48 protein-coding genes and 2 pseudogenes (1 of these 50 only partly in view) are annotated in these 57,483 nt (G+C 61.5%); 15 read left to right on the forward strand and 35 right to left on the reverse strand.

Going from position 1 to position 57,483, the window contains the following annotated elements:
* Positions 1-428 precede the first annotated feature (428 nt).
* Positions 429-881: a thiol-disulfide oxidoreductase DCC family protein gene (locus tag ACU680_RS25520; RefSeq protein WP_400761350.1), complete on the forward strand. Its 453-nt coding sequence runs from the start codon at positions 429-431 to the stop codon at positions 879-881.
* A gap of 8 nt (positions 882-889) precedes the next feature.
* On the opposite strand, the gene ACU680_RS25525 is transcribed toward ACU680_RS25520, so the two are convergent.
* Genes ACU680_RS25525 through ACU680_RS25535 form a run of 3 tightly spaced genes read right to left on the reverse strand, consistent with a single transcriptional unit; the run spans position 890 to position 3,189 of the window.
* The gene (locus tag ACU680_RS25525; RefSeq protein ID WP_007966328.1) at positions 890-1,381 is read right to left on the reverse strand and encodes a DUF2269 family protein; all 492 of its coding nucleotides are present in this window, start codon (positions 1,379-1,381) and stop codon (positions 890-892) included.
* A gap of 2 nt (positions 1,382-1,383) precedes the next feature.
* Positions 1,384-2,499 carry a saccharopine dehydrogenase family protein gene (locus ACU680_RS25530; RefSeq protein ID WP_448180862.1) on the reverse strand — a complete coding sequence of 372 codons (1,116 nt, stop codon included), beginning with the start codon at positions 2,497-2,499 and terminating at the stop codon, positions 1,384-1,386.
* Positions 2,500-2,556: 57 nt separating this feature from the next.
* The gene (locus ACU680_RS25535) at positions 2,557-3,189 is read right to left on the reverse strand and encodes a LysE family translocator (protein ID WP_448180863.1); all 633 of its coding nucleotides are present in this window, start codon (positions 3,187-3,189) and stop codon (positions 2,557-2,559) included.
* A gap of 181 nt (positions 3,190-3,370) precedes the next feature.
* Between ACU680_RS25535 and ACU680_RS25540 the strand changes: the two genes are divergently transcribed.
* The gene (locus ACU680_RS25540) at positions 3,371-3,889 is read left to right on the forward strand and encodes a DUF1993 domain-containing protein (protein ID WP_448180864.1); all 519 of its coding nucleotides are present in this window, start codon (positions 3,371-3,373) and stop codon (positions 3,887-3,889) included.
* A 19-nt stretch (positions 3,890-3,908) separates the two neighbouring features.
* Here the strand turns inward: ACU680_RS25540 and ACU680_RS25545 are convergent, their stop codons facing one another.
* Complete coding sequence (locus ACU680_RS25545; RefSeq protein ID WP_448180899.1) at positions 3,909-4,454, reverse strand: GFA family protein; 546 nt, start codon at positions 4,452-4,454, stop codon at positions 3,909-3,911.
* 69 nt (positions 4,455-4,523) lie between these two features.
* On the opposite strand from ACU680_RS25545, the gene ACU680_RS25550 reads away from it, so the two are divergent.
* Positions 4,524-5,084 (forward strand): fasciclin domain-containing protein, encoded by a 561-nt coding sequence (locus tag ACU680_RS25550; RefSeq protein ID WP_448180865.1) that lies wholly within the window; start codon positions 4,524-4,526, stop codon positions 5,082-5,084.
* A 65-nt stretch (positions 5,085-5,149) separates the two neighbouring features.
* Here the strand turns inward: ACU680_RS25550 and ACU680_RS25555 are convergent, their stop codons facing one another.
* Together ACU680_RS25555 and ACU680_RS25560 are read right to left on the reverse strand one after the other, a co-directional pair.
* Positions 5,150-6,382: an NADH:flavin oxidoreductase/NADH oxidase family protein gene (locus ACU680_RS25555; protein WP_448180866.1), complete on the reverse strand. Its 1,233-nt coding sequence runs from the start codon at positions 6,380-6,382 to the stop codon at positions 5,150-5,152.
* Between the two features lie 73 nt (positions 6,383-6,455).
* A complete protein-coding gene (locus tag ACU680_RS25560) occupies positions 6,456-7,535 on the reverse strand; it encodes a saccharopine dehydrogenase family protein (protein WP_007966338.1) in 1,080 nt (359 codons plus the stop codon).
* A gap of 195 nt (positions 7,536-7,730) precedes the next feature.
* Between ACU680_RS25560 and ACU680_RS25565 the strand changes: the two genes are divergently transcribed.
* Positions 7,731-8,522: a type 1 glutamine amidotransferase domain-containing protein gene (locus ACU680_RS25565; RefSeq protein ID WP_448180867.1), complete on the forward strand. Its 792-nt coding sequence runs from the start codon at positions 7,731-7,733 to the stop codon at positions 8,520-8,522.
* 37 nt (positions 8,523-8,559) lie between these two features.
* Positions 8,560-9,564 (forward strand): acetoacetate decarboxylase (ADC), encoded by a 1,005-nt coding sequence (locus tag ACU680_RS25570; protein WP_448180868.1) that lies wholly within the window; start codon positions 8,560-8,562, stop codon positions 9,562-9,564.
* A gap of 15 nt (positions 9,565-9,579) precedes the next feature.
* Here ACU680_RS25570 and ACU680_RS25575 read toward each other — a convergent pair whose 3' ends face one another.
* Positions 9,580-10,059, reverse strand: coding sequence for a MerR family transcriptional regulator (locus ACU680_RS25575; protein ID WP_007966344.1), 480 nt, complete (start codon positions 10,057-10,059; stop codon positions 9,580-9,582).
* A gap of 73 nt (positions 10,060-10,132) precedes the next feature.
* Positions 10,133-10,828 (reverse strand): tRNA (adenine(22)-N(1))-methyltransferase, encoded by a 696-nt coding sequence (locus ACU680_RS25580; protein ID WP_448180869.1) that lies wholly within the window; start codon positions 10,826-10,828, stop codon positions 10,133-10,135.
* Between the two features lie 320 nt (positions 10,829-11,148).
* Between ACU680_RS25580 and ACU680_RS25585 the strand changes: the two are divergent.
* The 3 genes and pseudogenes from ACU680_RS25585 to ACU680_RS25595 form a co-directional block, all read left to right on the forward strand.
* Positions 11,149-11,289 (forward strand): annotated as a pseudogene (locus ACU680_RS25585) (dienelactone hydrolase); the annotation flags it as partial.
* Positions 11,286-11,984 (forward strand): phytanoyl-CoA dioxygenase family protein, encoded by a 699-nt coding sequence (locus tag ACU680_RS25590; RefSeq protein ID WP_448180870.1) that lies wholly within the window; start codon positions 11,286-11,288, stop codon positions 11,982-11,984. The pseudogene ACU680_RS25585 and the gene ACU680_RS25590, both read left to right, overlap by 4 nt.
* A 48-nt stretch (positions 11,985-12,032) precedes the next feature.
* The gene (locus tag ACU680_RS25595) at positions 12,033-12,191 is read left to right on the forward strand and encodes a DUF2986 domain-containing protein (RefSeq protein ID WP_400761319.1); all 159 of its coding nucleotides are present in this window, start codon (positions 12,033-12,035) and stop codon (positions 12,189-12,191) included.
* A 171-nt stretch (positions 12,192-12,362) separates the two neighbouring features.
* Here ACU680_RS25595 and ACU680_RS25600 read toward each other — a convergent pair whose 3' ends face one another.
* Positions 12,363-12,815, reverse strand: coding sequence for a hypothetical protein (locus tag ACU680_RS25600; protein WP_367084746.1), 453 nt, complete (start codon positions 12,813-12,815; stop codon positions 12,363-12,365).
* A 326-nt stretch (positions 12,816-13,141) separates the two neighbouring features.
* Here ACU680_RS25600 and ACU680_RS25605 point away from each other — a divergent pair, with 326 nt between their 5' ends.
* On the forward strand, positions 13,142-13,501 hold the full coding sequence (locus ACU680_RS25605) for a hypothetical protein (RefSeq protein WP_007966350.1): 360 nt from the start codon (positions 13,142-13,144) through the stop codon (positions 13,499-13,501).
* A 210-nt stretch (positions 13,502-13,711) separates the two neighbouring features.
* On the opposite strand, the gene ACU680_RS25610 is transcribed toward ACU680_RS25605, so the two are convergent.
* The 4 genes from ACU680_RS25610 to ACU680_RS25625 all read right to left on the reverse strand — a co-directional run bounded on the left by ACU680_RS25610 (position 13,712) and on the right by ACU680_RS25625 (position 17,028).
* Positions 13,712-15,058 (reverse strand): ATP-binding protein, encoded by a 1,347-nt coding sequence (locus tag ACU680_RS25610; protein ID WP_448180871.1) that lies wholly within the window; start codon positions 15,056-15,058, stop codon positions 13,712-13,714.
* Entirely contained in the window at positions 15,034-15,699 is a 666-nt protein-coding gene (locus ACU680_RS25615) for a response regulator (protein ID WP_098968331.1), read from the reverse strand. Before ACU680_RS25615 ends, ACU680_RS25610 begins: the two co-directional genes overlap by 25 nt.
* 98 nt (positions 15,700-15,797) lie before the next feature.
* Positions 15,798-16,235: a hypothetical protein gene (locus tag ACU680_RS25620; RefSeq protein WP_007966353.1), complete on the reverse strand. Its 438-nt coding sequence runs from the start codon at positions 16,233-16,235 to the stop codon at positions 15,798-15,800.
* Between the two features lie 28 nt (positions 16,236-16,263).
* Positions 16,264-17,028, reverse strand: coding sequence for a COG4705 family protein (locus ACU680_RS25625; RefSeq protein WP_123587859.1), 765 nt, complete (start codon positions 17,026-17,028; stop codon positions 16,264-16,266).
* A gap of 194 nt (positions 17,029-17,222) precedes the next feature.
* On the opposite strand from ACU680_RS25625, the gene ACU680_RS25630 reads away from it, so the two are divergent.
* Positions 17,223-19,604: a DUF3772 domain-containing protein gene (locus ACU680_RS25630; protein WP_448180872.1), complete on the forward strand. Its 2,382-nt coding sequence runs from the start codon at positions 17,223-17,225 to the stop codon at positions 19,602-19,604.
* Between the two features lie 684 nt (positions 19,605-20,288).
* Here ACU680_RS25630 and ACU680_RS25635 read toward each other — a convergent pair.
* The 5 genes from ACU680_RS25635 to ACU680_RS25655 all read right to left on the reverse strand — a co-directional run bounded on the left by ACU680_RS25635 (position 20,289) and on the right by ACU680_RS25655 (position 24,737).
* Positions 20,289-21,053: an ABC transporter permease gene (locus ACU680_RS25635; RefSeq protein WP_448180873.1), complete on the reverse strand. Its 765-nt coding sequence runs from the start codon at positions 21,051-21,053 to the stop codon at positions 20,289-20,291.
* The gene (locus tag ACU680_RS25640) at positions 21,053-22,252 is read right to left on the reverse strand and encodes an ABC transporter substrate-binding protein (RefSeq protein WP_448180874.1); all 1,200 of its coding nucleotides are present in this window, start codon (positions 22,250-22,252) and stop codon (positions 21,053-21,055) included. Before ACU680_RS25640 ends, ACU680_RS25635 begins: the two co-directional genes overlap by 1 nt.
* Positions 22,218-23,060 (reverse strand): ABC transporter ATP-binding protein, encoded by an 843-nt coding sequence (locus tag ACU680_RS25645; RefSeq protein WP_448180875.1) that lies wholly within the window; start codon positions 23,058-23,060, stop codon positions 22,218-22,220. The genes ACU680_RS25640 and ACU680_RS25645 overlap by 35 nt, the downstream gene beginning before the upstream one ends.
* A complete protein-coding gene (locus tag ACU680_RS25650; RefSeq protein WP_448180876.1) occupies positions 23,057-24,127 on the reverse strand; it encodes an acyl-CoA dehydrogenase family protein in 1,071 nt (356 codons plus the stop codon). The genes ACU680_RS25645 and ACU680_RS25650 overlap by 4 nt, the downstream gene beginning before the upstream one ends.
* A gap of 64 nt (positions 24,128-24,191) precedes the next feature.
* Positions 24,192-24,737 carry a carboxymuconolactone decarboxylase family protein gene (locus tag ACU680_RS25655; protein ID WP_007966370.1) on the reverse strand — a complete coding sequence of 182 codons (546 nt, stop codon included), beginning with the start codon at positions 24,735-24,737 and terminating at the stop codon, positions 24,192-24,194.
* Positions 24,738-24,840: 103 nt separating this feature from the next.
* Here ACU680_RS25655 and ACU680_RS25660 point away from each other — a divergent pair, with 103 nt between their 5' ends.
* Both ACU680_RS25660 and ACU680_RS25665 read left to right on the forward strand, forming a co-directional pair.
* Entirely contained in the window at positions 24,841-25,752 is a 912-nt protein-coding gene (locus tag ACU680_RS25660) for an AraC family transcriptional regulator (RefSeq protein WP_367084755.1), read from the forward strand.
* 481 nt (positions 25,753-26,233) lie between these two features.
* Positions 26,234-26,695, forward strand: a complete 462-nt coding sequence (locus ACU680_RS25665; RefSeq protein ID WP_448180877.1) for a DUF3574 domain-containing protein — start codon at positions 26,234-26,236, stop codon at positions 26,693-26,695.
* Here the strand turns inward: ACU680_RS25665 and ACU680_RS25670 are convergent.
* The 11 genes from ACU680_RS25670 to ACU680_RS25720 form a co-directional block, all read right to left on the reverse strand.
* Positions 26,692-28,056: an APC family permease gene (locus ACU680_RS25670; protein WP_448180878.1), complete on the reverse strand. Its 1,365-nt coding sequence runs from the start codon at positions 28,054-28,056 to the stop codon at positions 26,692-26,694. The two genes, ACU680_RS25665 and ACU680_RS25670, sit on opposite strands and share 4 nt — an antisense overlap.
* Before the next feature lie 41 nt (positions 28,057-28,097).
* On the reverse strand, positions 28,098-30,485 hold the full coding sequence (locus tag ACU680_RS25675) for a TonB-dependent receptor plug domain-containing protein (RefSeq protein ID WP_448180879.1): 2,388 nt from the start codon (positions 30,483-30,485) through the stop codon (positions 28,098-28,100).
* Positions 30,486-30,915: 430 nt separating this feature from the next.
* Positions 30,916-31,581 (reverse strand): sulfite oxidase-like oxidoreductase, encoded by a 666-nt coding sequence (locus ACU680_RS25680; protein ID WP_448180880.1) that lies wholly within the window; start codon positions 31,579-31,581, stop codon positions 30,916-30,918.
* A 68-nt stretch (positions 31,582-31,649) separates the two neighbouring features.
* The gene (locus ACU680_RS25685) at positions 31,650-32,705 is read right to left on the reverse strand and encodes a substrate-binding domain-containing protein (protein WP_448180881.1); all 1,056 of its coding nucleotides are present in this window, start codon (positions 32,703-32,705) and stop codon (positions 31,650-31,652) included.
* Between the two features lie 31 nt (positions 32,706-32,736).
* Positions 32,737-33,762, reverse strand: coding sequence for an ABC transporter permease (locus ACU680_RS25690; RefSeq protein ID WP_448180882.1), 1,026 nt, complete (start codon positions 33,760-33,762; stop codon positions 32,737-32,739).
* Positions 33,755-35,305, reverse strand: a complete 1,551-nt coding sequence (locus ACU680_RS25695; protein ID WP_448180883.1) for a sugar ABC transporter ATP-binding protein — start codon at positions 35,303-35,305, stop codon at positions 33,755-33,757. The genes ACU680_RS25690 and ACU680_RS25695 overlap by 8 nt, the downstream gene beginning before the upstream one ends.
* A gap of 8 nt (positions 35,306-35,313) precedes the next feature.
* On the reverse strand, positions 35,314-35,985 hold the full coding sequence (locus ACU680_RS25700; RefSeq protein ID WP_448180884.1) for a methionine ABC transporter permease: 672 nt from the start codon (positions 35,983-35,985) through the stop codon (positions 35,314-35,316).
* Positions 35,982-36,782, reverse strand: a complete 801-nt coding sequence (locus tag ACU680_RS25705) for a methionine ABC transporter ATP-binding protein (RefSeq protein WP_448180885.1) — start codon at positions 36,780-36,782, stop codon at positions 35,982-35,984. The genes ACU680_RS25700 and ACU680_RS25705 overlap by 4 nt, the downstream gene beginning before the upstream one ends.
* Positions 36,779-37,588 (reverse strand): MetQ/NlpA family ABC transporter substrate-binding protein, encoded by an 810-nt coding sequence (locus ACU680_RS25710; RefSeq protein WP_448180886.1) that lies wholly within the window; start codon positions 37,586-37,588, stop codon positions 36,779-36,781. The genes ACU680_RS25705 and ACU680_RS25710 overlap by 4 nt, the downstream gene beginning before the upstream one ends.
* Positions 37,589-37,615: 27 nt before the next feature.
* Complete coding sequence (locus ACU680_RS25715) at positions 37,616-38,668, reverse strand: isopenicillin N synthase family dioxygenase (RefSeq protein WP_448180887.1); 1,053 nt, start codon at positions 38,666-38,668, stop codon at positions 37,616-37,618.
* Positions 38,669-38,883: 215 nt separating this feature from the next.
* On the reverse strand, positions 38,884-39,819 hold the full coding sequence (locus ACU680_RS25720; protein WP_448180888.1) for a Gfo/Idh/MocA family protein: 936 nt from the start codon (positions 39,817-39,819) through the stop codon (positions 38,884-38,886).
* Between the two features lie 258 nt (positions 39,820-40,077).
* Between ACU680_RS25720 and ACU680_RS25725 the strand changes: the two genes are divergently transcribed.
* The gene (locus tag ACU680_RS25725) at positions 40,078-40,341 is read left to right on the forward strand and encodes a hypothetical protein (protein ID WP_448180889.1); all 264 of its coding nucleotides are present in this window, start codon (positions 40,078-40,080) and stop codon (positions 40,339-40,341) included.
* The gene (locus ACU680_RS25730; protein WP_448180900.1) at positions 40,338-41,075 is read left to right on the forward strand and encodes a Fic family protein; all 738 of its coding nucleotides are present in this window, start codon (positions 40,338-40,340) and stop codon (positions 41,073-41,075) included. Before ACU680_RS25725 ends, ACU680_RS25730 begins: the two co-directional genes overlap by 4 nt.
* Before the next feature lie 133 nt (positions 41,076-41,208).
* Here ACU680_RS25730 and ycaC read toward each other — a convergent pair whose 3' ends face one another.
* A complete protein-coding gene (ycaC, locus tag ACU680_RS25735; RefSeq protein WP_007966399.1) occupies positions 41,209-41,841 on the reverse strand; it encodes an isochorismate family cysteine hydrolase YcaC in 633 nt (210 codons plus the stop codon).
* A 317-nt stretch (positions 41,842-42,158) separates the two neighbouring features.
* On the opposite strand from ycaC, the gene ACU680_RS25740 reads away from it, so the two are divergent.
* Positions 42,159-42,917, forward strand: a complete 759-nt coding sequence (locus ACU680_RS25740; protein WP_367084767.1) for a helix-turn-helix transcriptional regulator — start codon at positions 42,159-42,161, stop codon at positions 42,915-42,917.
* A gap of 61 nt (positions 42,918-42,978) precedes the next feature.
* Here the strand turns inward: ACU680_RS25740 and ACU680_RS25745 are convergent.
* From ACU680_RS25745 to ACU680_RS25765, 5 genes and pseudogenes are all read right to left on the reverse strand, one after another.
* Positions 42,979-43,131, reverse strand: a pseudogene (locus tag ACU680_RS25745) (DUF6124 family protein); the annotation flags it as partial.
* Between the two features lie 158 nt (positions 43,132-43,289).
* Entirely contained in the window at positions 43,290-43,661 is a 372-nt protein-coding gene (locus ACU680_RS25750) for a DUF6124 family protein (RefSeq protein WP_367086164.1), read from the reverse strand.
* 995 nt (positions 43,662-44,656) lie between these two features.
* Positions 44,657-46,615 carry a MacB family efflux pump subunit gene (locus tag ACU680_RS25755; RefSeq protein ID WP_448180890.1) on the reverse strand — a complete coding sequence of 653 codons (1,959 nt, stop codon included), beginning with the start codon at positions 46,613-46,615 and terminating at the stop codon, positions 44,657-44,659.
* A 2-nt stretch (positions 46,616-46,617) separates the two neighbouring features.
* Complete coding sequence (gene macA, locus ACU680_RS25760; RefSeq protein ID WP_448180891.1) at positions 46,618-47,766, reverse strand: macrolide transporter subunit MacA; 1,149 nt, start codon at positions 47,764-47,766, stop codon at positions 46,618-46,620.
* 66 nt (positions 47,767-47,832) lie between these two features.
* Positions 47,833-57,483: the 3' portion of a non-ribosomal peptide synthase/polyketide synthase gene (locus ACU680_RS25765; RefSeq protein ID WP_448180892.1), read on the reverse strand. Its footprint extends 8,193 nt past the window's final position; 9,651 of the gene's 17,844 nt are visible here — the last part of the coding sequence; its start codon lies off the right edge, out of view; the stop codon is at positions 47,833-47,835.

A 57,483-nucleotide genomic window follows, 5' to 3' on the forward strand; every position in this document is an offset into this window, starting at 1 on the left:
CAACAACTTCAACCACTTGCGCTTCCGATCTCTCGTTAGCGGGAGGCGAATTCTACAGCGTTACACGCTGCTGTCAACACCTCTTTTTCTCCGCTTTCGACCGAGAAGATCGAACCGTCAAAAGAGCTAAACATCACCGCCCTTTCAACTCCTTCCAGGCCTCGATGAACTGAAGCAAGCCGCTGTCGAAAGCTACGTAACTCATTGAATCTCAAGGAGTTTTCCGTTTCGACTGCGCCGGAAGTGGGGCGAATTATAGACCTCCTGAATCTGCCGTCAACCGTTAATTTCAGTTTTCTATCAATGCAGCGAAAAGGCCTGCTTATATATAGACGTAATGTCAGCGGATGCGCAGCATACTGTCCATCACCTGAAAAAATTTCCGATGATGCCTCACAATGACAGCCCAACTTCCTGGATCGTCCCCCATGCCTGACTCCCGAACTCGCCCCACTCCAGCCCCCCTGCTCAATCCAGGCGAGACCGTGGTGCTGTTCGACGGCGTCTGCAAGCTGTGCAACGGCTGGGCGCGTTTTGTGATTCGCCACGACAACAAGCAACGGGTGCGCCTGGCGGCAGTGCAATCTCCAGAAGGTCAGGCATTGCTGGCATGGGCCGGTCTTCCGGTCGACGAGTTCGACACTATGGCGGTGATCCGCGACCAGCATTACTGGGTGCGCTCGGATGCATTCTTCGAAGTCATTGCACAACTGCCCGCTTGTTGGTCGCCGGTCAGGCTTCTGCGAGTTTTCCCACGAGCACTTAGAGATTGGGCCTACGACCGCGTCGCACTGAATCGCTACCGGATCTTCGGCAAGTACGACAACTGCCTGTTACCCAACCCCGATCACGAACGACGCTTTCTCAAGTCGCCGGTGTGAATGCTCAGCTACAACATCAACCGCAGCCACTGCCCCGGCGTCATCTTCGTCACCATCATCAGCACGATCACGAACATCCCGAGAAACCCGCAAACACCCATCCAGAACCACTGCCGATAAACAGCCCGGTAATCAGCATCAAGCCCTGCCCCACCTTGCACCGCGTCCGCCGCCATCCCCTGCAAACGTTTCTGCAGCAACAGCACCGGCAGCCAAAGCGAGCCCACTGTAAAGAACAGGATCAGCGACATCAGCACCCAGTCCGTGGTCAAGGGCAACCCGGAAACCCTCGTCAGCCAATAACCCGTCGCGATCTGGATGAAGCCCGCCGGCGTGGTGATCCAGGCGTCATAGCGCACGACCATTCTCGCCACATGTGCGATCAATTGTGGATTGGCCGTGCGACTGGCGGCGATCAGGTACAGATAGGAACCCATGCCGAAGCCGAAGAGGAAAATCGCAGCGATGACATGCACGTACTTCACGCTCAGATAAAGCATGCTCAACGCAGCCCGTCAGAGAAATGCACCGACAGGCCAAGATTCTGCGGATCGTTGATCGCTGCCATGTATTCGTCGACGCTGATCTCACCGACACAAGGACGGGCACCCGGTTCGGGCAAGTAACCTCGGGCGATCTTCGCGGCCAGAGCAACGGCAGCACAACTCGGGATCTCCGGCCCCCTGTCATTCAGCGCGGTCAGTTGCGCCGTCATCGACAACGGCTGGTCGTTCAAGCCGACACCTTGCACATCTATATACATCGCACTTTTGCCATCCCCGAAACGCTCAAACCATGTCCCCCAGCGATGCAACCGGGCCGCCCACACCCTGTGGTCAAGCACCAGCCCTTTCCTCATCGCCAGTGCAAACAGATAATTGGCCACGCCGCCGAGCTTGAGGCCCGCGCCAGCCTTGAAACTCAAAGTGTGCGCACCAAAGCGGCTGGCAAAGATGTCCATGTCCGGCACATCCACATTGGCCAGCGCGCGAGTGCCCAGGTTCTGCAGCTTGCGCAGGGTCAGGTCTTCCCAGCCCATCACTTCATGCACTTGACCATTGCGCAGTTGGCGGATCGGTTTGCCCGCATATGCCAGCACACCCTCGATCGTCGATAACCCCGGCATTTTCGCTGATGAGGAAATGCCGTGCTCGATCGAGTCGATGCGTTTGAAGTGATGGTGCTGCTCATCGATGATCGCCGAAGACAGCGTCGGCACCGAACTGCAACCACTGAGGATGGCGACACCGGCCTCTCTCGCCCGCGCATCGAGTATGCCGATGCCATTGACGAATGTCCGGCAATCCGCCAGATCGCAATAGTTGACGCCCGCCTCGATGCAACTCTCGGCCACCGCATAGGATTGCCCCTGAAACGGGCCGCCCGTGTGAACCACCATTTGAATATTCATCGCGCGCAGAGCCACGGCGAACCCGGCGCCCTTCGCATCACCACACCAGCGCTCGCAGGTCACCCCTAATTCAGCGACCTTGCGCTCCAGCTTCTGCGGATCGCGCCCCGAGATCGCCAGTTCGATGCCCGGCATATCGATCAGATGCCGACAAACGATACTGCCAAAGTTTCCATACCCGCCAACCACCAACACCCTGAGTGCCATCAACGCTTCCCTGAACGATTCATCTCAAATGGCAGATTTTGGCCGATAGCAGCCCCCCTACCGCCCCGAAAACAATGCCAACCGACAAGCCAAGCCAAAAAACACCGCCCCCAACACCTGATTCAACCGCCGTACGATCCGTGCATTACTCGCCAGCTTGTTCCCAACCTTGCTGGCCAAAACAATCACCGCCCCATTCACCAGCAAGCCGATCACATTCAGGATCGTCGCAAACACTAACATCTGCAGCACCAGCGAGCCCTTCCCTGGATCGACAAACTGCGGAAACAGCGCCAGCACAAACAGGGCCATTTTCGGATTGAGCAGATTGGTCACCAACCCTTGGCGGAAGATGCGCAACAGCGGTGTGGCTGGCAGGGTTTCGCTGGTGGCCAAAGATGATGCGGCGCTGGTGAAGGCTTTCCACGCCAGGAATGCCAAGTACGCGGCGCCGGCGAAGCGGATGATGTCGTAGGCGGCGGGCACGGTGGCGACCAGTTGCGACAATCCGAGGGCGGCTGCCAGTGCGTGGCAGTAGGTGCCGGCCTGAATGCCGGCGAGGGAGACGAAACCCGAGGCGCGGCCCTGACTCAGACTTCGGGAGGCGATCAGCAGCATGTCCGGGCCGGGGGTCAGGGCAAGCGCGAAACAGGCGCCGGCGAACAGGAGTGCTACGGAAAGGTCGATCATAAGGGCCTCGGTGTTTTTATTGTCTGGGTCGCCTTGCGGGCGGGTCGAGGCAGTTTACCGAACGGCAAAGCCCGTGACGAAGATCATGCGCAAAGTGCGATGTCGCGGCCATTTTAGATAGCGAATCGACTACCCTTCGCCACTGAGGTTTCACCTTTGAATGACTACACAGGGAATAACCATGTCGATCCATGCAGTGACCCTTCCTCGTTTCGCCCAGATGTTGCGCTCGCTGGCGGCCATCCTGTCCAAGAGCGAGGCTTTCGCCCTTGAGCGCGGCTACGACGCGCAAGTTCTGCTCGACGCACGTCTGGCGCCGGACATGCACAACCTCGCCACGCAGGTTCAATACACTTGCACTCAGGCTCAGGACGCCGTGCAGCGACTGACGCAACAACCGTTGACCAAGCTCACACCACCCGAAAACATGGCGGCGGCGAAGGCGTTGATCGAAAGCACATTAGAGATGCTGGCGGCGGCGAATCCGGCGCAGATCGACGCCAGTGCGGACAAGAACATCGCCCTTGAACTGCAAAACGGCATCGCCTTCGATATGACCGGCCGCGAATACGCCGTGGACTGGGCGATGCCGCAGTTCTACTTTCACCTGATCACCGCGTACAACATCCTGCGCCACAACGGCGTGCCGCTGGGCAAGGCGGATTATGTGCAACACATGTTTGCGTATCTAAGGAAGTAAGTGCAGCGGGAGCTTCGGGTCAATCAGGATTGACCCGGAGTTCTTGCAGAAGAAACGCCAGTGACTCCACCGCACCGTGATGGTTCTGCGTCGAACGCTGTGTATCCCATGACATGGCATCGTCCACACAGAAATCGCCAGCGCACTCCACGTTCAGGTCCTCATCCAGCAGGCCGAGCGGAATCCACACGTAAGGTGATCCGCGCAGCGGATTGGGCACGGTCGAGCCGCATTGTGCGCAGAAGTCATTCCTGTAGCCGCTGGGTTTGATCCAACTGTTGATAGAGTCCTGCCCTGCGTCCCAGCGAAAATCCCGAGCGTTGAGCAGCGTGGCGAGGTTGAACCCGACACCGGTTTGCTTTCGGCACAGTGAGCAGTGGCAGCGATAGAAAAAGCGTGGTTCCACTGTGAGGGAAAAGCGTACTGCAGCGCAAAGACACTGCCCTGTTATCACGGATATCTCCTTTGGACGAGCGCTTGCACATCCATGCTGAAGTTTTTGCTGGCCAAAACAGCATTCTAATGCCCCGGATGAAAAACCAAAGTTTTCCGCTCTGCACTGCATCCGTTTCACCCCCTGCTCCGTATATTCAACACCCTCATTCGAAGGGTCGAAGAATCCAGGAGACGCACCATGCACATGTTCACCAGACGCCTTGCTGTCGCTTGCTTCACCCTGCTCTGCCTCGGAGCCGGATCAAGCTTTGCCGCCGATACCGTGATGGTCGGCGGCGCGGCCATGTATCCGACCAAGACCATCGTCGAGAACGCAGTCAATTCTAAGGATCACACGACACTGGTCGCTGCGGTCAAGGCCGCCGGGCTAGTGGATACGCTCAACAGCAAGGGCCCGTTCACGGTCTTCGCCCCCACCAACGAAGCCTTCGCAAAACTGCCCGCCGGCACGGTCGATACATTGATCAAGCCTGAACACAAGGTCGATCTGACGAAGATCCTGACTTACCACGTCGTGGCCGGCACACACACGGCCAAGCAGTTGATGGACGATGCCAAAATGCACGGCAGCAAAGTGATGCTGAAAACCGTCCAGGGCGAATCGCTGACCGTAATGTTGCACGACGGCAAGCTGTGGGTGCAGGACGCCAAAGGCGGAAAAGCTGCGATCACCATCGCGGACGTCATGCAATCCAATGGCGTGATTCATGTGGTCGATACGGTGCTGATGCCGAATTGACTGGCTGACGTTGGCGGGCTCTCGTCAGAGCGTCCGCCAACGTCACGATTGAAATGCCTTGCGACTCACGCCGAACGTTTTTCCACCCAGCGCCGATATTGCCGAGTGCGAAACGCCATGGCGATCTGCTGCAAAATCAGCGCTCGCAACGGGGACACACTCGGATCAGGCTTTTTCGCTCGACTGAGTTTACCCAGCTGAAACTTCACCACCGCCATGTTCGCCAGGGCGGCGATGGCCTTGTTTTTCCAGGTGATCGGCGGCAATTGCGGGGCGTTGTCCTTGCCCTGCTGCCAGTCGCGCGGCAGGTGGGGATCGATCGCCAATGCGGTACCGATACCGACCATGTCCACACCACTCTGCACGACGTTTTCGGCAACCGGACGACGGCGGATGCCGCCGGTGACCATCACCGGCATTTTGGCAACGGTCTGAAGGTCCCGGGCAAACTCGACGAAATAGGCCTCGCGAGCCAACGTGCGACCATCGCGCGCCTCACCCTGCATGGCCGGAACTTCGTAGCTGCCGCCGGACAGTTCCACCAGATCCACCCCCAATTCGTTGAGCAGCTCAACGACCTTTTTCGCATCGTCAGCGGTGAATCCGCCGCGCTGGAAATCTGCGGAATTGAGTTTGACCGCCACCGCAAATTGCGCGGAAACCACGGCCCTGACTGCCTTGACGATCTCGACCAACAACCGCGCGCGGTTCTCCAGTGAGCCACCCCACTCGTCCGTCCTTTGGTTGGTCAGAGGCGAGAGAAACTGGCTCAACAGATAGCCGTGAGCGGCGTGGATTTCCACCCCGGTGAAGCCGGCCTGTTCACCCAGGCGCGCGGTATTGGCAAAGCGCTGAATGACGTCCTTGATCACGCTGGCGGTCATGGCGTGGGGCGTGGCGAAACGCTTGGACAGTTTGCCCAGCTCCAGCGGCACCGCTGACGGCGCCCAGGTTTTCTGCCCGAGGTTGGACTGCATCTGGCGCCCCGGATGATTGATCTGCAACCAGAACTGCGCACCAGCAGAACGACCGATCCGCGCCCAGCGCTTGAACTTGTCGAGTTGCTGATCATCCTGCAGCACCACGCCGCCCGGCCCGGTCATGGCGCGGCCGTCGACCATCACGTTGCCGGTGATGATCAGCCCGGCACCGCCATCGGCCCACGCCTGATACAGACGCATCAGCTCTGCGGAGGGCGCCTGGTCGGCGTCCGCCATGTTTTCTTCCATGGCGGCTTTGGCGATGCGGTTCTTGATGGTTGAACCGTTGGGTAAGGTCAGGGCGTCGAACACATTCATGGGGCAGTCCTCAACTGGAGATGAGGCCACCATAAGATTGAAGTGAACTTGAAGGTCAACGACTTTTTTAAGCTCATTCAATGTTGATTTCGCTCGACCCAGGCAAGTGCGTCACCAGATCCGCGCCCAACAACCGCGCAGGTGTGTAGGCACCGCCGGGCGGACGTGTCTGCAACAGATAGCCGACCACCGCCAACGCAGCGTCGATCGTCAGGCTGTAAACGTTTGCGGTGTGCACGCGGGCGACTTTGCTTTCACCGCGAGCATTGCGGGCCTCGCCCCACACATAGGTGCCTTGGTCAGCACGTTTTGCCTGATCCGGGCCGGTCACTGTCTTGCCGATGCGCGCCTTGAGCAGCCGCTGCACAAACGACAGTCCCAGCAACGGACGAATCCAGTTGGCGAGCCTGGCGCCGCGAATCATCCCCGCCGAACCCGGTATGAACACCTCGATATTGGCGATGCCGGTGGTGTGCCAGGCGGTGGACACATCGCCCCAGGGGATGGTCATCGCCAGCTTCTCCCCGGCACCGAAATCGATACGCCGAACCCGATAGGCCAGCGGCACGGAAACGATCTTGCCGTCACGCCGGACCTTGCCGCCCTGCGCCAGGCCTTCGATTGAAGTCTTGGCAGTGCCGGGTGAAAAGCTCGAACGTGAATCGAAGCCCAGCGCCAGATGCGTCGCATCCGGCAGCGCGTCTTTCAGGGCGGCGGCAACGCAGTCGGTCGGAACTACATCGAAGCCGACGCCGGGGCAAATGACTGACCCCGCTGCCCGCGCCCGCTCATTCAGAGACTGCGCATGTTCGAATACGGCAATCTCGCCAGTGATATCCAGATAGTGTGCGCTGGCTCGCAGGCAGGCTTCGATCATCGGCGCGGCGGTTGCGGAAAACGGCCCCGCGCAATGCAGAATCAAGCCGTGCCCCTTGATCTGCGCCAGCAACCGCGCAGGGTCATCCAGACCGAACACCCGGGCTTCGAGACCCAGCTCCCGGGCCAACGCTTCGACCTTGTCGCGGCTACGTCCGGCCAACACCGGCCTGAGTCCACGCCTGACGGCATCGCGAGCGATCAGTTCGCCGGTATAGCCGTTGGCGCCATAAATCATCCATTTCATCGGTGTATCCGGTTGGTCTTGCTGACTCATGCGTGGCTCCTGAGTGGATTGATGATGGGCGTTATTGCCTTGCCCAATCAGCTTCAGACGCTAGCGTTAAAGTCAGGTTGAGGGTCAAGCAAAAGTCCGATGGCATCGACGCAAATTATTCGCAGCAGCGGGGGTTGACCTTAAAGTGAGGTTTAAGGTGAGCATGCGCCGACCTGCTTGCTCGATGGAGCCCGGATGATGCTCAAGACCCTTGTTTCCTCTGCCCTGCTATTGATAGGTGGTGCTTTCATGACGTTTGCAAATGCTCAGTCGGCGGCAATCAAGGATCGCCAGATCCTGGTGATCATGACCAATCACGCAAGCTATCCCTCTCGCACCGATACCACCGGGTTATGGCTGACCGAGCTGACGCACTTCACCGATGTGGTGGAAGCCGCCGGCTACACCACCGTGTTTGCCAGCCCCAAGGGCGGCGCGGTGCCTCTGGACGAACGCAGTCTGGGCTGGTTGTACATGGACAAGGCTGCGCGGGAGCATTTGCAGTCCCCTGCGTTCCGCGCGCGACTGGCCAATACGCTGCCGATCGCCGAGGTCGATCCGTCCCGCTTCGGCGTCATCTATTTCACCGGAGGCCATGGCGTGATGTGGGACTTTCCCGACAACCCTGACCTGCGCCGTGTCGCCGAAACCATCTACAACCAGGGCGGCATCGTGTCGGCGGTGTGCCATGGCGTAGCGGGTCTGCTGGACCTGAAGGACAGCCAGGGCCAATTGATCATCAAGAACCGAAACATCACCGGTTTCTCTGACCGCGAAGAGTTGTTCTCGGGAATGAAAAGCCAAGTGCCCTTCTTCCTCGAGGACCGCTTGGTGAGCCAGGGCGCGCGCTACCGCAAGGGCTGGCTGCCGTTCACTTCATTTGCCATTACCGATGGAAGACTGGTGACCGGGCAGAACCCTCAATCGCCCAAAGCCGTAGCTGAAGCCGTGATGGCGGTGCTCAACGCCGACGACCGAACGCGCTGAATCTTTTTGTAGTGCCTACCCACCGGAGAAAGTCCGATTGAAACTCGCAAGCGCCGTTTTAACAGGATTGCTGATCACCACTTTTGCCAACGCTGCGTTGGCGGAGACACCTGAAATGCCCGACCTGACCGAGACCACCACCATCGATATTGCCGGCCATTCAGTACCCGTCGTCAAGGGTGGCCTCTATGACCGCTTTCGCTCCAATCCGCCGTTATCGGTGATTGCCGCCGAAGTCCCGGGCGTTGATTTGAGCTGGTTCAAGGGCCTCACGAAGCACAAGGTCGACATTGGCTTCGAGTCGTTTTCGCCAAACTTCTACTATCAGAACAGTCGTGTCACGGCGATCTACACGGCCGACCTCGAGCGACTCCGGGCGTTGATGCCGCGCGAAATACTGGCCACCGTGCAACCGCTGCAAATCTGGCCAGGACGTGGCTTGATCGCGTTCACTGCGTACACCTACGAGCATTGCGATAACGACGCCTATAACGAAGTTGCCGTGTCGATCATCACCAACAAACCCGGCAAAGCCAACCTGGGACCGCTCACGTTGATTGGCCAATCGATGTCAGAAGACTTCTGGGGTTATGTGCTCAAGTTGCCGGTCAATACCGAGCTGGCACGGGTGCGCGGAGTCGTCGGTTACAACCTGCCGAAGTGGCTGACCGGCATTGATCGCAAAGAAAACGGGCAATCGGTGATCTATGAGATCAGCGACAGCCAGACCGGCAAACCGGACGTGTCCTTCACCGCGAAGAAGCTCGACAAACTGTCGCGCGATGAGAATATCGTCACCAGCAGTTTCACCAATCTCGACCATCAGGGCCAACTGGCCTATGGCTACGCGGTGTCGCGCCAGCTCAGCCACGGTTCCAGCCGGGATGCCGATGCCGCCACGCTGACGCTGGGCGACGGCAGCCTGTCGACCTACCTGCGCGACTTGAAGCTGGGGAAAATGCTCAAGTACGAATATGTCCCGGAGTTCCAGAGCGCACTTTACGCACCAAAGCCGCTCGCCACGCTGGTTGGCAATCGCTGAAAGCGGTAACGCCCGTCAGGCTCTGGATGCCTGACGGGCGTTTGCTTTTCTTGCCGCAGCGGCTGGCTGCTTGTCGGGCGCAGAAGCCACGCCGTCTTCGCGCAGCCGATGGATCAGCATCTGCGCATTGTCGGCACACGCCATCCCCGCAGGTTTATCCTCGATACCCTGGATGGCCCGCAGCAGTTGTTCCTTGTTCTGCGCCAGTCGCTGCTGCAGGACTTCGATTTCATCGACTTTTCGCTTCAAGCCACTGAGCAACTGGTCGTGCTGCCAACCGCTGGCATTCATTGGCATCAACTGACGGATTTCCTCCAATGAGAAACCCGCCGCCTGCGCGCCCGTAATGATCTGCAGAATCCACTGGGTGTCGGGGGCGTAATCGCGATAGCCATTGGCTTTGCGCGCGACCGAAGTGATCAACCCGCTCGCTTCGTAGAAGCGGATGCGCGACGGCGCCAGTCCGCTGATTTTTGCCAGTTCACCGATTCTCATGTCCAACTCCGCAAGCACGTTAACCTTGAAGCTGACTTTAAACCTGAAGAGCCGCCAGCGCCAACATGCCAGATCACGCCAGCAACTCGGTAATCCACTGGACCTGCCGCGCAATGTCTTGCAACTTCTCCTCGGGCACCGTCTGGCGTGCCTGTTTGAAGCTGTTCAGAGTCTTCTGCTTCTGCCGTAACAAACGCTGCCATTTGGCAATAAAGATCGGGCTGCGCGCCTGCATCTGCAATGGGCCGAAGTACAACTGTTCGGCGCTGTAGCTCAGCGGTGCGCCGCGCTCGGCGACGATGATTTCGTAGAAGAAGCGGTTTTCCTGCAGCACTTCCTCGTCGAGGATGCGGTAGCCGTTGTCCATCAGCCATTGGCGCAGAGGTTGCTCGCCGCCGTTGGGTTGCAGGATCAGCCGCTCGTGACCGCGCAGACGCGCCTTGCCGCTGTCGAGAATGTCGCGAATCGTCTCGCCGCCCATGCCGCAGAGGCTGATCGCGGTGATTTCGTCGCCCGGTTCGATCGCCGTCAGACCGCTGGCCAGACGCACGCTGATGTGCTGCTGCAGATCGTTGTCGCACACCGTGCGCACCGCGGCATGGAACGGCGTCAGCGCCACCTCGCCGGCCACCGCCGCAACGATGGCGCCACGGCGCATCAGGGCCACCGGCAAATACCCGTGATCCGAGCCGATATCCGCCAGCCGAGCGCCCGCCGGCACCTGCGCCGCCACCCGCTCCAGACGCATGGACAAAGTGTGTTCGTTCAACTGCCGCCCTCTTCCCCAGCCATCGCCGGCGCTGCTGGCCGGACAAGGGGCGCGACTCTAGCGGGCAACGTCGGGTAATTCAAATCCGGACGGGCGCGGTCTAGTCCGGATTCGGCCTGTCACTGCACAGGCGAGGCATCCGCTATCTTCTTTGCAACCGGCCTACTAATCTGCGCGCAGCCGTATCTCAAAACAACAAATGCACTCATGGAAGATCATCCTTGAAAACAGCTCTCGGCGCCCTGCTTCTGCTTGGCCTGTCCACCAGCGCACTCGCGGATTCGCGTCCCACCGGCTTTCACAGCACGACCCTGGCGGCGGGCGCAATCGAAGTGCTCGAAGAAGACGCACCGGGCGATGGCGTCATTTGTCGGGATGGCGACCATGCGCGCCCGCGTGAGGAGATCCAACAGCAGGTGGTGGCGCTGATCAGCGATTTTCTGGCGACGTCGAAGCCATGATCGAGCGCGAGCAACTTCACCGGCAAGGTTATGCGCTGCTGCGCCGTGCGATCCCGGGAAAGTGGCTCGCCGACCTGCGCGCGGTATTCGATGCAAATGTGCAAGCATCAGAACACTGGCCGGTCCCGCGCGGCGCGGACTGGCGCCATTCGCTGCTGGACCTGGATGCAACCGTGCAAGCGGTGTGTCGCCTGCCGCAGGTACTGGCGGTGGCAGGTGAGCTGATTGGCGAACGCTTCTTCCTGTCCCAGGTCGAGGGTCGCGAACCGCTTGCCGGCGGCGGCCATCAGCAACTGCACCGCGACTTGTCGATCCAGCGGCCCGGCGACATGGTCAACGCCATCGCCTTTTTCGACGACTACGACCCCGCCAACGGCGCCACGCGCATCGTCCCGGGCAGCCACCGACCGTCGCCACAACAACTCCCATTCGACCCCAACGACGAGACCGCCGTCGTGCAGCTTTCCGGTAACGCGGGGGATATTCTGCTGTTTGACGTCGATCTGCTCCATGCAGCCAGTCGCAATGTGAATGGCGCACGTCGGCGCTCTATTCTGATCAACTATTGCGCGCAGGCGCTGTACACGACGCAGTTGGAAACGGCGGGGTTGCGCGGTGTGCGAATGGACACCCGTGAGCAGTTTGATCCTGCATCGCTGCAACAGGCTCGCCAAATGGCTCCGACCCGGTTTTAATGCGCGCCTGATGGGCATATGCCCGGCTCCCTTTCACCGAGTAGAAACATGAACCGTCAAAAGAAACTGCAGCAGTTGTTCAAGGAAAAGGCCAAAAAGGCCAGCGCCAAACTGGCGCCGAAAAAACCCAAGTACATCAGCAAGGCTGACCGCGCAAAGATGGCGGCCGAAGCGGCGGCCGAGCCGGTTGAAACCAGCGAGGGCTGATCCAGCGCGCCAGGGTTCAATCACACTCGGTCGGCTGAGACAGGCAGTCGGCATGCCGAGGACCGGCATATGTTCAGGCTCTCGCATCCGGCGGCATATTCACTGGAGGCCAGCAGATGTCTGGAGCGGGTGGCGCTTTGAGTGCTGAATGGGAGCTTGCCACGGGATCGTTCATACGCGTTTTCCTCGAACGTAATAGACAGCTGCCACAACAAAGTCTCTGATGCACCCTGCCCAAACACCGATCAGCATGCACATCACCAGGTAACTGAAATATCGGTGAAAGTCCGAATAAGGTACTTTTTGCGAGGTCATCCCGACCAGTCCGAGTGTTATCAGGCTGACAAGCCAGTAACCCAGGCAGCGCAAGGCGAGATAGACAAGATCTTTCCCTCTGACTGTCGGCCCCCAGACACTGGCCGACTCACCCAACAATGCCGACCACACCAGATGAAACAGGCTTGCGTAGAAGTAGCTCACGCTCAGACGGGTTGCCACATCAACGCTGAGCCCCGGCGTAAACCAGGAATAAATACGGTTGAGGGCGTGCCCTGCCGGCTGCAATTCATTAATAAATGGATAGAGCGCAACGCCGCCTCCGAGAAAAATGATTACAAAAGCCATGCTCTTCATCCGTGTCCCTTCTGGCCATTTTCCTGGCCGGCAATTTTTTGCCGTGCCAAGTTCGTGCGCAGCAGTTTTTGCAGCGTAGACGCCCGCAGCATAGTCAGCCCGGCTGCCTCTGGCGCCGTATGCGTATCTTCTGCCGATCGCGCCCCCGTCATGTCCTCAAGGCGCTCGCGACAAACTGTGCCCGTAGACAGCCCGTAGCAGCGCAGAACAGTGGAAAAACGATACTGCCCTGCTAACCTCAGTTTCGGGTGGCGCGCCTGCGTACCCGGATCGCAAAGACAAATGTGCCATCCCATTCATGCAATTGCGGATCGTGAATGAAAGCTCGATGTCCCGAATGTGGCTATGTGACAAACAGCCCTCCGCCAACCCATAAGTGCCCTCAGTGCGACAATTTCTCCCATGACTGGCTGATTTACGACTGGGACAGCTTTGCTTCAATTCAGCGTCAGCATATTCGCTACAACCTGGTGATCATTGGCATAGTGCTGATCAGCCTTGTTACGACCATAAGCCTGGGACTGACCAGTGTGTTTCCGTGGATGATTGCCCTGTTCATCATCCCTGCCACGATCAGTCTGTTTTATTGTCGCAAGCGGCTTGCCAAGAAATCCGAATACAAAGGACATAAAGGCACGGCTATGTTTCCCTGGTTCTCTGGATTCGGGGGACTCTGAACGAGCACGCAAGTCCCGCGTAGCTGCAACTCATCAGGGCGCCGACGATCGCCATGATCGCCGTCATGACCGCAATCTTGCTGGCGAAGCGATCGCCTTGTGCATGGGCATGATGGGTGGTGTGCTCGATGTGTGCCCGTGGGGGCTGGAGACTTCGAACTCTTCAGGCATGGCTGTCGAACGTGAGTGGGTGACAAGAACTGGGCGGCCTTATGAGGACAACCACAGCGAAACACGCAAGCCACGCCGCCCCACTTCATCAACAAAACTCAAACCCACCCGAATCCCCGTGCGTTCGGCGATCGCCCTGACAATCGACAGCCCCAACCCGGACCCGGCCTCGCCGGTGCCCAGGCTGCGGTAAAACGGATCGAACACCAGCGCCTGTTCTTCGGCGCGGATGCCCGGCCCCGAGTCCTTGATTTCGATGCTCACGCCCTGCTCCGTCCGTTCGACGCTGAGGTCGACTCGTCCGCCCACCGGGGTATAGCGAATGGCGTTATCCACCAGGTTCTTGATCAGGATCAACAGGTCGAGTTCGTTGATGACGACCTGCACGTCGTCGATGCTTTCCACGCCGATATCGATGTCTTTGTTCTCTGCCAGTGGCAGCAGGTCTTCCAGCACTCGGCGAAACACGGCATGCACCGACACAGCGGACTCGGCGCGTTGCGCGATTGATTGCGCGGCGGCCAGGGCCAGCAATTGTTCGATCAGCTTGCGACTGCGCTCGATGCCCTGAGCCAGTGGCAGAAAGTTCTGCCGGGTGTCAGCCGACATGGTCGCAGCGGCCAATCGCTCAGCCTGCAACGACAGCGCGGTCATCGGCGAGCGCAGTTCATGGGCGGCATCGGCGATAAACCGTCGTTGCGCCTCCATGGCCTGCGCCACACGTTTGAGCAATCGATTGATCGCCACAACGAAGGGCCGGATCTCGTTCGGCAGGTGCTGTTCATCGATCGGATGCAGTGCCTGCTGGTCACGCTGATCGATTTCCGCCGCAAGCGTCGCGATCGGGCGAAACAGCTTGCGCACCAGATCCCCCACCACCAACAGCAGCACCGGAAACAGGATCAGAAACGGCAGCAGACTGCGCCAGGCGCTTTCCCGCGCCTCCTTGTCGCGCACGTCGGCTTCCTGCGCGACCGCAATGCGTTCGCCTGCCGAGGTGGTTCTGACCAGTACACGATAGTGTTCACCGGCAATGTTCTGCGTCGACAAACCTTCGGCCAGGGTCAGGGGAAAGGGCAACGGAATGCTCGCGTCATCAGTGCCGACGGCTTTGCTGCTGTCAGCCAGGTATTGCACGGTGATCCGCGAGTCTTCGTCATCGCCAACGACCTGCGCGGCAGCGGGATAACCCAGGGTCATGTGCTGCCGATCGAACAGCAGCGCCACCTGACGCAAGCTTTCGTCCTGCATTTCGTGCGCTTCATCGAGTGCCGAGATAAACGCGAATGCACCGGCGAGCAAGGCGACGACAAGAATTGCCAGGGAAAGCGTGATGGAAAGCCGTGACTGCACCGAGTCGCTCAAACGCCCTTTGAAACCATCCATCCCATCCCCCTGACATTCCTGATGACATGGTTGCCCAGTTTGCGCCGCAGCGAATGGATCAAAAACTCCACCGCGTTGCTTTCCACTTCGTTGCCCCAGCCGTAAATCCGGTCTTCAAGTTCGCTGCGCGAGAGAATCGCACCCGGGCGGATCAACAGTGCCTGCAACAGCGCGAACTCGCGGCTGGAAAGCTGCACATCGGCGACTTGCGCGGTGGAGGCCTGTTTCGAAATCAGGTTCAACGACACCTCGCCGTTATCCAGCAACGATTGCGCGTTACCGCCGCGCCGGCGCAATACCGCTCGCATGCGTGCCAGCAACTCGGCCATGGCGAACGGTTTGAGCAGAAAGTCATCCGCGCCGCCATCGAGGCCGCGCAGCCGGTCATCGAGGCCATCGCGGGCGGTGATAATCAGCAGCGGCACGGGGTTGTTGCGCGCGCGAATGGCATCCAGCACATCGAGCCCGTCCTTGCCGGGCAGGCCGAGGTCGAGCAGCACCAGGTCGTAGGTCTGAGTGTCCAGCGCCGCCAGCGCGGTGAGGCCGTTTTTCACCCAGTCGGTGGCGTAGCTCGCCTCCTTGAGCGCCGCCTCGATGGCTTCGCCAATCATCAGGTCATCTTCGACCAGCAGAATCCGCATGCAGCGCTCCGACAGAAAAAGGCGCGACGGTCATGGCCATCGCGCCTGTATTGAAGCACTTGAACCGACGTTTGTCCGCCGCCGGTTCAGCGCTGCGATCACTGCTTGCCGTTCATCGAATCGAAAGCCTTGAGCAGGTCGTCCATGGCCGCCTTGCAGTCAGCCTGCTTCGGCGAGTTGGCGCGCAGGGCATCCAGCGCGCGGTCGATGGCCTTGTCCAGTACATGCCAGTCGGCAGCGGCACGCGGCTTGATGCCGGCTTCGGCAGAGTCCCAGGAGGTCTCCAGATCCTTGATCCGGGTCTTGGCGCCGAGCAGGTCGTTTTTCTCGACCCGCGCGCTGACGTCGGCGGCGATGTTGCGGAACTCGCTCAGGTCACCCAGCTTCGAGCCCGATTGCGGCGGCGCGCTCAAAGAGCTGGTCGGCGTGCCGGCAGCGGGCTTGTCGGCGGGTTTCGAGCAGCCGGCGAGGCTACCGAGCAGTACCAGAGACGAGATGATCGCGACGTGGCGAAAAGCCGTTTTGAAGGCGTGCATATTGATTCCTTGATGGGTATCCAAACGTTTATTGAGTGAGGGTTTTGCGATTGCCAAGGCTGATCTGCGCGACCGCCACCAACAGCACGATGACGCTGAGGAAGATCGCACTGGTCCAGGCGGCGCCCATGCCCAGGCCACCGTAGGTCTTGGCCTGAGTCAGCAAGTCACCGAGAGAGGCGCCGAACGGACGGGTGAGGATGTAGGCGATCCAGAAGGTCAGCACCACGTTGGCCCCCATCCGCCAGGCCAACAGCGTCGCCGCGATCAGCGCGCCGAATATCACTGCACCGACGGTGAAGCCCAACCCCAGCGCTTCGGTTGCCAGGTCCCCGGCGGCAGTGCCCAGGGCAAAGGTGCACAGCACCGTGGACCAGTAGAAAAGCTCGCGACGCGGCGTGTTGATTTCGCGGATCGACAGGTTGTCCTCCACCGTGAACCAGATCAGGAAATTCACGGCCAGCAACACCGAGAACACCGCGGTGCTGACGTACAGGCTGATGTCGAGCATGTCGGTCATGATGTCGGTGATCTGCGTGCCGACGATGCTCACCAGCACCACGGTTAACCAATAGATCCAGGGCGTATACGCGGTTTTACGCATTTGAAAGAACAGCGCGCACCCGAGTAATAGCGCCATGCCGATGCTGGTCCAGCCAGCGCCGAAACCGGCATCCACGGCGAGAAAGTCGGCGCCGGTTTCACCCACGGTCGTCGAGAGAATCTTGATCACCCAGAAGGCCAGTGTCACTTCGGGGACTTTGTTAAGCCATCCGGCTTTTGCGGGATTCATGTGTGGATCGCCTCTCCTGTCCAGCGCTGAACTTGCGCTGAGGGGAAGATACGAGCCAATACTTAGCTGAGACTGAGGGCGTACACGACGCGACCGATTCACCGGCCCGCCCTGCTCCCCGGAAATTTTCCGCCGTGCCCGGTTCGATCACCTAACCTCATAGATTGTGTGATCAACGAGAACCGGCCCCTCTCATGCGCAACACATTGAAGTTTTTGTTTTTTTTCGCGCTGCTCCTGCTCGCTCCGGGCAGTTCGGTGGTGTGGGCGGCGGATTTGCCGGCGCCCTCGGCGACCGCTGCGGCGCCGCTGGTGGAGGTCTCGCAAAGTGATCTGCAAGCCCTGCAACTGCGCCTCGATGGGCTGAAGCAGCAGATTTCCGCTGCCAACAACTACAACCAGCTCGAAGGTCCGCAAGATCGGGTGCAGACCTTTATTCTGGATGTCGATCGGTTGTCGGCATCGTTGTTGCCGCAGCAGGCGCAACTGGCGGTGCAACTGGGGGTGCTCGGCGCAGCGCCGGATACGCAGATTGCCGCCGAACAGGCGGAAATCGCCGCACAACGGGCAATGCTCAGCGAACAGAAAAACAAGGTCGATGCCACGCTCAAGAGCCTTGCCGCGCTCAAGCAGAGCGCAGCCGAGCTGATCACGCAAATCGCCGGCATCCGTCGCACGCTGCTTGAAAGCGAATTGACCCTACGCACCGACAGCATCCTGAGCCCGGACTTCTGGTCGCCCTTGGTGTCGCCAGAGCCGGATGACCGCCAGCGCCTGAAGTTTTTCATCACTCAGGTGAACCTCACCTGGGCCACGGTCTGGGCGCCCGGGCAACGCTTTTTCACCTGTGTGCTGGTGCTGCTGGCGCTGGCTTTCTGGACGGTCGGCCGCCGACTCGCCGAGCGCGGCCTGACCTGGCTGTGCATCCACCGCATGCCGGAGGGTCGTCTGCGCCGCAGCGCGCTGGCATTCGCCTCGGCGCTGGCGACCCTGGGCACCACGGCCATCGCTTTGCACCTGCTGTTTTACGCCTGCACCCGCCACGAACCGCTGACGCCGGTGCTGCAGACGTTTTCCGAGGAATTCGAAAAAGCCGTTTACGCCTGCGTCCTGATCACCGCGCTGAGCCGCGCGCTGCTGTCGACTCAGCATCCTTCATGGCGGCTGCCGGCGATAGCCGACTCGGTGGCGCTGGCGTTGCGGCCCTATCCACGGATTCTCGCCGCCACCCTGCTGGTGCTGGTGACGCTGGTGCAGGTCAGCAACGCCACCGGCATGAGCAGCCAGATCGTGATCGCCCAGCGTGGGGTGATCGCCATCGTGGTGATTGTGATTCTGGTGCCGCTGCTGTGGCGCGTCGGCAAAGTGCGCAAGGCGCTGATCAGCGCCAATGAACCGGAGGCCGGCAGCACGTTTGCCGGAGCGATCTACAGCATCGCCACCGTGTGCATGTGCATATCGGCGCTAGCCTTGCTCACCGGCTACGTGTCGCTGGCCCGCTTCGTCACCTATGAATTGGTCTGGGCCTATATCGTGTTGGCAGGTTTCTATTTGCTGATTCAAGTGGTCAAGGACGCCTGCGAATACCTGTTCTCGCCGCGCTACTCGGCCGGCAAGACCCTCAAGCAGACTCTGGGCATGGGCGACCGGCGGCTGGAGCAGATTTCGATTGTGCTGTCCGGTGCCAGCCGTGCCGGGCTGTTGCTGCTGGCGGTGATCACCCTGTTCGTCGGCGGCATCGGCACCACGTTCGGGCAACTGACCAGCAATGTCATGGGCATTCTCGGTGGCGCCGGGTTGCGCAAGCTGAACATCGTCCCGGCGCATCTGATCAATGCGGTGCTGGCGCTGCTGATCGGCATCTACCTGATCCGCGCCCTGCGCCGCTGGCTCGACAACGAATTCCTGCCCAAGACCGACATGGATCCGGGCATGTGCGCGTCGTTGAGCACGCTGTTTTCCAACATCGGTTATGCCACGGTCATCCTCCTGACGCTGTCGTCGCTGGGCGTGCGCTGGACCAATCTGGCGTGGATCGTCAGTGCGCTGTCGGTGGGGATCGGTTTCGGTCTGCAGGAGATCGTCAAGAACTTCGTCTCCGGGCTGATCCTGCTCACCGAACGGCCGGTCAAGGTCGGCGACCTGATCAGCATCAGTGGCGTCGAGGGCGATATCCGCCGGATCAACGTGCGCGCCACGGAAATCCAGCTCAGCGACCGCTCCATCGTGATCGTGCCCAACTCACAGCTGATCTCGCAGAACCTGCGCAACGTCACCCTCGGCGGCAGCGCCCAAGGGGTGGCGAGTCTGGAACTGATGTTCCCGCTGGACATCGACCCGGAACAGGTCAAGGAACTGCTGCTCAATACCTACCGGGAAAACGAAAACATTCTCGACAAACCGGCGTCGTACGTGCGCTTCAGCAAGCTGTCGCCCGATGGCATCACCTTGACGGTAACCGGCTACGTCGGTAGCCCGCGGATTGTCGGCGGGACCAAGAGTGATCTGCTGTTCGAGATACTCAAGCGGCTGGGGGATGCGGGGATTGCGCTGGCGAAACCCGCCGCCACGCCGTAGCGGACCACCCCCTGTGGAAGGTGACTTGCCAGCGACGGCGGTGGGTCAGTCTGAAGTGATGGCGGCTGACACGGCCCCATCGCTGGCAAGCCAGCCCCACAGGGGTTTGCGGTTAACGCAAATGTGCCGGCTGGCCTAAAGCATTGTAGGAGTGAGCCTGCTCGCGATGGCGGTGGTTCAGTCACAGCGGGGGTGACTGACACGCCCCCTTCGCGAGCAGGCTCACTCCTACAGGGTTCTGCGGTGGGCGCGGAGTTGGCGACTGGCCGAGATCATTGTGGGAGATACTCAAGCGGCTGGGGGATGCGGGGATTGCGCTGGCGAAACCCGCCGCCACGCCGTAGCGGACCACCCCCTGTGGAAGGTGACTTGCCAGCGACGGCGGTGGGTCAGTCTGAAGTGATGGCGGCTGACACGGCCCCATCGCTGGCAAGCCAGCTCCCACAGGGGTTTGCGGTTAACGCAAATGTGCCGGCTGGCCTAAAGCATTGTAGGAGTGAGCCTGCTCGCGATGGCGGTGGTTCAGTCACAGCGGGGGTGAATGACACGCCCCCTTCGCGAGCAGGCTCACTCCTACAGGGTTCTGCGGTGGGCGCGGAGTTGGCGACTGGCCGAGATCATTGTGGGAGCTCGCTTGCCAGCGATGGCGGTGGGTCAGTCAACGTGATGGTGGCGCGAAGAGCCTCAGGCCGGTGCCCAGCGCCGATGTAGCCATCGCGCCAACGCATCCAGCGCAAAGCCCAGCACACCGATCAGCAGCACCATCGCCATCAGTTCCGAATACGCCAGCCGATCGCGCGTATCGAGGATGAAGTAGCCCAACCCGGCGCTGACCCCGAGCATTTCGCACGGCACTAGCACAATCCACAGAATGCCGATCGACAGTCGCACCCCGGTCAGCACATGACCGAGCACGCCGGGCAGGATCACCTTGCGCAGGGTTTCCCAACGGGTAGCGCTAAGACTACGACTGAGTTGCAGCCAGCGCGGGTCGAGCTGGCGCACGCCGGCCACGGTATTGAGCAGGATCGGCCACACGGCGGCGAAGGTCAGCAGGAAGTAGATCGGCTGATCGCCAACGCCCATCAGCATCACCACCACCGGCATCCACGACAGCGGCGAAATCATTCGCAGAAACTGAAACGCCGGCGTAGTCGCCGCTTCCAGATGCCGGTAGCTGCCGATCATCAAGCCCAGTGGCACACCGATCAGCAGCGCCAGCAACAGGCCGACCACAATCCGTTTCAGGCTGACCAGCACATGCTCGTACAGGTCCGGGCGCAGCAGCAGTTCGCCGAGGCTGGCCAGGGTTGCCTCGGGGGAAAAGCGCAGCGCCAGGCTGTCGTTGCCGCCGAACACGTGTACACCCAGCCACCACAGCAGCAACAGGCACAACAGCCCCGCCACACCCAACAAACCATGAACGGTCGAAGAAGATCGCTGACGCATCAGAGGCTGAACTCCTCGCTGCGATCAAAGCTTTCCGGTAATCCGAATGCCTTCATCCCGCCGACTGTAGCAATGGCATTACGCACGAAGCGATCGTCTACCAGATCCCGGGCGGTTTGCTGCGGATCGAGGCTGGCGAGAAAACCCTTGTCGCCCTCGATCAGCGTGTCCTTCAGACGCTTGACCAGCTCTTCGGTGTAGCTGGGGAACGGATACGGCTGAAAGTCGATGCGCTGCTCGTCCCAATGGCTGTGCTGGATCGCGCCGCTGGCCAGATACTGCTCGCGGTCGCTAGTGGCCGGCGACAGCACCCGGTCGAGCACCGGTTGTGCGTGCGGCGTGTAGCGATTTTCGCCGTCCTTGGACAGCAGTTTCGCCGCCTCGGCGCGGTTGTCGCGGGTCCAGACCTGCGCCTTGACGATGGCATTCACCACTTTCTGCGACCACTCGGGACGGTTGTTCAGATCCTGCTCATGCATGAACACCACGCAGCAGGCGTGATTGCGCCAGACGTCGCCGGTAAAGCGCTGCACTCGGCCGACCTTGAGTTCCTCGGCCAGCGCATTGAACGGCTCGGCAACGATGTAGCCGGCGATGCGTTTGCTCGCCAGGGCCGGCGGCATGTCCGACGGCGGCAGCACCAGCAGATTGACTTCGTTCGGCGCCAGCGCGGCGCTCGCCGATTTGCTCACCGGCACCAGCCCGTGATCGCGAAACAGCTGCTGCACCACCACGTTATGAATCGAATACCAGAACGGAATCGCCACCGATTGCCCGCCCAGTTGCTTGACCTCGGTGATGCCCGGCGCCACGGTCAGGCCCGAGCCGCCGACGTGGTTCCACGCCACGACCTTGGCCGGCACCTTGCTGCCGTAACGCGCCCAAACGGTCATCGGCGACAACAGGTGAATCACGTTGACCTGCCCGGAAATGAACGCCTCGATCACCTGCGCCCAACTGCGCAGCAGCACCGGGCGCTCGGCCTGAATGCCTTCGGCTTCGAACAGGCCATTGTTATGCGCCACCAGCAACGGCGTGGCGTCGGTGATCGGCAGATAACCGATGCGCACTGGCGCGTTCGGCTCGGACGCGGCACGGGCGTTGAGGCTGTTGAGCAGCGGCAACGCGCCGCCGGCGGTCAGCAGCGCGCTGAGTTTGAGGAAGTCACGACGTGTGTGAGTGAAGTCGTCCAGGCACATGGTCAATCTCCGACGTAGCGGGCACAGGTTGAGTGAGGGGGTTGCGGCTCGCCCGCCGAAGGGTTTTGAGGATGTCGATGCGCAGCGCGCCCAGTTCCTCGACCAGCTCGGCACGCGGCTGAGGCAGGTCGATGCGCCACTCGCCGAGGATGTGCGCCGGGCTGTTACCCAGTAGCAGAATCCGCTCGGAAAGCAGCAGGGCTTCGTCGATGTCGTGGGTGATCAACACCGCTGCGGTGTGGTGCTCGGCAATCAGTTGCAGAAGCAACTGCTGCATGTCGGCGCGGGTGATTTCATCCAGCGCGCCGAACGGTTCATCGAGCAACAGCACCTGCGGCTGACGCGCCAGACAGCGGGCCAACGCGGTACGCTGGGCCATGCCGCCGGACAACTGCGCCGGGTGCTGCTGACGTGCATGTTCGAGGCCGACCGCAGCGATGGCGTGGTCGATCCGCGCCTTGCGCTGCTCGGCCGTCAGGTGCGGCTGGCGGGCGAAGTCGAGGCCGAAGGCGACGTTCTTTTCCAGGGTCAGCCACGGCAACAGGCTCGGGTCCTGAAACGCCACCGCCACCCGTGGATGCGCGCCGGTCAGTGGCTCGCCAAGCAGGCTCACCCGGCCCTGTTGCGGCGCCTGCAAACCGGCCAGCACCCGTAGCAGGCTGGACTTGCCGACACCGCTGGGGCCAAGAATGGTCACCACTTCACCGGGCTGCAATTGCAGGTCGAAGTGTTCCAGCACGGTGTGCCAGCCCTGCTCTCGCGGGTAGCCGAGGCTGATGCCCTGCGCTTCCAGCAACGCTGCGGTCATGCCGTCGCTTCCCGTTTCTGCCGCTGCAATTCGGCGCGCAGTTGCACCAGGCTCGGGGTGACGATCGGCACGAACGCCGACTCGCGCCAGCGCCGGGCGAAACCGCTGCCGTGCTCGGTCAGGTAGGCTTTGCCACCGCTGGATTGCAGTTCCAGTTGCACGGCGTTGGCGGCGGATTCGGCCAGCGCGATGCGGATCTGGAACAACGCGCCCGGCTGGGAGAGGAAGCGCCCGTCGTGCAGGCCTTGCTTGAGCGCGTCGACGGTCTGCGCCAGTTGCTCGCGCTGCTCCTGCAACGGCTCCAGCAGGATCGAACGACCGTCCTGCAAATGCCCTTCGACCTCGGCCAGCGCCCGTCGCGCCAGACCAATCGCCATGCCGCATTGCAAGCCGAGAAACGCCGGGCGCACTGCTGGCAGAAACTTGCGCGCGTCGTCATGCAGCAGCCATTCGCGTCCGACCGCCACTTGCGTGAAATCGATCGCAGCGGTGTTGCTCGATTGCAGCCCCATCAGTTGCAGATCGGCGGAACGTTTTACGCCGGCAGCGTCATCGGCGATCGCCAGCACGAACGGTGAACCGCCCTCCTCGTGCTCGATTGCAGCCGCGACCACAAAACCGCTTTTGCGCAGATTGGTCACCCAGTGCAGGCGCCCGTTCAAGGTCCAGCCATCGGCGGAGTTGGCGGCGCGCACTTGCAGTGCCTCGATGCCGGACAGGTACTTCATCGCGTTGGACAAACCGGTGGCCCCGGCCAGTTCGCCGCTGAGCAACGCCGGCAGCAGTTTTTCCCTCAGCGCAGCGTTGGGGCTGTGCAGCAGGTATTCGATAAAGGCCCGTTGGCCCCAGAACACAAACGCCGCCGCCAATGAATGGCTGGCGACGTTCGCCAGCACTTCCACCGCATCGCTGACGTGGCCACCGCTGCCGCCCAGTACCGGGCTGATACCGACCCGCAGCACCCCGGCCTGCGCCAGTTGCGTCAAAACCTGCTGCGGATCGCCGTCGCCCGCATCCAGTGCCTGAGCGTTGTGTTCCAGCCATTGAATCAATGCCGGATTGAGCATTTGGTATTTCTCCATTTACGCAGCAGCATCAACCATAGACGACGCTGCCGGAACCGCCGACCGATTACGCGCGATACGCTGCCAGCTCAGGGTTGAGCGGCGTGTCGGCAAACACGTTGGCGAAGTTGCACAGGGTCGCCAGGCTGATGCCGAGGATCACTTCCAGGGCATTGCCTTCGGTGTAGCCGGCGGCCTTGAACTGGTTGAAGGTCTGATCGCTGACCTTGCCCCGGGTAGCAATCACCTCGCGGGCAAACGCGGCCAGGGTTTCCAGTTTTTCCACGGGCACAGTGGCTTTCTCACGCAGCGCACTGACCACTTCCGGTGGCAGTTTGGCCTTATTCAGCGCCACGGCGGTATGACCTGCGACACAGAAATCGCAACCATGGTTGGTCGCGGCAATCAGTTGCACCACTTCGCGCTCGGCCAGGCTGAGTTCGGACTTGCCATTGAGCGCCGATACCGTAACGTAGGTTTCCAGCGCGGCCGGGGCATTGGCCAGCACGGCCAACAGGTTCGGAATGAATCCGGAGTTTTTCTGCGCATTTTCCAGGAACGGTCTGGCGGCTTCGGGAGCGCTTTGCACGGTGTGTAGAGTGACGCGCGACATGGAGTGGACTCCTGCTGTTGAGTGTCCGGCCAGTCTGTTGGTTATAAAAATTTCGATCCATATTCTAAAGTAGCGATTACTTGCTCCTGAGTGTTTCCATTAGATGATTTCGTCCAGCCCACTGGTTGATTGGTTATTAGAAAGCCTCGAACTTGATGCCAGCCTGTTTCACGTCGGGCGCTATTGCGGTGGCTGGCATGCAAGTACGCACGGACTTGCGCGCGCCAGTTTTCACTTGATCGTGCAGGGCCGCTGCTGGCTGCACATTGACGGGCAGGAGCAGTCGATAGCGTTGAACGCCGGAGATGCGGTGTTTCTGCTGCGCGATCTGAACTACCGCCTCTCCAGCGCCGAAGAGCCGGCCCTCGCCCAGACGCTGCCGCGCAGGGCCATGACCGCGCTCGACAGTCAGGCGCAGGACGGTGTCGGGCTGGTTTGCGGGTTCTTTCATTTCAAGTCGGGATTGTCATCGCTGATCATCGAAGGCTTGCCGGACTGGATCATCCTGCGCGCAGGTGATCCGTCTTCGAGCGCGGCGCGAGCCTTGTTCGAGTTGATCCTGCAAGAGTGCGAACGCCTGCCGGCGCCGTCCTCGGCGCTGCTCGAGCGCTTGAGTCATCTGCTGTTCCTGTACGTGTTGCGCCAACAGATGGCCGACAACCAGAGCCTCGGCGGCCTCGTAGCACTGGCGCGCAATCCGCAGTTCGCGCCGCTGCTGGACCAGTTGATCGAACAGCCGCAATTGCCGTGGTCGCTGGAGAGCATGGCGGCGAGTATCGGCCTGTCGCGCTCGGCGTTTTTCAAACGCTTCAACGAACTGGCCGGGCAATCGCCGGGGCAAGTGCTGCTGGCGTTGCGCATTCGGCATGCCTGCCAATTGCTACGGGCCAATCACACGGTGGAACAGGTGTGCGCGGCGGTGGGCTATCAGTCGATCGCCGCGTTTACCCGGGCGTTCGCCAAGTCGGTGGGGGTGCAACCGGGGGCTTATCGCAAGCAGCATGAGGGGCGCTGAGCGACGCGTTAATATGCCGTCGCTGCTGGAAAGCACCGAGAGAAACTGTGGGAGCGAGCTTGCTCGCGAAAGCGCCGGCACAGGCAAAATCTCCAGCGACTGATACACCGCTATCGCGGGCAAGCCCGCTCCCACAGTGAATGGTGTCGATCAGCGGATCTGTGTACTCCGCAAAAACCTGTGGGAGCTGGCTTGCCAGCGATGGTGTTGGTGCATCCAGCATCTTTATTGACTGAACCGGCGCTTTCGCGGGCAAGCCCGGCTCCCACAGGGGAGATGTGTGGATCACGGGATTTGTGCACGCCATGAGACCTGTGGGAGCCGGGCTTGCCCGCGAAGGCGGCGGTACGTTTGGCATCCTGGCTTGGTTCGTTCCTTATTCCACTAATCAACCACAAAACCATTTTTTAATCTTTTATCGCTATTAACCTCGCCCTCTATAATTGCCCCCTTGTACTCAACTCATAAAAAGGGATGCTCCATGCAAAGACGCCTGTTACTGGCAGCGCTATTCGTCGCTGTCGCCGGTTGTGCCAGCCCGCCGCCTGCCGCCGTTCACACCCATGACCCCGCCAGTTCGACACTGCAAGGCGATGCCACGCGTCCGGCGCAGGCGCAGTGGATTCGTACTGAGTTGTACTTCTCGGTAGGGACGGTAGACGGCAAGGAAGGTGCGGTCAGCCCCGCTCGCTGGCGCGAGTTTCTCGACAAGGAAGTGACGTCGCGGTTTCCCGACGGTTTCACCGTGTTCGATGCCTATGGGCAGTGGCGTGATCATGGGGCGAAGGAGCCGGAGCGGCTGAGCACCAAGGTGATTGTGATCCTGCACGAGAACAATCCGCAGAACGCCGGCAACATCGAGGCAATTCGACTGGCGTACAAACGCATTACCGGGGATCTGTCGGTGCTGCGTCTGTCGCAACCGGCCGACGTTTCGTTTTAATCGCTGATCTGCCCCAGAGCTTGCCGAGGCGTCGACGCCACGCGGCTCAATCCCGCCAACAGCAGCGCACCGACCAGCAACACGCCAATCCCCAGAAACGCGCCCCACCCCACCACCGTCACGCTCGAATAGAGCATGTACAGGCACAGGCCAAAAAACAGCAGCGGCACCAGCGGATACAACGGCACCCGGACCGGCCTCGGCACATCGGGAAAACGCCGCCGCAGAATGATCAACGCCAGGCTGCTGAAGCTCAGAAACAGCCAGTACACCGGGGTCAGGTACTCGACCATGGTGTTGAAGCCGCTCTGGGTAAAACTGCCGAACAACACCAGCAACAACGCCACCGCGCCCTCGGCCAGCAACGCCTTGTGCGGCACGCCATCCTCCTCGTGCCACTCGCCGAAGCGACGCAACTGCGGCACATCGCGGGCCGCGGCGTAGGTGGTGCGGGCGCCGACCAGCAAGGTCGAGTTGATGGTGGCGATGGCCGCGATGCCGACCATCAGCAGGATCAACAGCACACCCGGTGCGCCGAATGCACGGTTCAACAATTCCACTGCCGGTGCGTTGCTCGCCGCCAGCCCGGCGAAACCCAGACCGCGCACAAACGCCCAGTTCAGTGCCAGATAGATCGCCATCAGCAGCGTCAGCGCGCCGAGCATGGCGATAAAAATTCCGCGTCGTCCATCGCGCACTTCCGCCGACAATGTGGCCGCATCACTCCAGCCGCCGAACGCCAGAAACACAAAAATCATCGCCGCCGAAAACCCGGCCATACCGGTGTTTTCCGGCGCAACCGAAACGCTCGCTGGTGCTGCTTCAACCCCCTGCCACACCAGCCACACCCCGGCGCTGGCGATGCTCAGAAAGCCCAGCGCCAACAAGCCGACCAACAAGGTCTGGGTGATGAAACCGATGTGCTTGCCGCTGAGATTGAGCAGCACCAGCGCGGCGATCACCCCGCCGGCAAACAGCCCCGATCCGTACCGACCGAGCGGCAGCACGGCATTGACGTAATCGGCAAACATGAACGCCGACAAGGCGATCCAGCCGGTGTGCATCACCGAAAAACGCGACCAGGCGAACAGGAACCCCATGCGTTCGCCATAGGCCGTGCGCAGAAAGTGATAGTCGCCGCCCGGATGTGGAAATGCCGTGGCCATTTCGGCAAAGCACAACGCCCCGGCCATCGACGCCAGGCCGCCGAGCACCCAGACCCAATAGAAATATTCCGGCCCGACGTTCAGCGCCACGGTCGGCGCGGTCTTGAGGATGTCGGTGGTGATCACCATGCCCAGCGTGATCAGCAACGCCTGCAACACCGGCAGATGGCGCTTGGGGCCGTTCGAATGATTCATGCAGAGTCCCGCAGAAGGTCCGCCATCCATGGCGGCTCGGCTCAGAAGCCGTAGGTGGCGCTGGCGTAGTAGTACGCGCCGTTGGTGCCAATTGGCGACAGCACGTCATACGGCAGGTTGCCGCCGTAGTTGATCGCCGAGCCGGAGCGTTCCGGGTAATTGTCGGTGAGGTTGTTGCCGCCCAGGGCGACGCTGAATTTCGGGGTGAATTTGTAGGTCACCTCGGCGTCCAGTTGCCACACCGCGCCATAGGTCTGCTCCGGTTGCGAGTCACCGAAGTCGAACACTCGGGTGGTCTCGCCCTGACGGGTCAGACGCCCGAGCAGGCCCCAGTGTTCGCTGGCCCAATTGGCGCTGAACACGAAGCGATCCTTGGGCGCGGCGTCGGTCAGGGTATTGGTTTCTTCAACGCCGACCAATGCATCGTTGCCGATTCCCAGTGCGGTGAGTTGCGACGGCGTGCCTTTGGTGCTGGTGACTTTGGTGTGGTTGTAGGTGTACGCGGTGGTCAGGCCCAGTTGCCCTTCGTACAGCGGCTGATGGTAGTTGAGCACCAGCTCGGCACCGTGGGTGCTGGTGTCGGCGGCGTTGGTGAAGAAGTTGACGTCATGCACCCCGGCCACGCCGAAGTTGTCGTTGATGTATTGCTCCATGGCGTCGCTGCCGATGCGCTGCGACAGGGTGATACGGTCCTTGACGTCGATGCGGAACACGTCAAGGGAAGCATCGAAGCGCTCGTTGAGCTGGAAGGTCAGGCCGAGGCTGAAGTTTTTCGAAGTCTCCGGATCGAGCTTCTCGGCCCCCAGCGCACGGGCGATCGGGTCGTTGACTGAAAGCACACGGATGTCGGTCAGGGTGCCGCCTTCACCGAAGTTGCTGGTGGTGTTCTGGAAACCGCTCTGCGCCAGCGACGGCGCGCGGAAGTTGTTCGACACCGCGCCGCGCAACGCCCACTGCTCGGTCAGTTTGTAGCGACCGCTGAGCTTGCCGGTGAGTTTGCTGCCGGCATCGTCGTAATGTTCCCAGCGCGTGGCGGCGTCGACGAAAAAGCGCTCGGTGAGATCGCCCGACAACTCGGCGTAGGTAGCAAACACGTTGCGGTCCAGGTCCGACTCTTCGCTGGGGCGCAGGCCGTTGGCACCATCAGCGCCGGAGCCAATGTAAGAGGCCTCGTCACCGGCGTAGGTCAGGTAGTTTTCGTAGCGATATTCACCGCCGAGCGCCAGCACGAACGAGCGTCCGCCGAGGCGCAGTTCGCGGCTGAAATCGAGGTTGGTGGTGGTCTGGCGCAGCTCGTAATCGCCGGTATCGAATTTGGTCGGCGAGTCCTCGCCAAGGCTGACGTTAAGGGTACGGCGGGTGGAGCCGTCGAAGCGGTTACGGCCATGGGTGACGCTGCTGTCAAAGTCCCAGTCTTCGCCGATCATGCCCTTGAAACCGGCGGTGGCGGAGATGTCCTTGTTGTCGCCCAGCGATTGCGGCAGGTAACCATTGGGGTAGAACTGCGGCTGCTCGTAGGGGTAGCGATAGAACTCGGCGCCGGTGGTGTGGCGCTGGTTGTAGGTGCCGAAGCTGTAGGCCTTGCCACCGGCCAGCGGCAGTTCGCTGTTGAACCACAGGTTGACGTCCCGCGCCAGGCCGTCGCCCATCACGTAATTGCGCTGGTCGGGGGTATCGGCAAAGCCATCGAAACCGGCGCGGTTGGTCGGGTTGCGATTTTTGTACTCGGTGCCGCCACGAATGAACCCGCCCTCTTCGCCCAGGCGCGTGCCGATCTTGGCGGTGGTCACGCTGTTCTGGCCGTCGGTGGTGGTTTTGCCGATGGCGTCCTGATGAGTGTGGAACGCACCGTAACTGGTGGACACTTCACCGCCCTCAGGGGCGTCGTCGAGGATGATGTTGATCACCCCGGCAATCGCATCGGAACCGTACTGCGCCCCGGCACCGTCGCGCAGCACTTCGATGCGTTTGATCGCGCTGATGGGGATCGAGTTGAAGTCCACCGGCGCCGTGCCGCGACCGATTTTCGACGAGTCGTTGACCACCGCTGAAGTGTGGCGGCGCTTGCCGTTGACCAGCACCAACACCTGATCCGGACTCATGCCGCGCAGCTGTGCGGCGCGCACGTGGTCGGCGCCACCGGAGTTGGACTGACGCGGCATACTGAACGATGGCAGCAACGTCTGCAGCGCCTGGCCCAGTTCACCGTCAGCCGCGCCGGTGGACTTGAGATCGGCGGCGGTCAACACGTCAACCGGCACCGGAGAATCCAGCACCGTGCGAGCAGTGCCACGGGTGCCGGTGACCAGCACGGTGCCCAGCCGTGTGTCATCGTCAACACGTGCTGAAGTGTCTTCGGCCTGCGCCGGAAGTTGCCAGATCGCACCGACCACCGCGATGGCCAGTAATGAACGGGAACGCTGATACATGTGACAGCTCCTTTATCGCAGCTAATACCCGGCCGTTGCCGACAATAAGGGGTCGGCAATCAATGCACGGCAATGTCTGCTGTAGTTTTAGAAAGCAGGAAGGTGGTGAAGGCTGGTTAAACGTATTGAGTTGGTTAAGCGCAGAATCCCCAAAGTTAGTTATTTCCCCTTGAACACCGATGCTAGACGGGCCGAAGGCCTGCCGTAAAAGAACCAATAACACTTAGGTTAGATCAGGCTGATTAAATGTATTTAGTCCAACACAAGTGTTGCTGGACAAACAGTTGATGCAACTAACAAACAACGATTACAACTGCAAAAAAGATCCCTGTGGGAGCTGGCTTGCCAGCGATAGCGGTGTGTCATTCAACAGAAACAGTGACTGAATGGACGTCATCGCTGGCAAGCCAGCTCCCACAGGGTGGTTGTATTAGTCGAATTCCTTTTCCAGCCAGGCATCCTCGGCAATGTCCAGGGCCTGCGCACTGAAGCGTTGCTCCGTAAACGGATCGGCGTGCAGGTGAAAGCCGTTGCGTTCCCAGAAACCGGGTTGTTCTTCGTCGACAAACTCCAGGCCGCGCAGCCATTTGGCGCTCTTCCAGAAGTAGCGCCCCGCGACCACCAGTCGCAGCGGCCAGCCGTGCTGGGCGGTCAAAGGGACGCCGGCGTAATGGGTGGCCAGCAGGCTGTCCGGGTGCAGCAGGTCGTCGAGTGACAGGTTGGTCTGGTAGTCGTGATCGGCGTGGGCCATGACGAAACGCGAAGCGGGCTGAATGTCGAAGACGCTCAGCAGATCCTGCAGATGCACCCCGCTCCACTGCGTGTCGAACTTCGACCAGCGTGTCACGCAATGAATGTCACATTGCAACTCGCGCTGCGGCAACCTTTGCAGGTCGGCAAAACTCAACTCGACGACACGCCCGACCTTGCCGAACAGGCGCAGTGACCAGGTTGCCAACTCATACTCCGGCACCGTGCCTTCGTGGAGAATCGGGAACCGCTCGGTCAACACCTGCCCCGGCGGCAAACGTTGACCGAGCGCCGGATCAGCCTTAGGTGCGCGGCTGTTGCGCAAACGCATGGCTTTGTTGTGCATGTTCACTCCCAAGCGCGTCAGGATGCCTGCCGCGCATACAGCGCATCACCCGGTGAGAACCGCTGCATTCAATTCGCCACAGGAATCCACTTAGCCCGCGCCACATTGGCGGTATCGCCGAACGCCGGCAGCTTCTGCGCCAGGTCGCGGACGTTTTTCACGTCCAGATCGAGCAACTGCTGACGCGTGATCAAAGTCGGTGGCACCAGCACCTGATGCCCCGGATTTTCGCCGGCAATCAACATCGCCAGACTGCGCACGCTGATCGCCCCCGCCACTTGCGGATTGACCGCAGCGGTCGCCGCCCAGGCGCTGTCCGGTTCTTTCATGATCTGGATGTCGGCGGTGGAAATATCGGCGCTGTAGATCTTCACCTTGCGCCCCAGCCCCGCCTCGTCGACGGCGATCTTCGCGCCTTTGGCGAACTCGTCGAACGGCGCGAAGATCACGCTGATATCCGGATTGGCCCGCAACACCGCGCTGGCCTGATCCGCCACCGAGTTGGCAATCGGCGGATTGAGCGTGCCGAAACGCGCCTTTTCGATGATGCCCGGATTGGCCTTTTTCACCTGACTCCAGATCTCGTCGCGGCGCTCCATCGGCGTGAAGCCGCTGATGTACACGTAACCGGCATCGAACCGCGTGCCGTTGTCCTTCACCGCCTGATCCAGCGCCAGTCGCGCCAGTGCATGGTGATCCTGTTCGACCTGAGTCACCTGCGGACTGTTCAGATCAACGTCGAACGCCACCACCTTGATGCCTTTGGCGATCGCCCGGTCAATCGGTCCCTTGAGGGTTTCCGCCAGGCCCAGTTGCACGATGATCCCGTCGACCCCAAGGTCGATCGCCTGGTCAATCATCTCGCCCTGACTCGCCGCCTGCTGCCGCGCATCGAACACCCGCAGATTGGCCCCCAGCGCCTCGGTCTGCTTCTCCACGCCGCGCAGATACGCCTCGGGAAAGTCCCCGGAAAACAGATAACCGACCAGCGCGATCTGCACCTGACCTTTATCGAACGGCGCCGGAGCACCCGGCAATGCCTTGGCCTGAGCGCTCAAAGCCAACGCCGAGAGCACCGCGCCGGCGAGGCAATGGCGTGCGAACTGCTTGATTGAACCGTGCATACATCTTCCTTGCAGCGACAAATGAACCGGCTCAGCGCGCCCGATGCGCGAGGCCGAAGGTGAACATCAGGGCCAGCACCAGCACCAGTCCCTTGACGAAATCCTGCGCGTAGTACGGCGCGTTGAGCATGGTCAGGCCATTGAGCAGCGACGCCACCAGCAGTGCGCCGACCAATGTGCCGAAGGCATTGGGCTTCTTCGCCCCGAGCACGGCAAAACCGATCAGCGCCGCGCCGAGGGCATCCAGCACCAGACCATTGCCGGAGCTGACATCACCCCGGCCCAGGCGCGCCGCCAACAGCAAACCGCCGAGCGAGGCGAGCAATGCCGATAGCACATACGCGAGCAGCTTGAAACGCTGCACTGGCGCGCCTGCCAATCGCGCCGCCTGCTCGTTGCCGCCAATCGCATAAAACAATCGGCCGATGCGCGTGCGCTCGAGAAACAGCCACACCGTCAGCGCCACCAACGCAGTGATCAACACCGGAACCGGCACCACCTCCCACAAACGTCCGCGGCCGATGGCGAGAAACGCCGCGCTGAACGTGCCCTCGGTTTCCACGCCACTGGGCAAGGTCATGCCCACCGCAATCGAGCGCCCACCCGTGGGAATCAGTTGCACGCCGATCACCAGAAACATGCTGCCCAGCGTCGCGAGAATGTCCGGCACCCGCAGCTTGACGATCAGCCAGCCATTGAGCAGCCCGACCAGTGCGCCACCGGCCAGACTGATCAGCACCGCCGGCACCGCGCCCCAGCCGAGCACCACCATCACGTAACTGGCGATCATCAGGCTCATCGCTGCCACCGCACCGATCGACAGATCAAGCCCGCCGACGGCCATGGTCAGGGTCACACCGAGGGCCAGCAGCGCAACAATCGACACCGACTGCAAGATGCTGAACAGATTGCCGATGCGCAAAAACGCCGGCTCCGCGACACTGAAAAACACCACGATCAGCGCCAGCAGCCACAACAGGCCGTAGCGGATCAGCGCTTGCAGCAGGCGCTCGGCGGGTGCCGTAGCGGACGACAACAATGAACTCGAATCAGGCACTCGCTCTGCTCCTTGGCGTGGAGTGAAAGGGATTTTCGCTAGCGTCGCTGCCGGCCAGCGCGGCGACCAGGGTCGCGCGTTCAAGGCCGGCGCGCGGGTATTCGGCGATTACCGCGTGATCACGCACCAACAAAATGCGGTCGGCGATTTCCAGGGCTTCATCGACATCGGCGCAGATCACCAGGGTCGCGCGGCCGCCGGCACTGTCGCGCAACAACTGGCCGATCTCGCGACGGGCGCGCACGTCGACGCCCTGAAACGGCTCGTCGAGGATCAGCACCCGCCCGTCCCCGAGCAGCCAGCGGCCGAGCACAACTTTCTGTTGATTGCCGCCGGACAGCGCGCTCATCGGCACCTCGATGCCGGCGGTCTTGATCCCCAGCGCCGCGACTTGCGCCTCGACCGCTGCGGCTTCGGCGCGGTTACGAATGAACCCGGCACGGGTGAAGCGCTGCAGAAACGGCAGCGTCAGGGTGCGGCGCAGGGAGAAATCCGGCACCAGCGACTGACTGGCGCGATCCTCCGCCGCGAGAAACACACCGCTGCGGATCGCCGCCCTTGGCGAACCCGGCAGCCAGTCCACGCCGTCCAGTTGCAGACTGCCGGCCACGGCTTTGCGCAAGCCGAACAACACTTCGGCGATCTCGCTTTTGCCAGCGCCGAGCAGCCCGGTCAGCACCACCACTTCGCCTTGGTGCAGGTCGAAATCGAAACGCCTGGAGCGTGGCAAAATCTGCAAACCGCGCACACCAAGCACTTTTCGGCCCACGGTGCCGGTCGTGTAGACATGCCCGTCCAGCGCCTGCCCGAGCATGGCGTGCACCGCTTCCGGCAACTGCCGTGCGCTGAACTCTCCGGCCAGTCGCCCGTCGCGCAGGACAATGGCGCGATCCGCCACCCGTTGCAGATCGGACAAGCGATGGGAGATGTACAGAATCGCCACGCCGCGGCTGCGCAGGGTGTCGATCAGGCCGAACAGCCGTTGCGCCTCGGCGTCCGACAACGCGGCGGTCGGCTCATCGAGAATCAGCAGACGCGGCTGCAAGGCAAAGGCCCGCGCCAGCACCACCAACTGCCGTTCGGCCTGGCCGAGGTCTTCGATCGGCTGCTCCAGCGGCAACACCAGCCCCAGCCCGGCGGCGATACTCGCGGCGCGCTCCAACAGACGTTGGCGATTGAGCCAGAAGTCCGCGTCGGGCCTGCACAACTCATCGAGCAGCAGGTTTTCCGCCACGCTCAAACCGGGGGCGATGCCCTCGTTGATCTGCTGATGCACCGCGACAATCCCGACCCGACGGGCCGACAGCGGCGAGCTGAATTGCCGGGGCTGCCCATCAACGTAAATCTCCCCGGCATCAGCACGCTGGCTGCCGGCCAGAATTTTCACCAGCGTCGATTTGCCGGCACCGTTGGCACCGAGCAACGCCACCACTTCGGCGGGATGAATCTGCAGGCTGACGCGATCCAGCGCATGGTTCGAACCGAAGCGCTTGCTCAGTTCACGCACCTGAATCAGCGGCGCGCGGGCCACGGCCACACTCATAAAATTCCTTAACGTCGATGGGACAGCGAACGCACCAGCCGGTCGCCCAGGCTCTGCACGCCCTGCACCAGAATGACCAGCACCACCACGGTGGCGACCATCACTTCATTGTTGAAACGCTGATAGCCGTAACGGATCGCCAGATCGCCAAGGCCGCCACCGCCAATCACCCCGGCCATGGAAGAAAAACCGATCAGCATCACCAGCGTCAGAGTGATCCCCGCCAGCAACGCGGGCAGCGCTTCGGGCAGCAGCACTTTGAAAATCACATGACGGATATCGCCGCCCATGGCGAGGATCGCTTCGATCCGGCCCTTGTCGACTTCATCCAGGGCGTTCTCGACGATCCGCGCGAAAAACGGAAATGCGCCGATGGTGATCGGCACCACCGCAGCGGTGCTGCCCAGCGTCGTACCGACCAACAGACGGGTCAGCGGAATCAGCGCAATCAGCATCACCACAAACGGCAGCGAACGCCCCAGATTGACCAGCGAACCCAGCGCGGCATTGAGCCGTGGCAGCGGCCACAGTCCATCGCGCCGACTGACAAACAGCAACACCCCGAGCGGCAAACCGATCAGCAGCGTGAACAGCCCCGCGAGCAAGACCATGTACAGGGTCTCGCCGGTGGCGTTGAACAGCAGTTGCAGGATTTCATCCCAATTGATCGTGCGGTTCATGACTGGGCCGCCCGCACGCCGTATTGCTTGAGGAAGCTGAGCCCGGGGATGTCGTGGCCCAGCGGCAGACCGCAGGTCGGACGCAACGAAGTGCCGAGACTCGATTGCGCATCGGCGAGCAAACGCGGAACGGGGCCGGCCTCCACCACACGCCCGTCAGCCATCAGTGCCGCGTGATCACAGATCGACTTCACCACGTCCAGTTCATGGGTGATCAGCACAATGGTCACACCCAGTTGCCGGTTGATATCGCGCAGCAGGTCGAGAATCGACGCGGTGGTTTCCGGGTCCAGTGCGCTAGTGGCTTCGTCCGACAGCAGATACGCAGGCTCCGCTGCCAGTGCGCGGGCAATCCCCACCCGCTGCTTTTGCCCACCGGACAACTGCGAGGGAAAGGCTTGCGCCTTGTCGGTCAAACCGACCAGTTCCAGCAGCTCGCGCACCCGCACATGGCGCCACGGTTTGCCGACGTTGGCGATCTCCAGCGGCACGGCGATGTTGTCGAACACGGTGCGCGAATGCAGCAGATTGAAGCCCTGGAAAATCATGCCGATGCGCTGCCGCTGGCGACGCAGGTCGCTGGGCGACAGGGTCAGCAGGTCCACGCCGTCGATGAGAATTTTCCCGCTGTCCGGGCGTTCGAGCAGATTGAGACAGCGCAACAGGGTCGACTTGCCTGCGCCGCTGCGCCCGAGGATGCCGTAGATCGCGCCGTCGGGAATACTCAGCGATACCTGATCCAGTGCCGGCGCCGGCGCCGACGGGTAGGTCTTGCTCAACTGCTCGACGACGATCATGGCTTGCCATCCTCCACCGGAATCACCGACCCCTTGAAGTTATCGGTGATGTATTTCGCCACTTGCGGCGAGGTCAGGTCCTTGGCCAGTTGCGCAATGCGCGGATCGTTCTGCAGCTTCGGCGTGGTCACCAGAATGTTGGCGTACGGATTGTGCTCGGCCTTCTCTAGCCCCAGCGCATCCTGGGCCGGCACCAGTCCGGCTTCCAGTGCGTAGTTGCCGTTGATCACTGCGAGATCGACATCGTCCAGCGCCCGAGGGATTTGTGGCGATTCGATTTCGAGGATCTTCAGCTGTTTCGGGTTCTCGGCGATGTCCTTGGGCGTGGCCTGATCGGCCGCCGGATCCTTGAAACCGGGCTTGAGTTTGATCAACCCGTTGTCCTGCAACAGGTACAGCGCACGGCTCAGGTTGGTGACGTTGTTGGGCACGGCGACGGAGCCTTTTTCCGGCACCTCGGCGAAGTTTTTGTGTCGGCGCGAATAGATGCCCAGCGGCTCGATATGCACCGTGGCGGCCACCGCGAGTTTCTGCCCCAGCGCTTGTTCCTGGGATTTCAGATACGGCAGATGCTGGAAGTAATTGGCATCGACATCGCCATGCACCAACAGCTCGTTGGAGTTCACGCCGTTGGGAATCTCGATGACCTTGAGCTTGAGTTGCGGATCGATTGTCTGGATGTACGCGAGAATCTGCGCATGTGGCACCGGGTCGGCCGCCACGCGCAACGGCTCCAGTGCCTGCGCGCCGAACGAAGTCACCAGCGCGCCGAGCACGGCCAGGGTCAAACCTGCTTTCTTCAACATGTGCGGAGTCCTTGAGCGAGTGATAAATCAGGCGTTGGCGGTTTTACGAGCCGGTGCGGCGGGCATCAGCGCATCGGCATAAAAGCGTCGGGCGACGTCGGGGTGCGAACGCAACCGACCTTTGAGGTAGTTCCAGCCGACATCGCGAAACAACGGATTGAGCGGATCACTCGCCGGGCCACGCGCTTCGCGCAGCAGCGCGGTGGGCAACGGATACAGCGGCACCACGGCATCGAGTTGCGCGCCGAGGAAGAAGGCGATGGACAAGCGTTCGCTGCCTGCGGGCGGCGACACCACCCGATGCACCGTGGCGCGCAGATAACCGTTGCTGGCCAGCTCCAGCAGTTCGCCGATGTTCACCACCAGCGTGTTGTCGCGAGGTAGCGCATCGATCCAGCGCCCCTCCTCGACCTCCACTTGCAACCCGGCCTGCTGGTCTTGCAGGAGAAAGCTGAGGAACCCGGAATCCTTGTGCGCGCCAACGCCCTGCTGGCTCGCGCTGGCGGCCTGGCCCGGATAGCGCATCAACTTGATGTGTTCGTTGGGCTGGTCGCCGTACAACTGATCGAACGCGTCCGCCCGCAGCGACAGCGCCTGGGCAAAGGCACGCAGCAGACGCAACGCCATACGCGTCATCGCCTGTTGCCATTCGAGCAGCAGCGGTTTCAGTTCTGGCAGCGCCGCCGGCCATTGGTTAGGCCCCTGCAACCGAGCCCACAACGGGCTGTCCGCGTCCAGCGGCAACGCTTCGCGCTCGGCGCCGAGATCGAACTGCTCGCGCCAGTCGGGTTCACCACGGGTGATCTCGGAAGCAGCACGGTTGTACCCGCGAAAGTGCGGCGAATTGATCATGCCGACGGCGGTCTTTTCCTGCTCGGACAAGGCAAAGAACTGCCGGGCGTGATCCTGCACCTGCTTGAGCAGGTGGCTGTCGATGCCATGGCCGGTGAGATAGAAAAAGCCGACGTCACGCGCGGCGTGACGCAGGTTTTCAAGAAATTCATAACGCTGTTGCGCGGTGCCTTCGAACAACGAAAGGTCCAGCGTCGGCAACGCTGTGATATCGAGGGTATGCGGCATGATTCACTCCCGTGTGAATCAAACCTGAAGAGCCTTTGATCGATTCAGCGTGTGCCGTCATGGCAATCGGGGGTCTATCGGTTTGATGCGTTTGATTCGTCGTGAGACAAAACTAAACGATCTTAAAAACCACGAACAAATACCCTTTTTGCATTAGCTTAGGCCTGACGCTCAGGTTCGCTGTCATCGCGCAACCGCTATCCCGCTTCAACTGATCAGCGTGCCGGGTCATAAAACGGTTCGACCGCCACCCGGCTACCGACAAAGAAACTGTCAGCCACCAGCCGCAGTGGCTGCAGGTCCACATCGCTGGCCCGATCGCCAATCAGTTGCTGAAAGTGTCGATACACCGCGGTGTACTCGCCCTCTTCCGACACCGCCTGGCGCACGCCGTCGATGCTCAGCAGCGCCCCGCCGTTGTCCAGGCGCAGCACCCCTTCGTCACAGCGAATCTCGATGCTCCAGAGTTCGTCGTGACCGTGGTCGAAATCGAACTCGGCCTGCACGTCGAGCCTGTGCGCATCGGACATCTTGATCGACGCGGCAATCGGCGACTGGCAGTTGTCCGGTACGCGCAGTTCGGCGGACTTCACAAACAGTGGCTGGGTCAGCAAATAGGTGACAATCGACAAGGCATTGATGCCCGGATCGAAAACGCCCAGACCACCGGGTTGCCAGATCCACGTCTGCCCGGGATGCCACTTGCGCACGTCTTCCTTCCAGTCGATCTGCACGCTTTGCAACGTGCGGCTGGCGAGCCAGTCGCGGGCGGCTTCGATACCGGGGGCGTAGCGCGAATGCCAGGCGAACAACGCACTGACACCCTGTTGCTGCGCCTGACTGACCAGGGCCTGCGCCTCGCCCAGCGTGGCGCACGGCGGTTTTTCCACCAACACATGTTTGCCGGCGGCCAGCGCCTGCTGCACCAGTGCGAATCGACCTTGCGGCGGCGTACAAAACGCAATCGCATCCACCTCGGGGCCGTTCTCCAGCAACTCGCTCAACGAGTGAAAGTTCTCCACCCCGGGGCAGGGTTTGCCCTGCGTGGCGACCGCCACCAAGCGAAATCCGGGATTGGCGTTGATCGCCGGAACATGTTGATCCTGGGCAATCTTGCCATAGCCCACCAGACCGAGACGGATCGGTTGCATCAGTGACTCCTGTTGTTGTCTTGTTGTCGTCAGCGAATGCGCAGATTAGCCGCAAATGTCTGGGAATACCCGGTGGCGGTGATCAAAAAACTGCTGGTGTGCGCGTTCGGTCAGCGCAACGGGTAGCAACGCTGATGCAGCGGCGCAAACGAATAAGCCGCTTTCTGTAAGTACCTTCCCAGGTAGCCGAACATTAGCTGGCATGCCCCCGGAAACGACGCCGTGCTATGCTCCGAGAGAGAAAACGAGGGGTTCCAAATGACCAGATCAGCCACAGAGAGCGTCGCGACTGAAGTTCGCCTGCTCGCCAAAGCCCACAGGGTTACCGCCGACCGTGACAACCTCAGTTGCATGGCGGTGACCATCACACGCCTGGCGGGTGATGTGGTGGAACTTGATGGTGTTGAGCAACTGCTCGTCAACCTGAAAAGAAAAGGCGTTCTGAGCAAGACAGAAATCATGGCCCTGCAAGGCCGCTACCTGCAGGAAAAAAGGCGTTGCAAAAAGCAACTGAGCGCATGAATTTCGACCCCTTCGGCGATTTTGAGACTGAAGGCTATCTTCAAAACTCGCTCAAACTCAAAGATCCCACTGAAGTCAAAGAGTCCGAGCACCTCTCATTTGAAGCCAGTATCGACGACGCTCTCGCCTATCTCGCCAAGAAAAAGCCCATTGACTACAAGGCAGTCCTGAAAACGCACGAAATACTTTTCTCGGGCTTTTACCCTTGGGCCGGGAAAGACAGAAATGAGCTAGTCCCCCACCTGGCAGTTTTCAAGGGATCGAAAGATGATCCTCATCACACGATATTTGAGCATCCCGACCTGATCAAACGGTCCGTCGAATACGCCCTCGAACTCGCAGCAAACAAAAAACGCTTCCGTGCTCGGCCTGGGGAAGTCATGGGTCAGCTGGCTTCTGCGCACCCTTTTCTGGACGGCAATGGGCGTACGATCCTGCTCGTGTACATGGAGCTGTGCTTTCGCACCAAATTCGCCATCAACTGGGCAATGACAAGTAAAGATGACTATCTGCGAGCTCTCAGCGACGAGATTCGAGATCCTTTCCAAGGCCATCTGGATCGTTACCTGACACCTTTCATCAGCGACATCTCCAGTCGTGAAGAGTGGCCTGAAATGATTGGCGGAATAAAAGGACTGGATGGCCTGGATAAAGAAGGCATCACCTACGAAAGCCTGGATGATCCTGAGGTTCAGCAACTCTATAAAACGTATAGAGCGCAGCCCATGGAGTGAGCGTCAGTCGGGAAACTCCCCTTCCCTGCGGATCTTCACCATGTTTGAGGTGCGCCGCACGCCTGCTGCAGACTGAAGCCGAAATATAAAAGCCTGCTTTTCAGGGCAGGCTTTCACTTTCACAACGCTGCAGTCACTTCTGCTGCGCGGTCAACGCCGAGTAACTGTTCATCAGGTTCCGGTAGTTCGGAATCCGCTGCGACAGCAGATTGCCCAGCCCTTCGATGTCGTTGCGCCAGTCGCGGTGCAGCTCACAGGCGACCGAGAACCAGTTCATCATTTGTGCGCCGGCCTGGGTCATGCGGCTCCACGCGGCTTGCTGGACGGTGGTGTTGAAGGTGCCGGAGGCGTCGGTGACGACGAATACATCGAAGCCTTCGGCCAGTGCCGACAGGGTCGGGAACGCGACGCAGACGTCGGTTACCACACCGGCGATGATGATCTGCTTGCGGCCGGTGGCCTTGATCGCCTTGACGAAGTCTTCGTTGTCCCAGGCGTTGATCTGGCCTGGGCGGGCGATGTACGGCGCGTCCGGGAACATTTCTTTCAGTTCCGGGACCAGCGGGCCGTTGGGGCCTTGTTCGAAACTGGTGGTGAGGATGGTCGGCAGGTTGAAGAATTTCGCCAGGTCGGCCAGCGCCAGGACGTTGTTCTTGAACTCGTTCGGCGAGAAGTCCTGAACCAGAGAAATCAGACCGGTCTGGTGGTCGACCAGCAGGACTACGGCGTCGTCTTTGTTCAGGCGGTTGTAGGTTGCAGTGCTCATGTTTGAATCCCTTTTCTTGGTTGAGGTAGTTGGCGTTGCGTTGAACATGGGCACAGATTACTGACACCACCGGAACCGATAAATCGGTTGAAAAGTGTTTCACTGTCAACTTGAAGCGGACAATCGAGCGTCCCTTAGCTCGATTGCAAGCAAAGTTCGATGGCGAAGGGTTATGAGCTAATAACACCTTCATTAAACCGTCTTTCAAACGTTGTACTAGGATAGGATCCACATCCTGACATTTGCGCCGACCAGGGAACATGCTCGACGCAGGTCAGGAATGGGACTGTTTCACCTGCAACTCATGGATGATGTTTATGAATTCACACCTGTTTCCCCATATCGGTAAAGTCATTGCGAGCACCGGCAGCCGGCACTTTCCGCGGATGCTGCATGACCTGATCCAGACTCAACTGGCGGTGGACGCCACACACATTCGCCAGATGCGCGTCGAGCCGGTGGGCCGCCCCGCCCATCGCCACCTACCGGAACCCGGCAAAGACTCGGCCCAGCAGGCTGAAACGGTATTCTGCGAACAGATTGCCGCACGCTCGAGCGAGCCGATGGACCCGCCAGCCTCGGCCAGCGCCGATGCCTCGCAGCTGCATCTGACGAGGCGCAAGGACGGCTACCGCTACGTGATTTCGGTGTATCGCAACGACCAGTCGCAACGGTTCTCGGCTCAGGAGCAGAGCTTGTTGCAGGACATTTCTCCGGTGCTGTTGCCGATGCTGGAAAAACACATTCACGCCCTGCAACCCCAGCAGGCCAACACAGAAGACCCGTCGCCCGGCGCGGACGGTGCGCAACAGGGCCTGGAAAACCTGCGACTGCGCTTCAACGAGCGTTTGCAGCAACTGGGCCTGAGCCTGTCCAATCGCGAAACCGAAGTGTGCATCGGCCTGCTCGCCGGGCGCACCGCACCGGAACTGGCCGAGCAGTTGCAGTTGAAGGTCAACACGGTGGAAAGCTACCTCAAACGCGCGGCAATCAAACTGGGGATCAGCGGCCGGCATTCGTTGATGCGCTGGATGTATTCGCCGGAGGACACCAGCCACGCCACCAGCGCAGCCTGAGTCCACAACCGAACAAAAAACCGCCGCCCTCCTCGGGCGGCGGTTTTTTTACATTGGAGGCCTAATCCTTCGGCACGACTCTATCCAGCGCTTGATTCACCGCCAACTCCCCCAGCATCACCACCTGCGCAATGCCCAGCGCCGTATTGCGGCTCGGCCCTTCCAGCGTGCCGGCGAAGTCGCTGAGCATCACCGTGGCCGAGGCCAGGGATTGGTTGGGTTTCGGGCATCAGCTGGAACTCCGATCGAGGCACTTTGAAAGGATTACTCACTGTAGGAGCTGCCGAAGGCTGCGATCTTTTGATCTTGTTTTTTTAAGGCAACGTCAAAAGATCGCAGCCTGCGGCAGCTCCTACACGGGGGACCGCGTGATTAGTTCGGGATGCGGCGGCCGTCCAGTACCCGGTTGACCATCAGTTCACTGAGCATGATCACCTGATGCAGCATCAGCACGGCCCGGCGCTGTGGGTTGTCGACGGTGTCGCCGATATCGCGGGCCATGTCGCTGGCGGCGGCCAGGGATTCACAGGCTTCGACGAGCAAGGTTTCTTCATCCACCTCGGGGTCGATGAGGAAGATTCTGTTCGCCTTGCATGACGAGGTTGAAGGGATCGGGATCTTCAGTGCGCCGGGGTTGAGGTAGAAGTTGATGGCGCGGTCGGTTGCCGCTTTTATCTTCTGCGGGTCGAGGGCCGGGTCGTACGGGATCGAGGTGTCCGGGGGGTTGGGTTTGGCTTTGAATATGGATGAAGCTCCTGCTTAGCAAAAGTAAGGAGCCGTCACTCTCGCTACCAAACGAGGGTGGCGGCCATACGCGGGTTGGTAGACCGGTCTAAGCAGGAAAACCCGGCGCTCCCGAAGGAGCCCCACGCATGGCCACCATAAAATCGAGTCCCCGAAAAGGAACTGCACACGGTGTCGCCATCACACTTAGAAACGGGCTACCAAACCCGATCACTGATTTTCAGTGACAGGGAAACGATATAGCCCGGCCCATAGCCGTGTAAGCCGGCGGATTCTGGCGTACGCGTAGGTAACGGCGCAAGGCGTTGTAGCCGTTAGGGCGTAACGGTTCGTGTACTTTAAACGTGGTTGCAGGGGTGCGTTTATGTGCGGGGTCTGCTCTGTTGCTTTGATGTTGTCTGGCAGGCCGCTTTCGCGAGCAAGCTCGCTCCCACAGTTGGATTGCGTGCATTCAGGTGGGAGGTTGGTCGGCTGGGCAGGCCGCCATCGCTGGCAAGCCAGCTCCCACAATTTGACCGAGTGTATTCAGCTGGGGATTGGTCGACTGTGAGGCCGCTTTCGCGAGCAAGTCGAATCGTCGCACCGCCGCTCCCACAGTTGGATTGCGTGCATTCAGGTGGGAGGTTGGTCGGCTGGCAGGCCGCCATCGCTGGCAAGCCAGCTCCCACAATTTGACCGAGTGTATTCAGCTGGGGATTGGTCGACTGTGAGGCCGCTTTCGCGAGCAAGTCGAATCGTCGCACCGCCGCTCCCACAGTTGGAATGCGTGCATTCAGGTGGGAGGTTGGTCGGCTGGTAGGCCGCCATCGCTGGCAAGCCAGCTCCCACAATTTGACCGAGTGCATTCAGTCAGGGATTGGTCGGCTGTGAGGCCGCTTTCGCGAGCAAGCTCGCTCCCACAGTTGGAATGAGGACGAAAAACAGGGACGGGTTCGTGACCCGCCCCTTTCGATTTGTGCGCTTCAGGCACGAGCCCGGCCAGGCAGCTCTGGCAGTCAGTCCCGTGCCAACGCTTCGATCGGGTCCAGGCGCGAGGCATTACGCGCGGGGACGAAGCCGAAGACGATGCCGATCAGCGTCGAGCAGATCACTGCCGTCACCACCGAGGCCATGGAGAACACCATTTCCCATTCCTTGATGAACAGCGAAAACAGGTGACCGATGGCATACGACAACGAGATGCCGATCGCCCCGCCGAGCAGGCAGACCATCACCGCTTCCACCAGGAACTGCTGACGAATGTCCGACTGCCGTGCGCCGACCGCCATGCGAATGCCGATCTCGCGCGTACGCTCGGTGACCGACACCAGCATGATGTTCATCACGCCGATGCCGCCGACCACCAGCGAAATCACCGCGATCAGCGACAGCAGCAAGGCCAGCGAGCGACTGGTTTTCTGCACGGTCTGCATCACGCTGTCGAGGTTGTTGGTGTAGAAGTCCTTGATGCCGTGGCGTTGCAGCATCAATTGGGTGACGTGATTTTCCACGACTTTGCTCGACTGGCCGTCCTTGATCCGTACGCTGATGCTGTCGAGAAAGCGTTGGCCCAGGATACGCCCGGCGGCGGTTTCGTAGGGCACCCAGACGTTGAGCGTCTTGCCCGAGGCAAACAGGTTCTTGTTCTCGGCCGCCACGCCGATCACCGTGCACGGCAGGTTGCCAATGAGGATCACCTGGCCCAGCGGATCAACACCCTCGCCGAACAGCCGATGCCGGGTGTTGTAGTCGATTACCACCACCTGCGCCTGGCGCCGCGCATCGCTTTCGCTGAAGGTGATGCCCGCCTCCAGTTTGATCCCGCGCACCTGAAAGTACTGGTCGCTGACGCCGTTGATCTGCGCGTCGAGGTCGATGTTGCGGTAACGCAAAAGCATGCTGCGACCGACCACCGGGGTGGCGCTGTCGACGTAATACAGTTGATTCAGTGCGGTGACGTCAGCCGGTACCAGCGTCTCGATCGAGGCCGCGCGCTTGTCACCGAAACTGCTGCCGGAATAGATGTCGATGGTGTTGCTGCCGATCGCCGAAATGTCCTTGAGCACGTAGTTTTTCGCGCCCTCGCCAATCGCCGAAATCGACACCACCGAGGTGATACCGATGACGATGCCGAGCATGGTCAGCAAGGTGCGCATGCGGTGCGAAATCAGCGCCACCCAGGCCATGTTGAAGGCTTCCTTGAACAGCCCGAGGCTGGCCACCAGACGGCGTGTCGCCGGTGGTTTAGGCGGCACCTCCTCTTCGCCCGGCAGTTGCCCGGTGTCGCGCTGATTGCGGCGGTCGCTGAGGATTTCACCGTCGCTGACTTCGATGATGCGCTCGGCGTTGGCCGCGACTTTCGGGTCGTGGGTCACCAGAATCACCGTGTGCCCGGCCGCGTGCAGCTCCAGCAGGATGCGCATCACCTCTTTACCGCTGGCGGTGTCGAGGGCGCCGGTGGGTTCGTCGGCGAGTATCACTTCACCGCCATTCATCAAGGCCCGGGCGATACTCACCCGTTGTTGCTGACCACCGGAGAGCTGACTCGGCCGGTGGGTCAGGTGTCCATCAAGGCCCAGTCGCGCCAGCAGCCCACGGGCGCGGGCATGGCGTTGTGGCGCCGGGATGCCAGCGTAAATTGCCGGCATCTCGACGTTGTGCATCGCACTCAGGTGCGGCAACAAGTGATAGCGCTGGAAGATGAAGCCGAAGTAATCGCGGCGCAGCTCGGCCAGCGCCTGATCGTCGAGGTCACGGGTCTCCTGGCCGTTGATCTTGTAACTGCCGGCGGTGGCGTAATCGAGACAGCCGAGGATGTTCATCAGGGTTGATTTGCCGGAACCGGAGGCGCCGATGATCGCCACCATTTCTCCGGCATTGATCGTCAGGTTGATGTCCTTCAACGCGAGAAACTCGCGGTCGCCAGCGGTGAAACTGCGGGTGATGCCGGTCAGTTGCAGCAATGCTTGCGTCATGCTCAAGCCCCCGCCACGGCAGGCAGCGGATCACCGATCACCACCCGCTCGCCTTCGCTGAGGCCCTGATTGATCTGCACTTTGACGTTGTTGTTGATCCCGGTCTGCACGTTGCGCGACTGCGCCTGGCCCTTGGCGTCGAGCACCCGCACCGGAAAACTGCCATCAGCATTGCGCGGGCCGAGCGCGGCCACCGGCACGGTCAGCACCGATTGCGCGGTATCGAGGACGATGCGCACCTGCGCGGTCATCGAGATGCGCAAGCGATGGTCGGGATTGGGCACCTCGAACAGCGCGTTGTAGAACACCGCGGTGTTTTGCTTCGGGGTGCCGGCCTGCGGTGTTTCGAGGAAGTTCTGCGGCGCAGGTTCAGTGCCGCGCAGCTTGCCGTAATAGCGTTTGTCCTCGCCGAGGATGGTGAAGTACACCTGCTGCCCCGGCGCGATATGGATCACGTCGGCTTCCGACACCTGGGCCTTGATGGTCATGGTGTCCAGATCCGCCAGTTTCAGCAGGATCGGCGCCAATTGGTTAGCAATCACGGTCTGGCCTTCCTGGGTGACGATGCCGACCACGTCGCCATCGATCGGCGCAACGATCCGCGTGTACGCGAGGTTGACCTTGGCGGTGTCAATCTGGATATGCGCACTTTTGATCTGCGCATCCAGCGACAGCAGATTGGCCTGCTGCACCTCGTAATCCGATTGCGCGGTCTCGAAATCCTGACGAGATATCGACGCGTCTTCCTGCAGGTTCTGATAGCGCTGGTAAATCGCTTTGGTCTGCTTGAGCTGGGCTTGCGTGGCACGCTTCTGCGCCTGCAGGTTTTCCTCATCGACCTGCGCCTGACGCAGGGTGTTCTGCAGCACCAGCGGATCGATCTCGGCCAGCCACTGGCCCTTCTTCACCTTGTCGCCCACCTTGACCTTGAGCGACTTCAACTGTCCCGACACCTGGGCACCGACGTCCACCTGCTTGACGCCTTCCAGCAAACCGGTGGCGAGCACGGTGTTTTCGATATCCGAGCGTTCGACTGGAGCGGTCTGGTATTTCGGCGCTTCGGCCGGTGCCTGCACCGTGTACAGCACCAGACCGGCCACCGCCGCCAACGCCAACCCCATACCGACTTTGCGCAACTTCGACTTTTCCATAAATAACCACAAGTCCGTTCAGGGATGAACCCGGCCAGCGGCCGGGTCTTGATAGAACAACCACACTCAGGACAGCACTTCGCCGACCGCCAGCGCCAGACCGTCATGCCACCACGCGGCGAAACTGAAGACGTTGGGCGCCTTGAGAATCGTGAAGTGGTTGCCCGGCCCGTACCACACCGCCAGATCGCTGACCTGCCGCTGCCAGCCTGCAAGCACCGCCGCCTGTTCGCGCTGATTGCCCCACTCGTCCAGCGTCGGGTCATCGACCAGCACCAGCCGCACCGGCCCGCTGTAGGCCAGACGCGGTTGATAGACCGTGCGCAAGGCGCTGGCGAACGTGCGGGCCGGGCCGTGCATCGCATTCGGCGCCGCCCGCTCCGACAACACCCCGGCGCGCACCATGCCGTCGTGCAGCAGGCGCAATTGCGTGGTGTCGTCGGCGTTGGCGAAGGTCGCAGGATCGATGCCCAGCGACTTGCCACAGGACAATTGCAGGGTGTCGATCAGCCGTTGCAGCGCGGCAGTGGCGGTGTATGGCTTGCCCGCCGTGCCGTCACCGCCCGGCGCCTCGCTGTCGATCAACGTCAGCGAAGCCACCTCGCGCCCGGCCGCCTGCAACTGCGCCGCCATGGCATGCGCGACCCAGCCGCCGAACGAATGCCCGATCAGGTGCAGCGGCCCCTGTGGGTGAATCTGCTCAATGGCTTGCAGGTAGAACGCCGCAGCGGCTTCGACCGCGCTGTGCGGCACGCTGACGCCATCCAGCCCGCGAGGTTGCAGGCCGATGATCGGCCATTCCGGGCCGATCGCCTCGGTCAGATGAATGAACCCGGTGACACTGTCACCCGCCCCCGGCACACAGAAAATCGGCGCATGCCCCGGCTGCCCGGTCTGAATCGTCAGCAGCGGTTGATACGGTGTCGGCTTCGGCGTCACCAGGGTTTCCAGCGCCTGGGTAATCGCCTGACCGAGTGCCTGGATGTGCGGGTGCTTCATCATCGTCCGGTGATCGCCGGGGATGTCGATGCAACGCAGCAAGCCAACGTCGAAACGCTCTTCCCAGCCGCGCGTCGGGCTCGGCAATGACTGGCCGTCCATCAACTCCTGTGCGCGGAACAAGTGGATCGGCTGGCTGGCCGGGCTGACCCGGTAATGCGCCAGCGCCAGACGATGCGCCGCTTCGCGATCAAAGTAATGCCAAGCGTCCGCCGCACTGACCGTGGCCAGTTCCGGATCGGTCAGTTGCTGCGCCTGACAGCGCTCGAACAGCTCGGGGAAATCCAGTTGTTCGACTTGCGCTTCCAGTACTTGCACCGCTGCCAGCGCCGCCTCGCTGTCAGCACCAAGCATCAGCGAACGCCCACGGCAATGGCCGAGCAACTGACGCTTGTCGAGGCCCTCGCCGCTCCACATGGCCTTGTCCTGAGCCAACGGATTCGGTGCGTAGCTGTCGAGCATGCCGATGAATTCCACCGGCTCATCAAGGCCGAGCAATTGCTGGGCGACCTCATGCGCCAGCACCCCGCCGAACGACCAGCCTGCCAGACGATACGGGCCGTGAGGCTGTACCGCGCGGATGATCCCGACCATGCGCTGCGCCATGCACTCAAGCGTGCGCAACTGCGCTTGCTCCAGCGGCACACCGGGCAGGCCGTAAATCGGGAACTCGCCACCGATGTGCTGGGCCAGGGTCGGGAAGTACACGTCGCGGCCGCTGAACTCATGCAGCAGGAACAGCGGCGTACCGTGCGTCCCGGCACGCACCACGACCAGCCCGTCAGGCTGACTGAGCGCCTCGCCCTGACTGAGCAGCGCGGCGGCAGACTCGATGCTCGGATGCTGGAACAGTTCGGCCAGCGACAGCGGCAGGCCGGCCCGTTGCAGCAGATTGACCAGCTTCACCGCCAGCAACGAATGCCCGCCCAGTTCGAAGAAGTTGTCGTGACGACCGACCTGTTCGACACCGAGGACTTCACCCCAGATCTGCGCCAGCGCGGTTTCGACTTCACCCTGTGGCGCCACGTACGGTCGGTTGATCACCGCATCTGCCCCCGGCTCCGGCAGGGCTTTGCGGTCGATCTTGTCGTTTGGCGTCAGTGGCAAGGCGTCGAGCAGTACGAACGCACCGGGCACCATGTACTCGGGCAACCGTTCCAGCACATGCGCGCGCAAAGCCTCCAAACTTGGTGCTTCTACACCCGAGCGCACGGTGTACCAGGCCACCAGACGCTCATCGCGCACCATCACCACCGCTTGGCGAACCGCCGAATGCTCAATCAGCCGTGCCTCGATTTCCCCCGGTTCAAGACGCAAGCCACGCAGCTTGATCTGGAAGTCGTTGCGGCCGAGGAATTCCAGCTCGCCATGGTTGTTGTAACGCGCCAGATCTCCTGTGCGGTACAGGCGATCCCCCGCCACAAACGGGCTGTCGATGAAGCGCTCGGCCTGCATTTCCGGCAAACCGTGATAACCACGCGCCACGCCGACGCCGCCGATGTGCAATTCACCGCTGACGCCTTGTGGCACCGGTTGACCGTAAGCATCGAGCACGTACAGCCGTGTATTGCTCAGTGCTGTGCCGATCGGCACTACGTTGTCCGGCACCGGCATATCCGGCTCCAGCGTCCAGCCTGTGCTGTCCACCGTGGTTTCGGTCGGGCCATAAACGTTGTGCAACCGCACCCACGGCAAGCGATCACGCACTTGGCGCGCCAGCGCCGCACTGAGTTCGCCACCACCGTTGAGCACATCGGTCAGGCTGGTGCACTGTTCGACGTCGTCCTGCTCGATGAACTGCTGCAACAGCGCCGGGACGAACTTGACCACCGTCACCTGATGCTCGCGAATGCTCTGCACCACATACGCCGAATCGCGGTTGCCGTCCGGTCGCGCCAATACCAGGCGCATCCCGGAGCACAGCGGCCAGAAGATCTCCCACACCGAGCTGTCGAAGCTGAACGGCGCTTTTTGCAGCAGCGCACCGTGCTCGGTCGGCGGACTGAGCTGCGAACCCCAATGCACCATGTTGCAGGCGCTGCGATGCTCGATCATCACGCCCTTCGGCAACCCGGTAGAACCCGAGGTGTAGATCATGTACGCAAGATTCGAAGCACTGAGGCCCGGCACTGGCGAATCGTGATCCGGCAGGTGCTGCCAGGTACTGCGGTCAAGGTCGATCACCGTCACGGCCGCGTCATCGAACAACCCGCGAGTCGCTGTTTGCACCAGCACCGCGGTCGGCGCGCTGTCCTTGAGCATGTACGCCAGGCGTTCCGCCGGGTAGCTCGGATCCAGCGGCACATAGGCACCACCGGCCTTGAGAATGCCGAGCAGACCAACGATCAGATCCAGCCCGCGCTCGACGCAGATCGCCACCCGCGCATCCGGCTGCACACCTTGCGCACGCAGGTGCTGAGCCAGACGATTGGCGCGCTGATTGAGCTCGCGATAGGTCAGGTTTCCCTGCTCCGATTGCAGCGCGATGGCGTCCGGTTTGCGCCGCACCTGCGCTTCAAACAGCGTGTGCAACGGCTGCTCAAGCGGACAATCAACGGCGCTGGCATTGAAGTCGACCAGCAAGCGCTGCTGCTCCTGCGGTGCCAACAAAGGCACTTGCGCCAGCACGGCCTGATCGTCGTTGACCAGCGCCGTCAGCAGTCGCTGGAAGTAGCCGACAAACCGCTGCACCGTCGACTCATCGAACAACGCCGTGGCGTAGCGCAACGAACCGCGAATGCCGTCGTGTGAATCGCCGAGGCTCAGCGACAGATCGAATTTCACAAAATGGCTGTCGCCGGCCACACCTTCCAGGGTCAGGTCGCCGAGGGTCAGGCTCGGATCGTCGTTGTTGTCCCAACTGAGCATGGTCTGGAACAACGCGCTGTGCGACAGGCTACGGACTGGTTTGCTGATGTCCACCACTTGCTCGAACGGCAGATCCTGATGCGCCTGTGCGTCCAGGGTTTGCGCCTTGACCCGTGCCAGCAGCGCCTCGCCGCTCGGCTCGCCCGACGTATCGATGCGCAGCGCCAGGGTGTTGACGAACATGCCGATCAGGCCTTCGATTTCGGCGCGGGTGCGGTTGGCCACCGGCGAGCCGATCACCACATCGTCCTGCCCGGACAAACGGCTGAGCAACATCGCCCAGGCGCTCATGATCACCATGTATGGCGTCACCGCACGACGCTGACACAAGGTTTTCAAACCGGCGCTCAACTGTTCATCGAGCAGCAGGTCGACGCGGCTGCCGGAGTAGTCCTGCTGTGGCGGTCGCGGACGGTCGGTGGGCAGGGTCAGCAAGGCCGGCGCGCCGGCCAGGGTCTGTTGCCAGTAATCGCTCTGGCGCTGCAGCACCTCGCCGCTGAGCCAGCGCCGTTGCCACACTGCGTAATCGGTGTATTGCAGCGCCAGCGGCGGCAACGGATCGTCTTCGCCACGGCTGAACGCCTGATACAGCGCCGCCAGCTCGCGGGTCAGCACGCCCATCGACCAGCCATCAGCGATGATGTGGTGCAGCGTCAGCAACAGCACATGATGATCATCAGCCAGACGCACCAGACGTCCGCGCAGCAGCGCATCGTGCTGCAGATTGAACGAGGCGCAGGCTTGCTCTTCGATCAGACCGCGCAAGGCATTGTCAGCCTGCGGGTGCTGACGCAGGTCTTCTACCGCCAGCAGCAAACTGCTCTCGGCCGGCAAAATCAGCACCTGCGGCTGATCGTCGATCTGGCTGAAGCGGCTGCGCAGGGTTTCGTGACGCTCAACGATGCGTGCCAGTGCCCGTTGCAGCGCGTCTTCATCCAGCCGACCGCGCAGGCGCAGACCGACCGGGATGTTGTAGGCGCTGTGGCCGCCGTCCATCTGCGCCAGGAACCACAGGCGTTGCTGGGCGAAGGACAGCGGCAATAGCTGATCACGCGGTGCCGGCAAAATCTCCGGCAAGGTGCTGCGCCCCGCCCGGCTCAGCACCTCGGCAACAGCGGCCAGCTCGGGGTTGGCGAACAGCTCGGCGAGTGTCAGCTCGACGCCCAACTGCTGGCGCACCTGCGACAGCATGCGCATCGCCAGCAACGAGTGCCCGCCCAGTTCGAAGAAGTTGTCGTGACGACCGACCTGTTCGAGCTGCAGCAAACCGGCCCAGATCCGCGCCAGATGGTCCTCCAGCGCCGAAATCGGCGCGACATACACCCGACTGAGCAGCGCTGCCTGCGTCGGCGCCGGCAGCGCCTTGCGGTCGACCTTGCCGTTGTTGTTCAACGGCAGCACATCCAGTTGCACCCACGCGCTCGGCACCATGTATTCCGGCAGTCGCGCCAGCAATTGCGCGTGCAGATCGGCGCTGTCCAGGCGCCCGGCGTGCGCGGTGTAGTACGCCACCAGACGCGTGATGTCCTGACCATCGCGGCGCGCCAGCACCACCGCTTCCTTGATCCCCTGGCAGTTGAGCAGGCGGGTTTCGATTTCGCCCAGTTCGATACGGAAACCGCGAATCTTCACCTGATCGTCATTGCGTCCGATGCAGTCGAGCTGCCCCGGTGCCAGCCAGCGTGCGAGGTCGCCAGTGCGATACAGCAGCGCGCCCGACTGATCGCTGAACGGATCGCGCAGGAACTTCTCGGCGGTCAGATCGGCGCGGTTCAGGTAACCCAGCGCCACGCCCTGCCCGCCGATGTACAACTCGCCGGTCACGCCCATCGGCACCGGTTGCTGATGCGCGTCAAGTACATACACTTGGGTGTTGGAGATCGGCGCGCCAATCGGCACGCTTTCGGCGTTTTCCGCCACTTCACGCACTTCAAACGTCGTGGCGTAGGTGGTTGTTTCGGTCGGGCCGTAGCAATGCACGATGCGCAGCGCGGGCGCCTCGGCCAGCAGTCGACGGAACGCCGCCGGGTCGCCACGCTCACCGCCACACAACAGAATGCGCAAGCCTTTCAGCGCCTGCGGAATCAGCTGCACATACTGATTGAACAGCGCAGTGGTGACGAACAGCACCGTTGCCCCGGTTGCGCTCAACTCATGGCCGAACGCGTTTGGATCAAGCAAGGTCTGGTGATCGATCACCAGCACGCGCCCGCCGTTGAGCAGCGGCCCCCAGATGTCCATGGTGCTGGCGTCGAACGCCGGATTGGAGGCGAACACCACGCGATCCTGCGGGTTGAAATCGGCATAACCGTTGTTCAGCACCAGACGGCCGATGGCGCGGTGCGGCACCATCACGCCTTTCGGGGCGCCGGTGGAGCCGGAGGTGTACATGATGTACGCCAGCGACTCCGAGGACTGCGCCAGGTTCGGGTTGTGCGTCGGTTGGCCGCTGAGGGTCAAGCGGTCGAGGTCGATGCGTGGCGCAGCGTAGTCGATGACTTCACTGCTGAGGGTCAGCAACGCCGCCGCGTGACAGTCTTCGACCATGAACGCCTGCCGCTCGCTCGGCGCGTTGATGTCCAGCGGCACATAGGCCGCCGCGCACTTGGCAATCGCCAGTTGCGCCACCAGCAGCTCCAGCGAGCGTGGCAGCAGGATCGCCACATGATCGCCCGGCTGTACGCCTTGGCTGATCAAGTGATGCGCCAGGCGGTTGGCCTGGGCGTTCAGTTCAAAGTAGCTCAGCGAATGCTCGCCATGCACCGCCGCCACCGCTTTGGGATGCGCCGCTGCCTGCTGCTGGAAAACACCGTGCACGGTTAGCGTTTGCGGGTACTCGCGCGCCGTGGCGTTGAACTCGTAGAGCAAGCGCTGACGCTCAGACTCGGCGAGTAACGGCACCCGCTCCAACGTCGTCTGCTCATCGTTGACCATCGCCGCCAGCAAGCGCTGCAGATAACCGACATAACGCTCGACGGTCGCTTGATCGAACAACGCCGTGGCGTATTCCAGCGAACCACGAATCACCCCGTTGACCTCACCCAGAGTCAGGGTCAGGTCGAATTTGGCCACCCGGCCCGGCGCGGCCACGCCTTCGAGGCGCAGATCGCCCAGCGCCAGGTTCGGCCCCACGTTGCTGTCCCAGCTCAGCGTGCTCTGGAACAACGGGCTGTGCGCCAGACTGCGCGCCGGCCGGGCGATTTCCACCACTTGCTCGAACGGCAGATCCTGATGTGCCTGCGCTTCCAGCGTGCGCGCCTTGACCCGCGCCAACAGCGTGGCCACGCTCGGTCCGCCCGAGGTGTCGATGCGCAGGGCCAGGGTGTTGACGAACATACCGATCAGGCCTTCGATCTCGGCCCGGGTGCGGTTGGCCACCGGCGAGCCGATCACCACGTCAGACTGCCCGGACAAACGACTCAGCAACAGCGACCAGGCACTCATCAGGGTCATGAACAGGGTCACACCGTGACGCTGACTCAAAGCTTTGAGCCCGGCACTCAGACGCTCATCGAGCCGCACTTCGACGCTGCTGCCGGCGAAGTCTTGCTGTACCGGACGCGGACGGTCGGTGGGCAGGGTCAGCAACGCCGGCGCACCGTCGAGGGTCTGTTGCCAGTAATCGCTTTGCCGCTGCAATACTTCCCCGCTGAGCCAGCGCCGCTGCCACACGGCGTAGTCGCCGTATTGCAGCGTCAACGGCGGCAATGGATCCGGCTGACCGTGACTGAAGGCCTGATACAGCGCCATCAGCTCACGGGTCAGCACACCCATCGACCAGCCATCGGCGACGATGTGATGCACGGTCAGCAACAGCACATGGTGATCGTCAGCCAGACGCAGCAGGCGTCCGCGAATCAGTGGGTCGTGCTGCAGATCGAACGCCGTCGCGGCTTCCTGCGCGAGCAGTGCCTGCACCGTGGCTTCGGCCTGTGAATCCTGGCGCAGGTCTTCCACCTGCAACAGCAGACCGCTATCGACCGGTGCAATCGTCACCTGCGCCTGATCGTCGACGCTGACGAAACGGCTGCGCAGGGTTGCGTGCCGCGCAACGATCTGCGTCAGCGCGCGCTGCAAGGCTTCGACATCGAGCCCCCCATGCAGGCGCAGGCCAAGCGGAATGTTGTACGCCGAATTGCCGCCGTCCATTTGCGCCAGGAACCATAGACGTTGCTGGGCGAAGGACAGCGGCAGCGCTTGATCCGGCGCCGCCGCGACGATCTCTGGCAGCGTGCTGCGCCCGGCGCGGTTCAGCACCGCGGCCACCGCGCTGAGGTGCGGATCGGCAAACAACTCGCTCAGGGGCAGTTCGACGCCGAGACGCTGGCGCACTTGCGACAGCATGCGCATTGCCAGCAACGAATGACCGCCGAGTTCGAAGAAGTGGTCATGGCGGCCGATCTGCTCGATTTGCAGGGTCTCGGCCCAGATCTGCGCCAGCGCGGTTTCCAGTTCACCCTGTGGCGCAACGTATTCGCGAGTGAACAACGCCGCAGCATCCGGTTCGGGCAAGGCTTTTCGATCAACCTTGCCGTTGTTGGTCAACGGCAAGGCATCGAGCTGCACCCAGGCACTCGGCACCATGTATTCCGGCAACTGCGCCTGCACATGCTCACGCAGGTCGGCGAGTTCCAGTGCGCCGTCGTGCGCGGTGTAGTAGGCCACCAGCCGCAACGGTTCCTGACCTTCGCGCCGGGCGAGCACCACCGCTTCGTTGATCCCCGGGTAGCCCAGCAGGCGATTTTCGATCTCGCCGAGTTCGATGCGGAAACCACGGATTTTCACCTGATCGTCATTGCGTCCGATGCAGTCGAGCTGCCCCGGTGCCAGCCAGCGCACGAGGTCGCCAGTCCGGTAGAGCAACGCGCCCGGTTGGTCGCTGAACGGATCGCGCAGGAACTTCTCGGCGGTCAGCTCCGGGCGGTTCAGATAGCCCAGCGCCACGCCCTGCCCGCCGATGTACAACTCGCCGGTCACGCCCATCGGCACCGGTTGTTGGTGAGCGTCAAGCACATACACCTGGGTGTTGGAGATCGGCCCGCCAATCGGCACGCTTTCGGCGTTTTCCGCCACCTCGTGCACTTCAAACGTGGTGGCGTAAGTGGTGGCTTCGGTCGGGCCGTAGCAATGCACGATGCGCAGCTGCGGCGCCTCGGCCCGCAAGCGGCGGAAGCTTGCCGGATCGCCGCGTTCACCGCCGCACAGAACCATGCGCAAGCCTTTCAGCGCCTGCGCAATCAGTTGCACGTACTGGTTGAACAGCGCCGTGGTGACAAACAGGATTGTCGCCCCGCTAGCGTGCAATTCACCAGCGAGCGCGTGCGGATCCAGCAGGGTCTGGTGATCGATCACCACCACGCGCCCGCCGTTGAGCAACGGCCCCCAGATGTCCATGGTGCTAGCGTCGAACGCCGGGTTGGACGCAAACGCCACGCGATCCTGCGGGTTGAAATCGGCGTAACCGTTGTTCAGCACCAGACGAGCGATGCCACGGTGCGGCACCATCACACCCTTCGGCGTACCGGTGGAACCGGAGGTGTACATGATGTACGCCAGCGCTTCCGGGCTTTGCGCCAGGTTCGGATTGTGCGTCGGCTGACCGCTGAGCTTGAGCTGGTCGAGGTCGATGCGCGGCGCGACGTAATCAATGGCTTCGCTGCTGAGGGTCAGCAACGCCACGGCGCGGCTGTCCTCGAGCATGAATGCCTGACGCTCGCTCGGCGCGTTGATGTCCAGCGGCACATAGGCCGCCGCGCACTTGGCAATCGCCAGTTGCGCGAGCAACAGCTCCAGCGAGCGCGGCAGCAGGATCGCCACATGGTCGCCCGGCTGTACGCCTTGAGCGATCAG

The organism is Pseudomonas sp. LF020 (assembly GCF_053456425.1).

Bases quoted from the DNA above. Each gene is read 5' to 3' on its own strand.
- ACU680_RS25625 (WP_123587859.1), bottom strand. From the start codon at position 17,028: ATGAATCCCGCAAAAGCCGGATGGCTTAACAAAGTCCCCGAAGTGACA.
- ACU680_RS25635 (WP_448180873.1), bottom strand. From the start codon at position 21,053: ATGCGTCAGCGATCTTCTTCGACCGTTCATGGTTTGTTGGGTGTGGCG.
- ACU680_RS25600 (WP_367084746.1), bottom strand. From the start codon at position 12,815: ATGGCTTTTGTAATCATTTTTCTCGGAGGCGGCGTTGCGCTCTATCCA.
- ACU680_RS25700 (WP_448180884.1), bottom strand. From the start codon at position 35,985: ATGAACCGCACGATCAATTGGGATGAAATCCTGCAACTGCTGTTCAAC.
- ACU680_RS25550 (WP_448180865.1), top strand. From the start codon at position 4,524: ATGCACATGTTCACCAGACGCCTTGCTGTCGCTTGCTTCACCCTGCTC.
- ACU680_RS25725 (WP_448180889.1), top strand. From the start codon at position 40,078: ATGACCAGATCAGCCACAGAGAGCGTCGCGACTGAAGTTCGCCTGCTC.
- ACU680_RS25645 (WP_448180875.1), bottom strand. From the start codon at position 23,060: ATGACCGCAGCGTTGCTGGAAGCGCAGGGCATCAGCCTCGGCTACCCG.
- ACU680_RS25680 (WP_448180880.1), bottom strand. From the start codon at position 31,581: ATGCACAACAAAGCCATGCGTTTGCGCAACAGCCGCGCACCTAAGGCT.
- ACU680_RS25555 (WP_448180866.1), bottom strand. From the start codon at position 6,382: ATGAATGTGTTCGACGCCCTGACCTTACCCAACGGTTCAACCATCAAG.
- ACU680_RS25650 (WP_448180876.1), bottom strand. From the start codon at position 24,127: ATGCTCAATCCGGCATTGATTCAATGGCTGGAACACAACGCTCAGGCA.
- ACU680_RS25665 (WP_448180877.1), top strand. From the start codon at position 26,234: ATGCAAAGACGCCTGTTACTGGCAGCGCTATTCGTCGCTGTCGCCGGT.
- ACU680_RS25705 (WP_448180885.1), bottom strand. From the start codon at position 36,782: ATGATCGTCGTCGAGCAGTTGAGCAAGACCTACCCGTCGGCGCCGGCG.
- ACU680_RS25620 (WP_007966353.1), bottom strand. From the start codon at position 16,235: ATGCACGCCTTCAAAACGGCTTTTCGCCACGTCGCGATCATCTCGTCT.
- ACU680_RS25520 (WP_400761350.1), top strand. From the start codon at position 429: ATGCCTGACTCCCGAACTCGCCCCACTCCAGCCCCCCTGCTCAATCCA.
- ycaC (WP_007966399.1), bottom strand. From the start codon at position 41,841: ATGAGCACTGCAACCTACAACCGCCTGAACAAAGACGACGCCGTAGTC.
- ACU680_RS25720 (WP_448180888.1), bottom strand. From the start codon at position 39,819: ATGCAACCGATCCGTCTCGGTCTGGTGGGCTATGGCAAGATTGCCCAG.
- ACU680_RS25575 (WP_007966344.1), bottom strand. From the start codon at position 10,059: ATGAGAATCGGTGAACTGGCAAAAATCAGCGGACTGGCGCCGTCGCGC.
- ACU680_RS25655 (WP_007966370.1), bottom strand. From the start codon at position 24,737: ATGTCGCGCGTCACTCTACACACCGTGCAAAGCGCTCCCGAAGCCGCC.
- ACU680_RS25715 (WP_448180887.1), bottom strand. From the start codon at position 38,668: ATGCCGCATACCCTCGATATCACAGCGTTGCCGACGCTGGACCTTTCG.
- ACU680_RS25675 (WP_448180879.1), bottom strand. From the start codon at position 30,485: ATGTATCAGCGTTCCCGTTCATTACTGGCCATCGCGGTGGTCGGTGCG.
- ACU680_RS25615 (WP_098968331.1), bottom strand. From the start codon at position 15,699: ATGCGGATTCTGCTGGTCGAAGATGACCTGATGATTGGCGAAGCCATC.
- ACU680_RS25590 (WP_448180870.1), top strand. From the start codon at position 11,286: ATGATCGAGCGCGAGCAACTTCACCGGCAAGGTTATGCGCTGCTGCGC.
- ACU680_RS25540 (WP_448180864.1), top strand. From the start codon at position 3,371: ATGTCGATCCATGCAGTGACCCTTCCTCGTTTCGCCCAGATGTTGCGC.
- ACU680_RS25640 (WP_448180874.1), bottom strand. From the start codon at position 22,252: ATGTGCCTGGACGACTTCACTCACACACGTCGTGACTTCCTCAAACTC.
- ACU680_RS25710 (WP_448180886.1), bottom strand. From the start codon at position 37,588: ATGTTGAAGAAAGCAGGTTTGACCCTGGCCGTGCTCGGCGCGCTGGTG.
- ACU680_RS25695 (WP_448180883.1), bottom strand. From the start codon at position 35,305: ATGAGTGTGGCCGTGGCCCGCGCGCCGCTGATTCAGGTGCGTGAACTG.
- ACU680_RS25595 (WP_400761319.1), top strand. From the start codon at position 12,033: ATGAACCGTCAAAAGAAACTGCAGCAGTTGTTCAAGGAAAAGGCCAAA.
- ACU680_RS25610 (WP_448180871.1), bottom strand. From the start codon at position 15,058: ATGGATGGTTTCAAAGGGCGTTTGAGCGACTCGGTGCAGTCACGGCTT.
- macA (WP_448180891.1), bottom strand. From the start codon at position 47,766: ATGGAAAAGTCGAAGTTGCGCAAAGTCGGTATGGGGTTGGCGTTGGCG.
- ACU680_RS25730 (WP_448180900.1), top strand. From the start codon at position 40,338: ATGAATTTCGACCCCTTCGGCGATTTTGAGACTGAAGGCTATCTTCAA.
- ACU680_RS25525 (WP_007966328.1), bottom strand. From the start codon at position 1,381: ATGCTTTATCTGAGCGTGAAGTACGTGCATGTCATCGCTGCGATTTTC.
- ACU680_RS25565 (WP_448180867.1), top strand. From the start codon at position 7,731: ATGATGCTCAAGACCCTTGTTTCCTCTGCCCTGCTATTGATAGGTGGT.
- ACU680_RS25545 (WP_448180899.1), bottom strand. From the start codon at position 4,454: ATGCAGTGCAGAGCGGAAAACTTTGGTTTTTCATCCGGGGCATTAGAA.
- ACU680_RS25605 (WP_007966350.1), top strand. From the start codon at position 13,142: ATGAAAGCTCGATGTCCCGAATGTGGCTATGTGACAAACAGCCCTCCG.
- ACU680_RS25740 (WP_367084767.1), top strand. From the start codon at position 42,159: ATGAATTCACACCTGTTTCCCCATATCGGTAAAGTCATTGCGAGCACC.
- ACU680_RS25660 (WP_367084755.1), top strand. From the start codon at position 24,841: ATGATTTCGTCCAGCCCACTGGTTGATTGGTTATTAGAAAGCCTCGAA.
- ACU680_RS25670 (WP_448180878.1), bottom strand. From the start codon at position 28,056: ATGAATCATTCGAACGGCCCCAAGCGCCATCTGCCGGTGTTGCAGGCG.
- ACU680_RS25535 (WP_448180863.1), bottom strand. From the start codon at position 3,189: ATGATCGACCTTTCCGTAGCACTCCTGTTCGCCGGCGCCTGTTTCGCG.
- ACU680_RS25685 (WP_448180881.1), bottom strand. From the start codon at position 32,705: ATGCACGGTTCAATCAAGCAGTTCGCACGCCATTGCCTCGCCGGCGCG.
- ACU680_RS25530 (WP_448180862.1), bottom strand. From the start codon at position 2,499: ATGGCACTCAGGGTGTTGGTGGTTGGCGGGTATGGAAACTTTGGCAGT.
- ACU680_RS25755 (WP_448180890.1), bottom strand. From the start codon at position 46,615: ATGACGCAAGCATTGCTGCAACTGACCGGCATCACCCGCAGTTTCACC.
- ACU680_RS25560 (WP_007966338.1), bottom strand. From the start codon at position 7,535: ATGAGTCAGCAAGACCAACCGGATACACCGATGAAATGGATGATTTAT.
- ACU680_RS25630 (WP_448180872.1), top strand. From the start codon at position 17,223: ATGCGCAACACATTGAAGTTTTTGTTTTTTTTCGCGCTGCTCCTGCTC.